Source organism: Mesonia oceanica (genome assembly GCF_902499555.1).
In the GTDB taxonomy this organism is placed as follows: domain Bacteria; phylum Bacteroidota; class Bacteroidia; order Flavobacteriales; family Flavobacteriaceae; genus Mesonia; species Mesonia oceanica.
In genome coordinates this window covers 173,015-230,541 of the sequence record NZ_CABVMM010000008.1, presented here as the reverse complement: position 1 = coordinate 230,541, position 57,527 = coordinate 173,015, and the positions used below count along the sequence as shown (strand labels likewise).

General features: G+C 34.9%; 44 protein-coding genes (1 of these 44 cut by a window edge). 23 read left to right on the top strand and 21 right to left on the bottom strand.

All coding sequences use genetic code 11. The features are described 5' to 3' along the window. The first annotated feature begins 105 nt into the window (after positions 1 to 105). The 7 genes from FVB9532_RS11490 to FVB9532_RS11460 all read left to right on the top strand — a co-directional run bounded on the left by FVB9532_RS11490 (position 106) and on the right by FVB9532_RS11460 (position 6,350). Entirely contained in the window at positions 106 to 864 is a 759-nt protein-coding gene (locus tag FVB9532_RS11490; protein WP_150545318.1) for a hypothetical protein, read from the top strand. 332 nt (positions 865 to 1,196) lie between these two features. Then, complete coding sequence (locus FVB9532_RS11485; RefSeq protein WP_150545317.1) at positions 1,197 to 1,784, top strand: 2OG-Fe(II) oxygenase; 588 nt, start codon at positions 1,197 to 1,199, stop codon at positions 1,782 to 1,784. A 261-nt stretch (positions 1,785 to 2,045) separates the two neighbouring features. Further along, complete coding sequence (locus tag FVB9532_RS11480) at positions 2,046 to 2,540, top strand: hypothetical protein (RefSeq protein ID WP_150545316.1); 495 nt, start codon at positions 2,046 to 2,048, stop codon at positions 2,538 to 2,540. Positions 2,541 to 2,698: 158 nt separating this feature from the next. Further along, positions 2,699 to 3,442, top strand: a complete 744-nt coding sequence (locus tag FVB9532_RS11475) for a hypothetical protein (protein ID WP_150545315.1) — start codon at positions 2,699 to 2,701, stop codon at positions 3,440 to 3,442. A gap of 188 nt (positions 3,443 to 3,630) precedes the next feature. Then, entirely contained in the window at positions 3,631 to 4,716 is a 1,086-nt protein-coding gene (locus FVB9532_RS11470) for a TlpA disulfide reductase family protein (RefSeq protein WP_150545314.1), read from the top strand. Between the two features lie 293 nt (positions 4,717 to 5,009). Then, entirely contained in the window at positions 5,010 to 5,603 is a 594-nt protein-coding gene (locus FVB9532_RS11465) for a hypothetical protein (RefSeq protein ID WP_228482305.1), read from the top strand. A gap of 201 nt (positions 5,604 to 5,804) precedes the next feature. After that, positions 5,805 to 6,350 carry a DUF4377 domain-containing protein gene (locus FVB9532_RS11460; RefSeq protein ID WP_228482304.1) on the top strand — a complete coding sequence of 182 codons (546 nt, stop codon included), beginning with the start codon at positions 5,805 to 5,807 and terminating at the stop codon, positions 6,348 to 6,350. Positions 6,351 to 6,583: 233 nt separating this feature from the next. Here FVB9532_RS11460 and FVB9532_RS11455 read toward each other — a convergent pair whose 3' ends face one another. Continuing rightward, entirely contained in the window at positions 6,584 to 6,961 is a 378-nt protein-coding gene (locus tag FVB9532_RS11455) for a winged helix-turn-helix transcriptional regulator (protein ID WP_150545313.1), read from the bottom strand. Between the two features lie 82 nt (positions 6,962 to 7,043). Between FVB9532_RS11455 and FVB9532_RS11450 the strand changes: the two genes are divergently transcribed. Then, positions 7,044 to 7,868: an alpha/beta hydrolase gene (locus FVB9532_RS11450; protein WP_150545312.1), complete on the top strand. Its 825-nt coding sequence runs from the start codon at positions 7,044 to 7,046 to the stop codon at positions 7,866 to 7,868. Positions 7,869 to 7,885: 17 nt separating this feature from the next. Here FVB9532_RS11450 and FVB9532_RS11445 read toward each other — a convergent pair whose 3' ends face one another. Next, positions 7,886 to 8,236, bottom strand: a complete 351-nt coding sequence (locus FVB9532_RS11445) for a DUF983 domain-containing protein (protein WP_150545311.1) — start codon at positions 8,234 to 8,236, stop codon at positions 7,886 to 7,888. Positions 8,237 to 8,330: 94 nt separating this feature from the next. Between FVB9532_RS11445 and FVB9532_RS11440 the strand changes: the two genes are divergently transcribed. Next, the gene (locus FVB9532_RS11440) at positions 8,331 to 9,224 is read left to right on the top strand and encodes an AraC family transcriptional regulator (protein ID WP_150545310.1); all 894 of its coding nucleotides are present in this window, start codon (positions 8,331 to 8,333) and stop codon (positions 9,222 to 9,224) included. 212 nt (positions 9,225 to 9,436) lie between these two features. Here FVB9532_RS11440 and FVB9532_RS11435 read toward each other — a convergent pair whose 3' ends face one another. The 5 genes from FVB9532_RS11435 to FVB9532_RS11415 all read right to left on the bottom strand — a co-directional run bounded on the left by FVB9532_RS11435 (position 9,437) and on the right by FVB9532_RS11415 (position 17,485). Further along, positions 9,437 to 10,492, bottom strand: coding sequence for an IPT/TIG domain-containing protein (locus FVB9532_RS11435; protein ID WP_194716542.1), 1,056 nt, complete (start codon positions 10,490 to 10,492; stop codon positions 9,437 to 9,439). 10 nt (positions 10,493 to 10,502) lie between these two features. After that, positions 10,503 to 12,071, bottom strand: coding sequence for a RagB/SusD family nutrient uptake outer membrane protein (locus tag FVB9532_RS11430; RefSeq protein WP_150545308.1), 1,569 nt, complete (start codon positions 12,069 to 12,071; stop codon positions 10,503 to 10,505). Positions 12,072 to 12,084: 13 nt separating this feature from the next. Next, entirely contained in the window at positions 12,085 to 15,246 is a 3,162-nt protein-coding gene (locus FVB9532_RS11425) for a SusC/RagA family TonB-linked outer membrane protein (RefSeq protein WP_194716541.1), read from the bottom strand. Between the two features lie 407 nt (positions 15,247 to 15,653). Next, positions 15,654 to 16,607 (bottom strand): glycoside hydrolase family 5 protein, encoded by a 954-nt coding sequence (locus FVB9532_RS11420; RefSeq protein WP_150545306.1) that lies wholly within the window; start codon positions 16,605 to 16,607, stop codon positions 15,654 to 15,656. Next, positions 16,607 to 17,485 (bottom strand): AraC family transcriptional regulator, encoded by an 879-nt coding sequence (locus FVB9532_RS11415; RefSeq protein ID WP_150545305.1) that lies wholly within the window; start codon positions 17,483 to 17,485, stop codon positions 16,607 to 16,609. Before FVB9532_RS11415 ends, FVB9532_RS11420 begins: the two co-directional genes overlap by 1 nt. Positions 17,486 to 17,588: 103 nt before the next feature. Between FVB9532_RS11415 and FVB9532_RS11410 the strand changes: the two genes are divergently transcribed. The 7 genes from FVB9532_RS11410 to bglX all read left to right on the top strand — a co-directional run bounded on the left by FVB9532_RS11410 (position 17,589) and on the right by bglX (position 27,749). Continuing rightward, positions 17,589 to 18,743, top strand: coding sequence for a glycoside hydrolase family 26 protein (locus FVB9532_RS11410; protein ID WP_150545304.1), 1,155 nt, complete (start codon positions 17,589 to 17,591; stop codon positions 18,741 to 18,743). A gap of 8 nt (positions 18,744 to 18,751) precedes the next feature. Next, complete coding sequence (locus FVB9532_RS11405; protein ID WP_150545303.1) at positions 18,752 to 20,569, top strand: sodium:solute symporter family protein; 1,818 nt, start codon at positions 18,752 to 18,754, stop codon at positions 20,567 to 20,569. A 36-nt stretch (positions 20,570 to 20,605) separates the two neighbouring features. Next, positions 20,606 to 21,721: an endo-1,4-beta-xylanase gene (locus tag FVB9532_RS11400; RefSeq protein WP_228482302.1), complete on the top strand. Its 1,116-nt coding sequence runs from the start codon at positions 20,606 to 20,608 to the stop codon at positions 21,719 to 21,721. A 64-nt stretch (positions 21,722 to 21,785) separates the two neighbouring features. Then, positions 21,786 to 22,955, top strand: a complete 1,170-nt coding sequence (locus FVB9532_RS11395) for a glycoside hydrolase family 130 protein (protein ID WP_150545302.1) — start codon at positions 21,786 to 21,788, stop codon at positions 22,953 to 22,955. Between the two features lies 1 nt (position 22,956). Then, the gene (locus FVB9532_RS11390; protein ID WP_150545301.1) at positions 22,957 to 24,144 is read left to right on the top strand and encodes an AGE family epimerase/isomerase; all 1,188 of its coding nucleotides are present in this window, start codon (positions 22,957 to 22,959) and stop codon (positions 24,142 to 24,144) included. Next, positions 24,141 to 25,442, top strand: a complete 1,302-nt coding sequence (locus FVB9532_RS11385) for a glycoside hydrolase 5 family protein (protein WP_150545300.1) — start codon at positions 24,141 to 24,143, stop codon at positions 25,440 to 25,442. Before FVB9532_RS11390 ends, FVB9532_RS11385 begins: the two co-directional genes overlap by 4 nt. A 3-nt stretch (positions 25,443 to 25,445) precedes the next feature. Further along, entirely contained in the window at positions 25,446 to 27,749 is a 2,304-nt protein-coding gene (gene bglX / locus FVB9532_RS11380; RefSeq protein ID WP_150545299.1) for a beta-glucosidase BglX, read from the top strand. A gap of 1,093 nt (positions 27,750 to 28,842) precedes the next feature. Here the strand turns inward: bglX and FVB9532_RS19500 are convergent. From FVB9532_RS19500 to FVB9532_RS11370, 3 genes are all read right to left on the bottom strand, one after another. Beyond that, positions 28,843 to 28,995 (bottom strand): hypothetical protein, encoded by a 153-nt coding sequence (locus tag FVB9532_RS19500; RefSeq protein WP_194716540.1) that lies wholly within the window; start codon positions 28,993 to 28,995, stop codon positions 28,843 to 28,845. A 410-nt stretch (positions 28,996 to 29,405) separates the two neighbouring features. Continuing rightward, a complete protein-coding gene (locus tag FVB9532_RS11375; protein WP_150545298.1) occupies positions 29,406 to 30,785 on the bottom strand; it encodes a sialate O-acetylesterase in 1,380 nt (459 codons plus the stop codon). Between the two features lie 7 nt (positions 30,786 to 30,792). Next, positions 30,793 to 31,908, bottom strand: coding sequence for an SGNH/GDSL hydrolase family protein (locus FVB9532_RS11370; protein ID WP_150545297.1), 1,116 nt, complete (start codon positions 31,906 to 31,908; stop codon positions 30,793 to 30,795). Between the two features lie 255 nt (positions 31,909 to 32,163). Here FVB9532_RS11370 and FVB9532_RS11365 point away from each other — a divergent pair, with 255 nt between their 5' ends. The 6 genes from FVB9532_RS11365 (at position 32,164) to FVB9532_RS11340 (ending at position 39,288) form a co-directional block, all read left to right on the top strand. Continuing rightward, on the top strand, positions 32,164 to 34,800 hold the full coding sequence (locus FVB9532_RS11365) for a DUF4062 domain-containing protein (protein ID WP_150545296.1): 2,637 nt from the start codon (positions 32,164 to 32,166) through the stop codon (positions 34,798 to 34,800). A gap of 184 nt (positions 34,801 to 34,984) precedes the next feature. Further along, complete coding sequence (locus tag FVB9532_RS11360) at positions 34,985 to 35,743, top strand: hypothetical protein (protein WP_150545295.1); 759 nt, start codon at positions 34,985 to 34,987, stop codon at positions 35,741 to 35,743. Between the two features lie 52 nt (positions 35,744 to 35,795). Beyond that, complete coding sequence (locus FVB9532_RS11355; RefSeq protein WP_150545294.1) at positions 35,796 to 36,209, top strand: hypothetical protein; 414 nt, start codon at positions 35,796 to 35,798, stop codon at positions 36,207 to 36,209. Positions 36,210 to 36,349: 140 nt separating this feature from the next. Next, a complete protein-coding gene (gene mqo / locus FVB9532_RS11350; protein ID WP_150545293.1) occupies positions 36,350 to 37,846 on the top strand; it encodes a malate dehydrogenase (quinone) in 1,497 nt (498 codons plus the stop codon). 164 nt (positions 37,847 to 38,010) lie between these two features. Further along, complete coding sequence (locus FVB9532_RS11345) at positions 38,011 to 38,433, top strand: DoxX family protein (protein WP_150545292.1); 423 nt, start codon at positions 38,011 to 38,013, stop codon at positions 38,431 to 38,433. A gap of 36 nt (positions 38,434 to 38,469) precedes the next feature. After that, complete coding sequence (locus FVB9532_RS11340; protein WP_150545291.1) at positions 38,470 to 39,288, top strand: alpha/beta hydrolase; 819 nt, start codon at positions 38,470 to 38,472, stop codon at positions 39,286 to 39,288. 261 nt (positions 39,289 to 39,549) lie between these two features. On the opposite strand, the gene pgi is transcribed toward FVB9532_RS11340, so the two are convergent. The 11 genes from pgi to FVB9532_RS11285 all read right to left on the bottom strand — a co-directional run bounded on the left by pgi (position 39,550) and on the right by FVB9532_RS11285 (position 55,885). Next, positions 39,550 to 41,154, bottom strand: a complete 1,605-nt coding sequence (gene pgi / locus FVB9532_RS11335) for a glucose-6-phosphate isomerase (RefSeq protein WP_150545290.1) — start codon at positions 41,152 to 41,154, stop codon at positions 39,550 to 39,552. Continuing rightward, positions 41,144 to 42,004: an N-acetylglucosamine kinase gene (locus tag FVB9532_RS11330; protein ID WP_150545289.1), complete on the bottom strand. Its 861-nt coding sequence runs from the start codon at positions 42,002 to 42,004 to the stop codon at positions 41,144 to 41,146. Before FVB9532_RS11330 ends, pgi begins: the two co-directional genes overlap by 11 nt. A 6-nt stretch (positions 42,005 to 42,010) precedes the next feature. Next, positions 42,011 to 43,018, bottom strand: coding sequence for a type I glyceraldehyde-3-phosphate dehydrogenase (gap, locus tag FVB9532_RS11325; RefSeq protein WP_150545288.1), 1,008 nt, complete (start codon positions 43,016 to 43,018; stop codon positions 42,011 to 42,013). A 12-nt stretch (positions 43,019 to 43,030) separates the two neighbouring features. Then, positions 43,031 to 44,017: a 6-phosphofructokinase gene (gene pfkA / locus FVB9532_RS11320; RefSeq protein ID WP_150545287.1), complete on the bottom strand. Its 987-nt coding sequence runs from the start codon at positions 44,015 to 44,017 to the stop codon at positions 43,031 to 43,033. A 128-nt stretch (positions 44,018 to 44,145) separates the two neighbouring features. Next, positions 44,146 to 45,600 carry an alpha-amylase family glycosyl hydrolase gene (locus FVB9532_RS11315; RefSeq protein WP_150545286.1) on the bottom strand — a complete coding sequence of 485 codons (1,455 nt, stop codon included), beginning with the start codon at positions 45,598 to 45,600 and terminating at the stop codon, positions 44,146 to 44,148. Between the two features lie 121 nt (positions 45,601 to 45,721). Beyond that, positions 45,722 to 47,587: a glycoside hydrolase family 13 protein gene (locus FVB9532_RS11310; protein ID WP_150545285.1), complete on the bottom strand. Its 1,866-nt coding sequence runs from the start codon at positions 47,585 to 47,587 to the stop codon at positions 45,722 to 45,724. Between the two features lie 202 nt (positions 47,588 to 47,789). Continuing rightward, positions 47,790 to 49,901, bottom strand: coding sequence for a glycoside hydrolase family 97 protein (locus FVB9532_RS11305; RefSeq protein ID WP_150545284.1), 2,112 nt, complete (start codon positions 49,899 to 49,901; stop codon positions 47,790 to 47,792). A gap of 246 nt (positions 49,902 to 50,147) precedes the next feature. After that, the gene (locus FVB9532_RS11300) at positions 50,148 to 52,460 is read right to left on the bottom strand and encodes a maltose phosphorylase MdxK (protein ID WP_150545283.1); all 2,313 of its coding nucleotides are present in this window, start codon (positions 52,458 to 52,460) and stop codon (positions 50,148 to 50,150) included. A 4-nt stretch (positions 52,461 to 52,464) separates the two neighbouring features. Continuing rightward, complete coding sequence (gene pgmB / locus FVB9532_RS11295; protein ID WP_150545282.1) at positions 52,465 to 53,127, bottom strand: beta-phosphoglucomutase; 663 nt, start codon at positions 53,125 to 53,127, stop codon at positions 52,465 to 52,467. Continuing rightward, the gene (locus FVB9532_RS11290) at positions 53,111 to 54,634 is read right to left on the bottom strand and encodes an MFS transporter (protein ID WP_150545281.1); all 1,524 of its coding nucleotides are present in this window, start codon (positions 54,632 to 54,634) and stop codon (positions 53,111 to 53,113) included. Before FVB9532_RS11290 ends, pgmB begins: the two co-directional genes overlap by 17 nt. A gap of 231 nt (positions 54,635 to 54,865) precedes the next feature. Next, positions 54,866 to 55,885: a LacI family DNA-binding transcriptional regulator gene (locus FVB9532_RS11285; protein WP_150545280.1), complete on the bottom strand. Its 1,020-nt coding sequence runs from the start codon at positions 55,883 to 55,885 to the stop codon at positions 54,866 to 54,868. A 231-nt stretch (positions 55,886 to 56,116) separates the two neighbouring features. Here FVB9532_RS11285 and FVB9532_RS11280 point away from each other — a divergent pair, with 231 nt between their 5' ends. After that, positions 56,117 to 57,527: the beginning of a SusC/RagA family TonB-linked outer membrane protein gene (locus FVB9532_RS11280; RefSeq protein ID WP_150545279.1), read on the top strand. 1,520 nt of this gene lie beyond the right edge of the window; only the first 1,411 of its 2,931 coding nucleotides appear in the window; it begins with the start codon at positions 56,117 to 56,119; its stop codon lies beyond the right edge, outside the window.

Sequence of the window (57,527 nt, the reverse complement as noted above, 5' to 3'; positions counted from 1 at the left end):
GATTACACTTATCTTTAAACTTTAAAACACCTGAAACGGTATACCTAAATGCAGCGTAAATCAATTTTTAACCTGTAGCCATATTTTAGGACGAGACATATTAAAATGAAAAATCCCTATAAAATATATCTTGATAACTTTTTCGAAACAATAAATGATTTAAAGCATACCACTAATCGAATTAATAAAGTCCTATTAAAAGATGTGGAGAGGTATACTAAAAAAGAAGCTAATTTCTTATCAGGAACTGCTTTAATTATTGGAGATTGGACTGGACCGACTGATAATGGATGGAAAAAAACATTTCATACAGGTATTAGAAAAACAACTTTCAAAAAAAATTATGCTTCAGAAATAGAAAAAATATTGTCTAGAGAATTTGGTCTAGCGTTTTCTCAATGTTATGAAGCTTTGGAAACTCTTTTAAAAGATTTTGTCTATCAAAAAATCCAAACTGATAAATATTTTAAAGAAAAATTAAATAAAGAATATTCAAGAGAAAGTTTAAAAGGTGGAGAAGATATTTTTAAAATGATAAAGAAAGCTTCTGGAAAAAGATTCTTAAAATACTCAAATGATAATAATTCTAATTTTAAGTTTAGCGAACTCTTTAGGATTTTTTCCGAAGTAAGACATTCTATTACTCATTCTAAAGGTCAATTAAATTCTTCAAAAATTTTTAAAAATAAATACTATAAAGATCTTTTCGAATATCTATTTCCTTTAAACAAACTTGAAAATGACTTTATTCAATTAAAATTTGATTATAAAAGTTTAAATAACTTATTGAATTACTTAGCTGAGTTTGGTTATCAAATTTTCAAAATTTTAAGTGAAGAAGATAATTACGAATGGAAAATATAAAATACTGCACACAAACAAAGAACTGAGGTAAAAAACAATTCCTTTTTACATTAAATTTGGCCCCATTCTTCTTGGTATGGCAAGCCTGATTTAGCAATGGCAAAAGCTTGTTCGCTAGAGAGCTATAAAACAAGTATTTTGTTGATTCCTCCCTACCTTGGTAGCTGTATTGAAGGAGGCAAATGGCTTTAGTTTTAATAGTTAATTTGCTTACCCTCTACCATTCGCAATGTTTTACAATACCGATATTTTATTTATATTTGGAGTAGTTATCCAGTGTAGATAAACGTAATTCCGGTTATTCACTTGTTGACAAAAATCAAAATAACATTATGGCAATAAATTACTCATTTGGTCTTCCTCTCAAACACAACTATTCAGATTACATCTATTATAGAGGATTATTTCTTCCTCATGAAATAGATAAAATACTTAATTTTTGGGAAGAAGATAAAATTTTAAAAGCAACACTTTCTGGAGAAGACGAATACAATGATGAGCTACGAAAAAGCGCTGTGATGTTTATTGATAATGTTCCTGAGAACAATTGGATTTACAGTAAATTGGCAAGTCTTGCAATTAATTGTAATAATGAACGATATTGGTTTGATTTGTTAGGTTTCCACCAAGAATTACAACTAACAAGATATTCTGAAGGTGATTTTTTTGATTGGCATTTAGATTTTGGTGCAGGAGAAATTTCTGCTCGAAAACTCAGCATGACTATTCAATTATCTGATGCAGATGCTTATGAAGGTGGAGATTTACAATTTATGATCAATAATAAAATTGTGAATGCTCCACGCGAAAAAGGAACCATTATTATTTTTCCATCCTTTGTTATGCATCGAGTAACACCAATTACTAAAGGAACAAGACAATCTATTGTTGGTTGGGTTTCGGGTCCACCTTATAGATAATATTTAAAAAATATTAGAAATAGTACTAAGGAAAAACAGTTGCCAACACCGGTAATCGTTGTTAAAGCCGCTAGTTTAAAAAACAAGATACATTTAAGCGATATCCTATGGCTTTGGAATCATAAACCCACTGAGACATATAGCTTTCCTAGGCCTTTAAAAAACGAAATCCTTTAAATTACTTATATTTGAATTATTGATAAATGGTAAATATACCCAATGCGTTTATTTGCATGTTGTAGGTAATTTAAAACACAAACTATGAATAAAATTAAAATGCTTATTTGCTTACTATTTGTAAGCGCTAGTTTATTAGCTCAAAATGTTGATATCCCAAGTGATTTGAAACTTGAAAACGCTGAAGATTACAAGAAAACTGAGCATTTAGTACTGAATTCAACTGAGTGGTTATTGAAAACACCTATTTCTGAAAATCCAAGTAAGCGAAAAGAAATCAATGCTTTTTTGATGAAATGGATGAGCGGAAGTCCAACAGTTTCAATAGAATTAGTATCTGGAATTGTTCCTTTAGACTGTGCTGACTGCTTAATGTCGTTTATGAGCGGTTGGACTAAATATAGTCTCGAAAATGACTACTCGAAGAACAAAGTAGAATGCGCAGTAGCTGGAGCTGAAAACGCAATTGAATTCTACAAGAAGAATAAATCGGAACTCGGAAAAAATTCAGATATGGAAAAACTGATGAAACAGCAAAAAAAAGGTAAACTGAAAAAATATATTAAATCAAAATTCTAAAAAAACTATCTAGAACACTATGTATCTTCAATGGAGAGGTTTAGGAGCTAAAACAAAAAGTTTGGGATTTATTTTCTAACCTTACGATTGAAAATAAAGGGCTGTGCTTTTTTAGTCGCCACTGAAAGATACACTTCCCGTTACCTGCTATTTCAAAAATGAAACTGATAATTAAAATATTGACAGTTCTGGCAGTCTTGATTAGTTGTATTTCAGCGACTAATAAGACAGACAATTCAACAGAAAAGGTTGATTATGGTCAACTAATTAAAGAATATTTAAAGGCAAAAACAATTGAACCGACATGGGTAATTGACGACGTAGATAAAAATGAACTTGAATTATTAAAGCATAAAATTAGTTGGGTAGAATTAGAGAAAGGTCTTGAAATTACTGTTAACGAACATATAATTACGACTTCTGATAAAGTAACTTCAAATGCAGTTTGGGAATCGGGCGTTGATAGTGTAAATTTTGCGAATCATTTACAGCAAGTAAGTCTTTATGAAACTGAATCTTTGATTGGATTTGTTTTGACAAGTTCTCCTTGTACAGGACTTGGATGTGGAGTTAATTATCAAATCATTTACGACTTAAAAACAGGAAAACAGACTTATTTCGGTCGATTTCGGACAGGATTTGAATTTCAACTTTACAACTTCAACTCTGACGGAAGACCAGACTATTTAAGTAAAACATTCTACGGTAGAAATACTCAAGGAATTGACACAACCGAATATGTTTTATATAGCCAGACCAAAAATGGAGATTTTGAAGTATTTGGAACAGGAGAACAAAAGAAATTTTGTTTTAAGCACATTTATACAGAGTTTCAACAAAATCTTGACAACGAGAAATTGGAAGAAAATTGGATAGAAAGAATAAATAAAAACGGCAGGTAATACCCTGTAAAATTAATTGCTAGTACAAGCCTACTTACGAAAATTGCTTGCGCCAGTTCGCTTCGCTCGTGTCTCGCGGATTTTCTACCAGCCTGCCGGCTGGCAAGTTCGGTTTGTATTTGCTAAATTAGGTGCTTAAACAACATAACTAATCTTATACAATCCCGTTACAAGCAAGCAAAAACGAAATGAAGTACATCATAAAAACAATTTTACTGACAGCATTAATTTCTTCTTGTCAAGACAAATCTAAAAATGAAGGATATTTAATTAATGGATTTGCAGAAAATGTATCCGACAGCACTAAAGTTTTATTGTACCTCTACCCAAAAATTGATGAAATAGCTGATTCCACATTTGTAATCAATGAAGAATTCCAATTTAAGGGGAATTTAAGCCGCCCAAGACTGGCACATTTAAGAATTATCGAAAGCAGAGATGATAAGACATTTTGGCTTGAGAATAGACAAATAGATTTCATTGCTGAAAAAGGCAACTTTTCTAAAGGAAGAATAAGAGGTTCAGAAACACAGAAAGAATCGGAAATGCTTTTAAAAAGAAAAGACTCAATTTTTAAGGAAATGGAAAAGCTCGAAGCAAAGGTTACAGAAAAAAATCGAGATTCCCTTTTTGAGATTTATGAAAAAATGCAAAACATAGAAATTGAGATTAACAATAAGTTCATTCAAGAATATCCTAACTCTTACGAAAGCCTCACTCGCCTAAACTGGTCAAAAGAACGAATGGGAAGTGAAGAAACAGCCATCGTTTTTTCATATTTAAATTCAGACCTAAAATCTACTGAAGAAGGAAAAGCAATAGCAGAGTTTATCTCCAATAATAAAAACTTAAAAATTGGAGACAAGTTTGTAGATATTAAACAATCAAATGTCAATGGGAAAATGACAAAACTCTCCCAAATACATAAAAAATACACCCTCATAGAATTTTGGGCTTCTTGGTGTGGCCCTTGTAGAAGTTTCAATCCAGAACTGGTAGAACAATACAAACTATACAAGGACAAAGGATTTGAAATTTTCGGAGTATCATTGGACACTGATAAAGAAAAATGGAGGAAAGCCATAGAAAAGGATGGGCTGAATTGGGAAAATGTAAGTGATTTAAAAGGAAATAATAACCAAGCTGCCGTGACTTATGGAGTTAGGGATATTCCCGATAATTTCTTGATTGATGACAACGGTATAATCATCGCAAGATTTATAAGGGGACAGGAATTAGATGAAAAATTGAAAGAGTTGTTTAACACTAAATAATACAAGCAAGTAACAAAGATCTGAGATAAAACAACTCTTTTCTACTTTAAATTTGAAACACATTCTTTTTGGTATGGCAATCCACGTTTAGCAATGGCAAAAGCTTGTTCGTTAGAGAACTATAAAACGAGCTTTTTGTTGATGCCTCCCTTGTTAGCTGAGGAGGCAAATGGCTTTAAGTTTTTATAGGTAATTTACCTACTCTTTACCATTTATAATGTTTTAGAATACCGACATTTTATTTATTTTTGAAGTAGTTATCTGGTGTAGATAAACGTAATGCGTTTATTCGAATGTTGCCAGTAATTGGACCCAAAATGTGCCGATACGGAATTAACTCATATAAACCTCACTATGCTTGTTTTGAATGTAGGAAAACATTTAAGAGAAGATTATTAATTGATATTGATGGAAATATAGCTTATACAAAGGTTTGGGAAAATCAGCCGTATAACTGTCCTGAATGTGGTGGAATGATGGCAAATATGGGATTGGACTTTGAGTCTCCTAAAAAATCTGACTTGAAGGCTTGGAATCATATGAAAGACTTGTTTGAAACTGGAATCACTTTTCATTCTTGCGGTTGTACTGGACCTGGTTACATTCCCAAAGAAAAACCTACTCTAATTGACTTTCTAAATGAGAAAAAAGAAATCTATATTGAAAATTTACGTTTTTGGATGACAAGAATAGAACCACAGACAGAAAGCGAGAAAAGTAAAGATTGGGATAAAAATTCACATTTCTTGTTCAACTTGCCCAGTGAATTCAAAACTGGAACAAAAAAGAAAAGAAAAACTGACTTAAAAAAAGCAGTTGAATACTGGACTGAAAAAGTTAATTTAATAGAAGAAAATATTAAAAAAACTATTGGCAACAATACATAACCGCAATTACGGCCGATTCGACTACACTTCGACTCCGCTCAGTGTAAACTAAATCCACTCAGAATTGTTGAATAATTTACCAACCCAAAAAATACTGATTTAATCAGTAACTAACACTTATCCCATCAAATTTAAAACAATATAAACGCAACCTCTTAGCTAATTATACATCTTACTTTTAAGAGAAAAGATTAGAGATTAATGAAACAACAAATTTTACTTTTAATGATTCTTGGAACATTATTATCTTGTTCCAATGACGACCACCAACCTCAAACTGCAACTATCGATATGAGGATTAATCATTTTCAGAATACAGGTATTGCGCTAGGTCCTGTTTTAACGCTAATGGTTCAAGAAGAAACTGAAATTGGAACTGAAAATTGGACTAAATTCTACTCAACTATTGAAGGATTTAATTACCAACCTGGCACTATTTATAACTTATCTGTAAAGACAGAGCCAATAAACAATCCCCCTGCCGATGGAAGTTCTATGAAATACACTCTTTTAGAAATTAAGTCAACTCAAGAAGTAGATAATGAAACTCCTTTTGAAATAGATTTAAAAATAAACGGCGAAAACTTTATAACAACAGATAATGGTTTAAAATTGCTTAATAAAACGAATATTGATTGTAACAACCTTTGTAATGAATTAGAAAATAGTTTACAAAATCAAGATTTTGTAACCGGAACCTTTAAGAGAATTTCCAACGATGAAATAAAATTAATTGAACTCAATTAAAAACTGTCATCAACAATTGCGATTATAAGTAATTGCTTGTCCTCATCTGCTTCTAAAAATCTTCATGGAGTTTCTATTTGGCTCTATTTGCTTAAACAAAAGTTTAACTTGTAATAATAGCGCATTGTACTAGAAGAAAAATTTCAACTTATAGTCTGCTGATGATAGTTAAGGTAGTGTTCAATAAACTATGTAAATAAAACCATCAATTATCCAACTAAGTTTAAAAAAAATTAAATCGTAGGAGCCACTGAAATTTCTTTCCCTCCTTCGTACAGCTTCCCCCATTCACAAAGGTTTTTAAGAATGGGAACTAAATCACAGCCCTTATTCGTTAATACATATTGAATACCCGCAGGAACTGTATTTGAAATTTCCTGTTTTACCAAAATAGCATGGGTTTCTAATTCCTTTAATTGTCTTGCCAAAACGGTTTCTGAAATATTCGGTAATTCTTGTTGTAATAAATGAAACCGATCGCTGCCCTGTGAAATAGAATAAACTATTTGTGATTTCCAACGACCACTGATCATAGCAATTGCAGAATTCAATTCACATACCTTAAACAAAAACTGTTCGTTTTCAAAATTTGTTGATTCCTTTTTTCTCATTATCAATAATTTAACTACTAACAATTTTGTTAGTTATTGTTTCTAAAATCACCATTCAGGATCTTTGATAAAAATACAAAAAATGAAAAATATCTTTTTATCAACCATCGCTATGATGTTAGTATCATCTTTTTGGGCACAAGAAACACTAACCATAAACTCAACCTATATTGAACACCGGGTACCGGTAATTGTTCAAAAACCTAATAACTACCAAGCGTCAAAAACCTATCCGTTGGTTTTTATGCTACACGGATATAGTGAAAATTACGAGCAATGGAATAAAACAACCGATTTAAAAAAATTAGCAACCAACTACCAGATGATTTTAGTTTGTCCTGAAGGCTATGTGAATTACTATTTAAATAGTCCGAAGTTAGAAAACTTTCAATATGAAGATTTCTTTTTTAAAGAACTGGTACCTAAAATTAAAAAAAGATACAGCATTGCAGAAAACAATATTTTTATCACTGGTTTAAGTATGGGTGGTTATGGAGCGCTAAGTTTATTTATAAAGCATCCCGATTTTTTTAATACCGCTGCTTCAACAAGTGGAGCCCTTGAATTTGATTATGAAAACTTTAAAGAAATTAGTAACGTATTCTTTGATAGCAACCGAATGACAGACGATTTGGAAATGACATTAGGTAACCCAAAAGAACATAATTGGGAAAAATACAGTATATCTTATTTACTTAGAAATAATAATTTTAAAAAGGGATTTTTTATTGATTGTGGCTTACAAGATCCATTACTAAGTAACACGTTAGCAATTAAAAAATTGGCATTATCTAAAAATTTACCCATTCGGTTTTCTCTGCAATCGGGAAATCATACTACAGCCTATTGGTCCAAATCAATTGAGTACCATTTTGTCTATTTTAAGCAACATTTAATAACTGAATAATCGAGTAATGGAAAATTTCAATTCTTATAAAAAATATGAGTCCAAATAGACCTGGAAAGCCTAAAATTGAAAGTACTCGATAAAACGGCAACAAAAACTATAATAAAAAAGACATTTAATGGTGATAAGTCTATTAAATACCAAAATAAAACAAGAATCGATATCATTTCTGCTGCTGCAATAGCATAACTTACAAACATAGCTCCAAAAAAGAAACCTGTCTCTTTTTCAAATTTATAATCGCAATGCTTACAACGCTTATTCATTTCAGGCAGTTTAAATAAAAAAATATTCCCTTTTTTATTAAACATATTTCCTTTCCCGCATTTGGGACACTTGCATTTTACAATCTCTAAGGCTTTATTCATCACATCAAAACTTTTAACTATGCAAAATTAATCCCTCAATTATTCATGAATATTATATTTTTCCTGCTATTTTTTGTACTTTTAAGACATTTCTATGAAAATCCCTGTACTCAAAATAAATCAATTTGAAGAAACGGAAAGCCTAAAAGATTTCTATATAAATTCTTTTTCCAATCATATTTCTTTAAATAAAAAATTGATCGCTAGGCCTCATAAGCACAATTTCTATCTATGTGTGATGTTTATCAAAGGAACAGGAGTTCATGAAATCGATTTTAATTCTTATAGCATTACGCCGGGCAGTGTTTTCTTTTTAAGACCTGGCCAAACCCATTTTTGGAAGTTTGATTCCCCTCCGGAAGGATTTATTTTTTTTCATTCTCAAGAGTTTTACGAATTGAAGTTTTTAAAGCATAAACTTCATGAATTCCCCTTTTACTACTCTTTTCAAAATCCTCCACTGCTTCAATTACCTGACAAAAAAATAAGCAGTTTATATAAAAAATTAGAAGAGACATATACAGAATTCACAAAAAACAAGCCTTTTAAAGAATTAAAAATAGTGAGTTTAATCAATACGGTTTATATTGATCTTTTGAGAGCGTATACCGATACCATCTCTAACGAAGAGAGCTATTCTCCCAATTATTTAAAAACTCTTGAAAGACTTGAAATTCTGATAGATGAGAACTTTCAAACAGAAAAATTACCGAAGTTTTATGCACAGCAATTAAATATCAGCACCAAACACCTAAATAGGGTGGTCAAGGAAACGATTAGTAAAACAACTTCTGAATTGATTTACGAACGGGTAATTTTAGAAGCAAAACGATTAATTGTGCATGCTGATGAAAACTTGACGGCTATATCCCACAGCTTAGAATTTTCTGATTATTCTTACTTTTCTAAAATTTTTAAACTTAAAACCGGATTTACACCAATGGGTTTTAGAAAAAAATACAGGAACCAAAACGAAGTTCACCAATAGTTCACGCTATTCAATAATTAAATCTTCCCCAAGTACAATTACTCATCTTTAAAAACCAGTAGCTTTAAGAAATTTAAGTTAGCTTTTCTCTACAGCTACTTGAGCTAATTCCATAAAAAAATCGGGCTTTTTAGGGCCCGATTCATAGAAATTTAAAATTTCTAAATTAATTGGAGGTTAGTTAGCGTATAAATTTTATTTCAAAAGTTTAATTATATTAATCCTAAATCATCGATGTAAATAATCACATTGCTATTACCGCTTAGTTCTTGAATAACAATCTGAGAAAATACTTCTAATTCATTCTCTCCAATTAAAGCAGGGTCATCTAATGATATTTCAAAATCATTCCATTGCCCCTCTTCTACTTGTAAAATCACTCCTAGCTCTTGTTCATTTAACGCATTAATGGAGAATCTTAAATTTCCTACATTTTGCTCTCCATAAATAGAGACCTTAACAGCACTGTAATCTGAAATTGGTAATGGAGCACCCCCATTCCCTATTTGAAAACCAGAATATCCTCCATTGTAAATTCTTTTAATGGAAAAATCCCCTCTTTTCACTTGCTCGGTATTCTCAAAATCCTCGGAACCATCCCAGCCTCCAACCCACCAACCTTCTTTGAGGGCATCATCATAGATCACGAATTTAAATCCAAAGGCTTGTTCAGATTGAGTAACTCCACCAAGGGTTTCAACAAAAATATAACTTTGTACGATTCCTTCAGGTACTTCTACTTGAATCTCTGTGCTTGTAGAGGAAACGATGACAGCTTCTGTCTCTCCAAAACGTACGGACTCTAGCCCTTCAAAAATACTTCCTACAATGGTAACAATTTCACCGGCTCCTGCTGCCACCGGCGAAAAACTATCGATCTCAGGTGCTGGTTGCTCGATAGGAAAATCAATAACCGCAACTCCTTCTGAAGTCACTACTTTAAGTTCGTCGCTAGCATCAAAATAAGGAGTTTCTTTTGGAATAGAAACCAATATGGTCGTATTGGTGACCAACGTTGGATTAAAATAAGATTTGGTATCATTAAAATAAATCTCTTTAGTGGTAGCCAAATTCTCTCCATAAATACGGTACATATTTTCACGCAAACCCACCGTTGTGGTAGAATCGTTAATGGCCAAAGTTACCCTATTAATCACAGGAGGGCCATCTACAGTAGCCGGACCGCTATCATCGCCTTCACAGGAAATAAAACCTATCGAGCTAATCGTTAAGAAAACTAATCCTAAAATTATTTTTATATTTTTCATACTATTTCTTTTAATTAAAATCATAAGGTTGTGGTTCTTCCAATAATAATGGATTTAAAGCAGCATCTGTGGAAGGATAAGGCATTAAAAAATCATCAGAAGAAGGAGTGTAATTTTCAGAATATACTTCACCGGTTTCGTTGCTGTAAATTCCTCTTTCTTGGTTACTAATTATTTCAATAGCCATTTGGCGATCTATTCTCCCTAAATCAAACCAATAATCACCTTCTATAGCAAACTCAATCCTTCTTTCTTGAAGAATATTTTCTAAGGTGATAGAAGGAAAACTTCCTAAACCTGCCCGTTGTCTTATGGTATTAAATGAATCTAGCGCTGCAGGATCACTGGTACTGGACTGACCTGCTAAAATAGCTTCGGCGTGAATTAACAACACATCGGCATAGCGCATAATATACGTATTATTCGCAGCTGAATGAGAAGAACCTTCGCCCCCATTATCTTCTGGCGTACCCACTACATATTTCTTGATTCCGGCTTTGGTTAACTGGGCATTTACTGTTTCCGGTACGGTGTATCCACCTTCTTCAGAAAGAATTTCGGGATAATAATCTCCTTCTAACATAATGGTAGGTTTTCTACGTACATCCCCATCCTCATAAGCATCTTGTAAATCTAAGGTGGGCCCAATAACGCCATAACCATCGCCTGTTCCCGTAATTTGAGAACTAATGGCAAAAGATGCTTGCATAGCATTTCCCCTACCATATCCTTGAGCGGTCCACTGCATTTGTACGATCGATTCTTGATTATTGTTATTTTCGGTAAGGAATAAATCTGCATAACTTTTGGAAGGTAAGTCTATCCCAAAAAGTTTAAATTCACCACTATTAATAACTTCTTCAGCGAGTTGTCTAGCTTCTTGATACTCTTCTTGGTAAAGATGAACTTTGGCTTTTAATGCTTTTGCAGATCCGCTGGAAACATGAATGTTCGCTTCATAATTTTCACCTCTAATTTTTTCATAGCAATTATCAATGGCAAACTGCAGATCCCTTTCTATAAACTCATATACATCCTCTATCCTATTTTTAGGAATTTGAGGGTCATAAACATAATCTAAATTGTTTTCAATAATCGGAACAGCTCCCCAAATTCTAACCAAATAAAAATAAGCTGCAGCACGCATAAAATGAGCTTCTCCTAATGCATTTTTCACAGCACTCTCAGGAATTGAAGAACTTACTCGCTCCGGCACAAAATTTATCATGGCATTAGATTGCGCCACAACTCCCCATAAACTTTCCCAGCCATCGGTAAGAACAGTGTTATCACCAGAAACCGTGAAATTGCCGAAATTTATTACATCTCCAGAATAGGTACGTGCATTTCCTCCGGTTAATTCTCCAATTGCCCAAAACGCTTTTGTATTAAAATTAAACCATGGGGTTCCATAAAGAACATTGGTATTGGCCATTAATTCTTCTTCACTTGAATAAAAATTATCTAAAGCAACCGAATCTTCCGGCGGTCGATTTAAAAAATCATCGCTACAAGCACTTACCAATAATATTAAAATACATATTGGTAAGATTCTCATTTTTAAATTTATATCTTTCATAGTAATATATGTTTTAAAATTCTGCATTTAAACCTAATGTAAATGTTCTTGGAATAGGGTATCTACCTCTATCTACACCTGTTTGCAGAGCATCTCCGTTATATGACCCTATTTCGGGATCGTACCCTGAATAATCTGTAAATGTGTATAGGTTTTGAATGGTCCCATAAATTTTTAATTTACCCATGCCTATCTTTCTAATTAAATCTGAAGGTAAATTATACCCTAAGCTTAGGTTTTGAATTCTTAAATAAGAACCATCCTCTACATACCTATCAGAAACAAATATGTTTTGGTTATCGTCCCCACGACGCGGTCTTGGGTATTTAGCATCGGTATTATCCGGGGTATAATAATCTTGAGCTTCTACCAATTGGTTACTGTAGAATCTTGCCAAGCCGGTAGTTTCTTTTCGGGTTAAATTCAGGATATCATTACCGTAAGACCCTTGAAGGAAAATACTTAAGTCGAAATTTTTATAGGAAAAATTGTTGGTGAAGCCAAAGGTGAAGTCTGGATGTGGATTCCCTATAAAAGTCCTATCATCTTGATTGATAACGCCATCTCCATTAATATCTTCATATTGAATATCTCCTAATTGATTATCATTGATATTATCAGAAAAAGGGATGCCGAATTGTTCTGGAGCTCCATTTATATCTTCCGGAGTCCTAAAAATCCCTTTTACCTTATACCCCCAAAACATTCCTACGGGCTTTCCTTGTACCGTTCTTGTAATGGGGGTGGCTAAGTAACCTGAGGTAATACTTCTAATAACTTCCAAATTATCACTATAAAGAGAAGTTACTTTATTTTTATAATGAGAAAAATTTAAACTGCTAGACCAACTAAAATCTTTTGATTGTAGAGTTGAATAATTAATCGTAAGGTCCACTCCTTTATTGGACATTTCCCCTAAATTCACATAAGGTGCAGTCAAACCACCTAAGTAAGATTCATCACCCGAAGGTCCTGTTAAGAATACCGGTAATGGCAATTGATAAAGGAAATCTTTTGATTCTTTACTATAAACTTCAATAGTGGTGTTCAACCTATTTTTAAATAAGGAGAAATCCAATCCTAAGTTTACTTGGGTACTTTCTTCCCATTTTAAGTCCGGGTTAGGTATATTACTCACATAATAACCTAAACCTGCTCCTGTCTGTACACTTGCTAAACTGGCGCCGTAGCGGTAATTGGGTAAACCTTGATTACCTACCACACCATAACCTGCTTTCAATCGGATATTATCAACGGTTTTATTTACACCTTCCATCCAAGGTTCTTTGTAAATTTTCCAAGAAGCTGCAAACGATGGAAAATACCCCCATTGTTTATCTCCCATAGGATCAAATTTAGAAGATCCATCTGCCCTGAATGTGGCCGTTAGCCCATATTTGTTTTTTAATGAATATAAAGCCCTTCCGTAGTAAGAGTTCAATGATGTACTCCCTTGGTAAGCTCCATAGTCTAATATTCTTTCTGCGTTGTTTAAGGTTTGTAAATTATTACTTACAAATTCTTGTCCTGTAGCAAGCACGCCTTCCCAAGCAGATTCTTGGGCTTCTTGCCCTATTAAAAGGTTAAGATCGTGGATTCCATTAAAGTTTTTATTGTAATTAATATAGTTTTTAATGATCCAAAATCTATTTTCAGCACGCTTTTCAAACAGGGTAGCATATTCATTTATAAATCGCCCCCAGCTATAGGTTGGCGTAAAAATACTGTTATCACTAAAATCAAAATTACCTCCAATTTCATTTCTAAACTTTAACCCATCCAATAATATAAATTCACTATATATATTCCCCAACAAATTATGTTTAAGCAAATTATTGGTCCTACTTAAAGCAAGAGCTACAGGGTTAATACTTCCTTCTACAGCAGTAGGATCATTGGGTGGTCCGGCAAAAGTACCATCAGGGTTCCTTACCGCAACATCGGGCGCCTGCAATAATGCCAGACTTACAATACCATTTCGGTTACTATTTAGGGTAATATCTTCATCGGTTCTACTGGCAGTTATATAGGCTCCAACGTGCAACCAGTCTTTTACCTGTGAATCAATATTGGCCCTTAACGTGATACGGTTAAAACCAGAACCTATAACCATCCCTTCCTGATCAAGGTAACTTCCGGAAATTAAATAATTGGTCTTCTCTGAACCTCCAGAATACGATAATTGATGGTTTTGCATCCACGCTTGTTGAAAAACTTCATCCTGCCAATCTGTTCCTGGACCCAATAATTCCGGATTAGTAAATTCAACACGAGGATCTGTATTAAACTCATCGGCCAAGTCATTCTGCAATTTCGCATACGTTGGCAAACTCATCACATCTAATAACTTTTGAGGTTCCTGCATGGCTAAATACGTATTGTAACGTAATTTCCCATCTTGGTTTTTGCTCCCACTTTTGGTTTTGATAATCACTACTCCGTTAGCTCCACGGGAACCATAAATAGCAGTTGCAGAAGCATCTTTTAAGATATCTACCGACTCAATATCGGCCGGGTTAATGGAAGACAATGGGCTTGTCCCCACTTGTCCTGTTCCTTCAAAATCAGACGCATCGGTTCTTCCGCTAGTACTGGTGTTTCTTGAATCTCCTGAAATGGGTACTCCATCGATTACGTACAAAGGCTCATTATTACCCGTAATAGAAGTAATTCCTCTAATTCTTACTGAAACAGCACTTCCCGGTTTACCGGAATTTTGGCTGATGGTAACTCCGGCTGCCCGACCTTGCATTAACTGATCTATACTTACTTGCGGAATATTTTCAATTTCTTCAGCTTCTATACTAGAAACAGAACCATTTACATCTTGCCGTTGTTGAGCTCCATAACCAATGAGCACTACTTCTGCTAAACTTTCAGAATCTTCAGCTAAGGTCACATCAATCTGGTTTCTTTCGCCTACTTTTTCTTCAACAGGTACAAAACCCACATAGCTGAAAACGATAACGTTTTCGTTATTTACACTAATTTGATATTCCCCATCAAAATTGGTAGTAGTCCCGGTATTGCTGTCTTTAATTAAAACGTTGACGCCCAATAAAGGCATCCCATTTTCATCTTTTACAGTACCCGTTACCGTCTTTTGCTGTGCTTGTATTTGTGAAAATGAAAAGCACGCAAAAAACAAAAGGCATAATTGTAAAAATCTTGTCATAGGTAAAGATTTATTTCTGTGTTTTTGCATAATAGTTATTGTATTGGCTTTAACCTGGCTTCGTAGATTTATATTTTTAAGGCCTTAAAATTGAAGCATTAATAATTTTGTGCGCAAATTTTACGATATCCAAAACTAAATAGATAATACAGTTCATTTCAATACTATTTTATCATTTACTTATAATATTTTTTCTTTCATAAAAAACATTATAAATACATATTGCTCAAAAATTAAATCAAAGAAGAAGTTTTATAAAAAAGCATAACGAAAAAAGAAGGTAAATTTTAAATGAAGTGACTTTATAAAACAAAAAAACTCTCAGGCAAACCCAAGAGTTTTTAATTAGAAAATACGCCATCAAAATTCAAAATTTTGATGGCGCAGTAAATAAAGAAGAATACGATCTAATTTTGAAGTTTTGCTTTTACTAATCTTCCTGAGGTGGTTAATTTCCTGTTTTTAGTTAAATCTTCAATACTGCTTTCGGGTTTCAACACCGAGCATGCTTCATCTTTATCGGCAACCGACCAATTACAATAGGAGATTTTATAGTTATCTAATAATTTCCACCAGATTTTGGTTTGTTCTTCATTTACAATTCCATCTCCAGAAGCATCGGTAGTACCATATTCTGTCACAAAAATAGGAAGTCCGCCAGCTATCGCTTTTTCAGCTAGATCCCGAAGTTCTTGACGATGGGTATCGGCATAAAAATGAAGTGTGTAAGCCACATTCTCTTCCGGTATAGGATCCTTTAAAGCTTCATCTATCCGTTGCGACCAACTAGGGGTTCCGCAAACAATAATGTTATTGGAATCATTTTTACGGATCGCTTTTATAATTTGGGTATGATAAGGTTTTAACACTTCACTCCAAGAAACCTCCAAGGGTTCGTTATAAATCTCATAGATAATATTCGGGCAATCGCCATACTTTTTTGAAATGTGTGCAAAGAATTTTTTTGATTCTTCCAAATGATCTTCTGCGTGATGATCGTGCCAATCTACAATCACATATAAACCTTCCGCTATAGCAGCATCAATCACGGTTTCAACCTTCTTAAGTTCCCGGTCAGGATAGGTTAAATATCCTTCATAATCTACCGCCATAGCAGCACGAAGCACATTGCATTGCCAATCGTTTTTTAAAATTTCAACTGTTTTTGCTGAATAAAATTTAGGCTGCCATTGACTCCAAAAAAGGGACATTCCTTTTAACTGTAAAACTTCTCCGTCTTTGTTTTTTAAATGAGGGCCCTCTATTCTTAATTGAACATTTTCTTCTACGGGAGTTTGAGCGTAGGCCTTATACGGTAACGCTAAACTTATGATGCTTAGAAAAATTAAAATATACTTCATTATAATACTCGTTTTATTCCTTTAAATTCTTTTCTAAATTCGGTTGGGGTGCAATTCTTGCACTTTTTAAAAACCCTATTAAAATTAGCGATATTATTAAATCCGCATTTAAAACCAATCTCTCCTATACTCAAGTCTGTTCCTATTAACCATCTGGTAGCATAACTTATACGGGTATCGTTTAAATAATCAATAAAGGTTTTACCTGTTCTGCGCTTGATAAAACGATTAAAAGAAACTTGGCTCATATTAATCAAAGAAGAGATATCTTCAAGCGTGATTTTACGGTGAAAGTTTTGCTGTACATACTCATAGATCTTTTTTATTTTATCGCTATTTTCAAAATTCTCTTCTTCAGCGATATAGGTAGACAACAGGCGTTGATGCCTGCTAGTGGCCAAATCCTGTAGAATAGATATAAAATCCAATAAATAGTCTATACTATCTATTTTAGATAACTTCATCATACGGGGCATCACTTCTTCAGCTATTTTTTCTGAAAATAAAATTCCGTGCTTCGATCGCTCGAACATCTCATTAATAGATTTGAAAATTTTTCTAGATAATAGCTTTTTATCAAAAAGATCGTTATGAAAATGAATGGTGATCTCGTGAATTTTTTTATTGGTACAATTATGTAATTCCCAACAATGTACCAGGTTAGGACCTACCAAAACCAGCTCCACCTCTCCTATTTCTTCCAGGCTATCTCCAACGACACGCCTCACTCCTTTTCCGTTATAAATAAAGTTCAATTCGTATTCAGGATGAAAATGAATAGGATAATCAAAATCTGATTTTACCCTATCGAAAACTAAAAAACTATCATCTGGGGCTAACTGGGTGATTTCTCTGTGAATATTATCTTTTAGTTCCATACTGAAGAAAAAATTATATTAATAAATGACAAAATCATATTAAATCAAATCGAATTCTTACCATAAATTTGATTTTGACAAAATTTCACATCTAATAATGTGAATTATAAAAAAAATTAAAATTAAATATAAAATAAAATATCACTTAACTTCAAGAAAATATTTACTTTACTTATTAAATATTTCATTTTTAATAGCAATAACTTCATGTAGTTCCTTATTTCACCCTAACAAATCCAAGCAAAAGCCTACTGGAAATTTATACCGAAAAATTCAATCGTTTTCGAAAAAAGGAATTGCTGTAGGACATCAAGATGCCACCGCTTATGGAGTGGGTTGGAAACTTTCTTCTGAGAATCAATTTAAAAGCGATATGGAAGAAGTAACTGGATTTTTCCCGGCCATCTATGGTTGGGATGTAGGTAATATTGAATTAGGAAAGAAACAAAACTTGGATGGTGTTGCTTTTGACTTTATAAGAAAGGAAATCATTAACATTCATAAAAAAGGAGGCATCAACACCATAAGCTGGCACATCCACAATCCTGAAACAAAGGGAAACTCTTGGGATACTACCACAGTAGTACCTTCTATTTTAAAAGGAGGAAAAAATCACATGATCTATGAAAAATGGGTAGCTAAGCTCGCTATATTTTTCAAAAGTCTAAAGACTGAAGATAACGAAAGTATCCCCATTATTTTTAGGCCTTTTCACGAAATGAACGGGAATTGGTTTTGGTGGGGAGCGGCACATTGCACTACGGAAGAATACAAAGCATTGTACCGGCAAACATTTCAATTATTAAAAGAACAGGGAGTAGATAATTTGCTTTACGCTTATTCTCCCAATACTTTAAAAACCCCTGAAGAATATGAGAAATACTACCCTGGAGATGAGTATGTTGATATCTTAGGAATAGATATTTACAATTATGGTGGAGATGACTTATACCAGAAAAACCTTCAGCAAGGGATCACGCTTATGAGAGATTTTGCTATGGTCCATGGAAAGCCTTATGCCCTAACTGAAACCGGGAATATGTATCCTGAAAACCCGAAATGGTGGACAGAAGTATTTGAACCGGGAATAAAAGACTCCGGGATAAGTTGGTTCTTACTTTGGAGAAATGCAAAACCTTCTCATTATTTTGCTCCATATCCGGGAGAAGCTTCAGCAAAAAACTTCTCGGAATTTGCAGAAAACATGCAATTACTTTTTCTTAACGACCTCAAGAAATTTAAAGTTACTGCAAAATAATTCAACGTATGTTACAAGCTTTAGACATAGCCATTATATTAATTTACCTCTTCGGTACTATTGTTATTGGATTAACCCTTAGAAAAAAGGCTCAAAAAAGTAAAGAAGAGTACCTCTTAGGTGGCAAGAACCTTCCTTGGTATATGTTAGGGCTTTCTAACGCTTCCGGCATGTTCGATATTTCCGGGACGATGTGGCTAGTCACTTTAACCTTTGTCTATGGTTTAAAAAGTATTTGGATCCCTTGGCTTTGGCCGGTTTTTAATCAAGTATTTTTAATGATGTACTTATCTTCTTGGCTAAGACGTTCTGAGGTAACTACGGGTGCAGAATGGATTAATTTCAGGTTCGATAATGGTAAAGGTGGAAATTGGTCACACACCATTATTGTGATTTTTGCAATTTTAAGTTGTCTTGGTTTTTTAGCCTATGGGTTTATTGGGCTGGGAAAATTTGTAGAGATTTTTATCCCATGGGAGATGGTGAGCAATTACGTACCCTTTCACGTTCCGCCGACCTATATTCCTCATTTCTATGGAATTATTTTTACGCTTTTCGCTGTATTTTATTCGATTATTGGTGGAATGTCCGGGATTGTTTGGACCGATGTTTTACAATACACCATCATGACAATTTCATCTATTGCCATTGCCATCATCGCATTTAAGGCCGTTGGAAGTGAAACCTTAGTAGTTCCAAAAGATTGGATGAACCCGTTTTTTGAATGGGAACTCCATATGGATTGGAGCGGAATCATTGATGAAGTGAATACCAAAATCGCTTCAGATGGTTATTCCATGTTCAGCATCTTTTTTATGCTGATGTTGTTTAAGGGCATCTTGGCAAGTATCGCCGGACCGGCACCCAATTATGATATGCAGAAAATCTTATCGACCAAATCGCCCAAAGAAGCGGCGATGATGAGTGGTTTTTCTAACTTGGCTTTGATGCCTACACGCTATTTAATGATTGGTGGCTTCTCTGTTTTGGCAATCCTTTTCTATGAAAAATTAGATTTAACCACTGCAGGAATCTTGGATTTCGAGAAAATATTACCGGCAGCCATTCAGCAATTTCTACCCGTAGGTTTATTAGGCTTGGTCTTGGCCGGATTATTAGCTGCTTTTATGTCAACTTTCGCCGGTACCTTAAATGCTGCACAAGCTTATATGGTGAACGATATTTATTTAAAACGTAACCCGAATGCTTCTCGTAAAAAAATAAACAAGATCAATTATGTGAGCGGGATTTTAGTAGTATTGGTCAGTATTGTTCTCGGGTTCTTTGTAGAAGATGTCAATTCTATACTGCAATGGATTGTAAGTGCGCTTTATGGAAGTTACGTGATGTCAAACCTTTTAAAATGGCACTGGTGGCGGTTTAATGGAGAAGGTTATTTCTGGGGAATGCTTTCTGGAATTATTCCGGCGCTTATCTTTCCCATATTTACCGATACCTTAGATTTATATTACTTTCCGGTAATTTTACTTATCTCTCTCATAGGCTGTATTGTGGGCACATATTCGGCTCCCGCTACTAATGAAAAAGTCCTTATTCATTTCTATAAAAAAACACACCCTTGGGGATTTTGGAAACCCATTCTTGAGAAAATTAAAGAAAAGGAACCTGAATTTGAAAAAAACAAAGCTTTTAAACGTGATATGTTCAATGTAAGTGTGGGCATCGTTGCACAAACCTTATTAGTCATCATACCACTTTACTTGATATTGCATCAACACATACACATGCTTATAGCCATAGGCATATTGGTTATTTGTGCAATTATTTTAAAAAAAACCTGGTGGAACAAACTTCAACGCTTATAAAAGAACTTATATAGTTTTTACTTAAAACAGATAACGATGAAAAATTTTAATAAACAAAGCTTACAAATGCATTTTGCCACGATCATTATAACGATATCACTGGCATTTATGGGATCCTGTACGAACGATGATGGCGGTAAAACCACTCCACCCGATAGTACGCCCGATAATACTCCTACGGAAGAACTTACTTTAAAAGAAAAAGCAAAATTTAATATAGGGGCAGCTATTAGGACAGCTTATTTACAGGAGGAAGATTACAAAAATACATTACTCGAAAATTTCAGTCAGATTACGGCAGAATATGAAATGAAAATGGAAGTGATTTGGGAATCCCCCACTTCCTTTAATTGGGAAAAATCTGATGAATTGGTCAATTTCGCACAAGAAAACAACTTGGATGTCCACGGACATACATTGATTTGGTATCGCTCATTTCCCGAATGGTTTAAGCAAGCAAATTACGATTCTACTGCCTTCGAAAACCATATTAAAAACTATATCACTACCGTGGTCACCCGATATAAGGATAAGGTAAAAAGTTGGGATGTCGTGAATGAAGTATTTGCCGATCAAGGAGGTTATCGCGAAGAAGAGATCATCTTACCGGTATTTAATGACCCTATTGCTTTTTATGGTCGATGCTTTCAATATGCGAAAGAAGCAGATCCTGATGCACTTCTATTTTATAATGATTATTCCGTGGTTTTAGATGGAGGAAAAAGAAATGCAATCAAAGATATGGTCAACAGGTTTCAAGCAGAAAATTATCCTATTGATGGTTTAGGAGATCAATTTCATTATCGGGAAAACACTCCCAAACCTACGATGAAAGAAGGCTTTGAAGATATGGCTTCCACCGGCTTACTAGTTCACATATCAGAAATGGATATCATTATGAATTTAGATAAGTCACCCAATTATGACTTTAATGAAGTAGAGGCTGAAAAGCAAAAACAAACCTATAAATACATTGTTGAAATGTATGAAGACCTTCCGGCTAATCAAAAATTTGCTATTTCCTTATGGGGAATTACAGATAAATATACATGGCTATCAGATTATTGGTCAGAAAATATTCATCCATTATTGTTTGATGCGAATTATAAGAAAAAACCGGCCTATGAGGGCTTCTTAGAAGGTTTAAATTAATTTTTAGATCCTTCAGCTAGCAACTAATTATTTAACTCCGTTTCCATTTTACATAGGTATTCCAATGAAAAAAAACATTCCAGGTTACGATCAACTTATTGAAAATTACCATCATTTAATCAATCAACCCAATCTTCCTAGGGAAGAAAACAACGGGGTTTATCAACGTTACCAACACCCCATTATTACCGCACAACATGCGCCTATTCATTGGAAATATGACCTCAACCCAGCAACCAATCCACTTGGTTTGGAACGCATCGGGATCAATTCAACATTTAACCCTGGCGCTATTAAATTTGAAGGGAAATATTTATTAGCGGTAAGAGTAGAAGGAAATGATAGGAAATCTTTCTTTGCCATCGCAGAAAGCCCTAACGGAATCGACAAATTTGAATTTTGGGATCAACCTATTCAATTACCGCAAACCGAAGAGCCCGATACCAATGTTTACGATATGCGTCTCATCCAACACGAAGATGGTTGGATTTACGGCATTTTCTGTACCGAAAGAAAAGACCCGAATGCTCCTGAAGGTGATACGAGTTCAGCCGTAGCTAACGCAGGGATAGTAAGAACCAAAGATTTAAAACAATGGGAACGCTTACCCGATTTAATTAGCCATAGCGGTCAACAAAGAAATGTTGTACTTCACCCGGAGTTTGTAAATGGTCAATATGCTGTTTATACTCGCCCACAAGACGGTTTTATTAACGTAGGAAGCGGTGGCGGAATTGGCCTTGGTTTTATAGATCACATGGAAAACCCAGAGGTAAAGAATGAAAAAATTATCAATCAAAAAGTTTACCATACCATTTACGAACTTAAAAACGGTTTAGGCCCGGCTCCTATTAAAACCAATGAAGGCTGGCTCCACTTAGCCCACGGGGTAAGAAATACCGCCGGTGGTTTACGCTACACCTTATATCTATTCATGACGAGCTTGGAAGATATTGGTAAAGTAATTTATCAACCTTCCGGTTACTTTATGGCCCCCAATGATGAAGAAACTGTGGGAGATGTTCCCAATGTTTTATTTGCGAATGGTTGGATAGAAGAAGAAGGTAAGGTATTTATTTATTATGCCTCCTCAGACACCCGATGCCATGTAGCTACTTCTAGCGTAGAAAAATTGGTAGATTTTGTAAAAAACAGTCCGCAAAAAGACTTTACTTCAGCAGCTTCCGTCAATTCCATTGTGCAGCTTGTTCATAACAACAAAGGTCGCTATTAATATGAAATACCCGGAAAGCTTTTATAAATCCCTCACTACAGAATTAAATTCCATCGTCAACTATTGGAAGCATAACAGTGTAGATAAAAAAGAAGGAGGCTTTTTGGGAAAGCGTGACCATTATAACCATACGGTGCCCAATGCTCATAAAGGCATTATTTTAAACACCCGTCTGTTATGGTCGTTTTCCATGCTTCAACAGTATGATCCTCATTTCAATGTACATGAACTTGCTAAGCGTTCTTTCCTATACCTAAAAACCTATTTTGAAGATAAAGAACATGGCGGACTTTTTTGGGAACTTACCGCAGAAGGAAAACCTTTTCAACCGAAGAAGCAAATTTACGCACAAGCCTTTGGGATTTATAGTTTAGTAGCATACTACAAAGTTTCTCAAGATGAAGAAGCTAAAGATTGGGCAATTGCACTCTTCCATTTAATTGAAAAACACGCTTTAGACGCCATAGAAAACGGTTATATCGAAGCTTTTGAAAAAGATTGGTCACCCCTAACCGATATGCGCCTTAGCATAAAAAGTATGCTAGCAGAAAAAACCATGAATACCCACCTGCATATCTTAGAAGCTTATACATCATTACTCGAAATAAATCCGAATGAACAACTGAGAAAAGCACTCAAAAATCTGATTGATCTGCTTTTAAATCAATTTTTAAACGAGGAGTATAATTTTGAATTGTTTTTTGATAAGCAATGGAAGCTCGTTAGTCGTGAAATATCCTTTGGTCACGATATTGAAGCCGCTTGGTTGTTGATAGATGCAGCCAAAGTAGTAAACGAAGAACGTTTAATAGCCATTACCCAAGATAGAGCGGTAAAAATAGCCGATAGGTTTCTAGAACTAGGCTACAAAAAAGGAGAAGGTGTCCTTAATGAACTCAATAGAGATAATCATCAGTTTGATACCGACCGCCATTGGTGGCCACAAGTAGAAGCTATGGTTGGGTTGCATTACGCCTATCAACTTACCAACGAAGAAAAGTATAAAAATGCGGTGTTGGATATTTGGGAATACACCCAAAAACATATCATCGATCGTAGAAACGGGGAATGGCATTTTCAGGTAAATGAAAAAAATATTCCTTTTGAAAAGGAAGACAAGTTAAGTATGTGGAAAGCTCCTTACCATAATTCCCGTGCATTGACCAAGTTATTAAAAGACCGCTCATGAAAAAATTAGTAGTACTTATTTGCCTTCTCATTTTTATGGGGAGTTGCAAAACATATCAGTATAAAGACCTCAAAACCCCTAAGATTACCATCCAAAATGGTCAGTTTTTAAAAGGAAAACAAGCCTATTATTTTGTAGGTGCCAATTATTGGTATGGACCATTAATCGCTGCCAAGAACATCGGTGATCGAGAGAGACTCCTAAAAGAGTTGGATGTAATGGATAGTTTGGGCATTGATAATTTAAGAATATTGGTAGGAGCTGAAGGAGGCACCGAAGACTTTCAAGTAAAACCCGCTTTACAACCAGAACAAGGAAAATATAATGAAGATTTACTGGACGGTTTAGATTTTTTATTAGCAGAAATGGCGAAACGGGAAATGTACGCGGTGCTATACCTCAACAACAACTGGATTTGGTCAGGAGGAATGTCGGCTTATTTAGCGTGGAATGGTTATGGGGAAGTTCAAAATCCATTTACCGATAAGTATACTTGGGAAGATTACTTCAACTACACCCAACAGTTTCATACATGTATGCCATGCCGAGAAGCTTTTCAACAACATATAAAATTTATTCTTGGTAGAACCAATAACTACTCCGGAAGAAAATATACCGAAGACCACACCATTATGTCTTGGCAAGTAGCCAATGAGCCTCGTATTTTTACAGAAAGTGATCGGGAACCTTTTCAAATTTGGTTAAATGAAACCGTTGAATTATTAGAAAAATTAGCTCCCAATACTTTAATTTCAACCGGTGCCGAAGGCAAAGCAAGCTATCTTCAAGAAATAGATACCTACCAAATGCTTCATTCCCATAAACACATCGATTATTTAACCATGCATATGTGGCCTAAAAACTGGAACTGGTATGATGTTAATCATGAGGAAACCTCTACCCTTACTTCCATTGAAAAAGCCAACCATTACATAGATGAACATATTCAAGTAGCCAAAAACTTAAACAAACCTATCGTGATTTCAGAATTTGGTTTTCCCAGGGAAAAAGAGAGCTTATTGAAAAAAGCTTCCCTTAAAAATAGAAATCAATTTTATCAAGCCATCTTTAAAAGATTAGAAGAAAGCTATCAAGATCAAAACGTATTAGGTGGAGTCAACTTTTGGGGTTTTGCAGGCTATGCCAACACCAACCAACAACGAGGCAAATGGGAAATAGGTGACGATTTTAGTGCCGATCCACCTCAGGAACCACAAGGTTTAAATTCAGTATTTGCAACAGATACCAGCACGCTGAACCTTATCTATACATACAATAGACATCTCAATAATTTATAAGCTATGAAAAAAACATTCATTTTAAGTATTGTTATAAGCAGCATGACTTTAGCAAGTTTTACAGACACAAAACCAAAACAGATGCGGAAATTTCCTCCTCACGACGATATCGAAAAAAAAATAGACTCTCTCCTAGCCCTGATGACCCTAGAAGAAAAAGTAGGTCAAATGGTACAATACAACGGATTTTGGGATGTAACCGGCCCCACACCAAAAGGAGGTAATACTAAAAAAAAATACGAAGACCTTAGAAAAGGCCGAGTAGGTTCTATGCTTACCGTTCGCGGTACAAAAGAAGTAAGAGCCGTCCAAAAAATTGTAACCGAAGAAAGCAGGTTGGGCATCCCATTAATCATTGGTTTTGATGTGATTCATGGGTATAAAACCCTTAGCCCTATCCCTTTAGCCGAAGCGGCAAGTTGGGACTTAGAAGCCATTGAAAAATCAGCAAAAATAGCAGCCGCCGAAGCCGCCGCCTCAGGAATCAACTGGACCTTTGCCCCGATGGTCGATATTTCTAGAGATCCACGTTGGGGACGCGTGATGGAAGGTGCCGGTGAAGATCCTTATTTAGGAAGTAAAATTGCGAAAGCAAGAGTAAGCGGTTTTCAAGGAAAAGATCTTTCCGATCCCTTGACCGTCGCCGCTTGTACCAAGCATTTTGCCGGCTATGGTTTTGCCGAAGCAGGTCGGGAATACAACAAAGCAGACCTAGGGACCATCACCCTTCATAACATCGTTTTACCTCCTTTTAAAGCTGCCGTAGAAGCCGGGTCAAGAACTTTTATGACGGGTTTTAACGAGCTTAATGGAATTCCGGTTACGGCAAATAAGCATTTGCTTCGGGATATTCTGAAAAAAGAATGGAACTTTGATGGGTTTGTCGTTTCAGATTGGGCTTCCATCGAAGAATTAATGACCTGGGGCTATACCAAAGATCGCGCTGAAACAGCCGTAAGAGCTGCAAATGCAGGCGTAGATATGGATATGGAAGGAAATATCTATATTGAAGAATTGGCCCAGATGGTAAAAGCCGGCAAAGTAAAAGAAGAAATCCTTGACGAAGCCGTACGAAGAATCTTACGCGTAAAGTTTGAATTAGGTCTCTTTGAGGATCCTTATAAATACTGTGATCCAGAACGGGAAAAAGAGGTGATTGGAAATCCTGCCCATATAGAAGCGGTAAGAGATATGGCCAAAAAATCCATCGTTTTACTGAAGAATGAAAACAATTTACTCCCGCTTCAAAAGAAAAAACAAACCATCGCGCTTATTGGACCTTTAGCCGATGAAAATAACAGTCCGCTAGGGAGTTGGAGACTAGGTTCTGATGATCATACCGGAGTAAGTTTAAAAACAGGTTTAGAAGCTTATTCAAAAAATAAGATCAACTATGCAAAAGGGGTTGAATTAGTGAGCAACGACGCCCAATTCACCAAAGAATTACATATCAACACCACAGATGCTACCGGCATTCAAGAAGCGGTAGAAATCGCCAAAAATGCAGATGTCGTGATTATGGCGTTGGGAGAGCATGGCTTTATGACCGGAGAAGGAAGAAGCCGTACCAATATTGATTTACCCGGACTTCAGCAAGAATTATTAGAAGCCGTTTATGAAGTGAATAAAAATATAGTATTGGTGCTTCAAAATGGAAGACCTTTAACCATCAATTGGGCAGATCAACATATTCCTGCCATTGTAGAAGCTTGGCAATTAGGCTCACAAAGTGGTCATGCTATTGCAGAAGTACTTTACGGTGATTACAACCCCAGTGGAAAATTACCAATGACCTTCCCTAGAAGTGTAGGACAAATTCCTATTTATTACAACCATAAAAGAACGGGAAGACCGGTAGATCCTGCTCCCGGAGATGAACAAGTGTTTTGGTCGCATTATATTGACGAAGAAAACACGCCCCTTTATCCGTTTGGTTTTGGGTTAAGTTATACTGAATTTAGTTACAAAAAGCTTCAGCTAGATAAAAAAGAAATTAACAACAACGAAAAGCTTCAACTTTCTGTGGAAGTAAGCAATACCGGTAACTACGATGGACGGGAAGTCGTGCAATTGTACATTCAAGATTTGTATGGAAGCATCATAAGACCTGTAAAAGAATTAAAAGGTTTTGAATTAGTCAACTTGAAAAAGGGAGAAACCCAAACCCTTAGCTTTGAGTTAGGCCCTAAAGAACTTGGTTTTTATAATGAAACCGGTGAATACGTTATTGAACCGGGAGAATTTAAAGTCTTTATAGGCGGAAGTTCGCAAACCAGTTTAGAAGATAGTTTTTCTATTATAGAATAACTTCATTATTTTATTTTAGCAAAAAAGCTCCGAATCATCGGAGCTTTTTATTTATCACTAATTCAGGAGCATGAGCATAATTTTAAAAGTTCCCCTGCTTTGCAAAAAAATAGTGTCCCGTAGGATGAAGTGGTTTTTCTCTATTTTATTCAAGAAATAAAAATAACCTTCCGACTTATTCCGCTAGCGCTACAAAAGAAATATTTTAATTTCCTGCAAGGTCTTAGAGACCTTGTAGGTATTCATTCCAAAAATCTAAAATAATTTTAAAAGTCTCCGCCTTACAAGGAGTAGTTTCCGATAGGACGAGGCGGTTTTCCTCTACTTTATTCAAGAACAAAAAACACCCTTCCGACTTATTCCGCTCACACTACATAAGCCACCTTCCCTAAAAAGGGAAGGAGCTTTTAAGGCTTACTAATTTTATTTCCTGCAAGGTCTTAGAGACCTTGTAGGTATTCATTCCAAAAATCTAAAATAATTTTAAAAGTCTCCGCCTTACAAGGAGTAGTTTCCGATAGGACGAAGTGGTTTTCCTCTACTTTATTCTAGAACAAAAAATAACCTCCCGACTTATTCCGCTAGCGCTGCATGAGCCACCTTCCCTAGAAAGGGAGGGAGTTTTTGATGGGATGCTGAAATAAATTCAGCATGACGATAAATAACAGAAAGAAATATTTTAAAATTTCCTGCAAGGTCTTAGAGACCTTGTAGGTATTCATTCCAAAAAATCTAAAATAATTTTAAAAGTTCCCTCCTTACAAAAAAAGAGTGTCCGATAGGACGAAGTGGCGTTTATCTATTTTATTCAAGAACAAAAACACCCTTCCGACTTATTCCGCTAAAGCTACATAAGCCACCTTCCCTCAAAAGGGAAGGAGTTTTTGATGGGATGCTGAAATAAATTCAGCATGACGATAAATAACAGAAAGAAATATTTTAAAGTTTCCTGCAAGGTTTCTAAAACCTTGTAGGTATTCATTCCAAAAAAAACTAGAATATTTTAAAAGTACCCCTTCTTCCTAAGGAGACCTGTGCAATAGGACGAGGCGGTTTTCAATTATTGTTCAAAAACAAAAAACACCCTTCCGACTTATTCCGCTAAAGCTACATAAGCCACCTTCCCTCGAAAGGGAGGGAGTTTTTGATGGGATGCTGAAATAAATTCAGCATGACGATAAATAATAGAAAGAAATATTTTAAAGTTTCCTGCAAGGTTTCTAAAACCTTGTAGGTATTGATTCAAAAAAAACTAGAATATTTTAAAAGTACTCCTTCTTCCAAAGGAGACCTGTGCAATAGGACGAGGCGGTTTTCAATTATTGTTCAAAAACAAAAAACACCCTTCCGATTTATTCCGCTAACGCTCCATAAGCCACCTTCCCTCAAAAGGGAAGGAGCTTTTAAGGCTAACTAATTTTATTTCCTGCAAGGTCTTAGAGACCTTGTAGGTATTCATTCCAAAAATCTAAAATAATTTTAAAAGTCTCCGCCTTACAAAAAAGGAGTGTACCGTAGGACGAAGTGGTGTTTCTCTACTTTATTCTAGAACTAAAATACCCTTCCGACTTATTCCGCTAGCGCTACATAAGCCACCTTCCCTAAACAGGGAAGGAGCTTTTAAGGTTAACTATTGTTTACTTGAAATTCAGAAGACTATTCTATTTCCAACATAAAACTAGAAGCTGGTAGATTGGCTTTATTATACAAGTTGGGGACAATAGCGTTTTTCCATGCATAGCGGACGAATTTAGGCTGCTCTAATTTATTGCTTTTCAAGAAAACACAATTCCCTTTTAGCTTCGCTTTTACAGGCTTAAAAATCAACTCTTTTCCGGCTATTTCAAACTGCAAAGCTTGCTTATCTTTAAAATATAAACCTTCGGCGTGAGAGAATTCAACCACCACATATTTCCCTTCTTTATAGACTTTTTCAACCAAAGGTCCATAAACTTCTTGGTGATATTTTCCATAGGTTTCTCTTAAAGCGAGCTTGGCAAAACGCAGGCCTACCGTTTTTTTATCACGAGGATGAATATTTTCAAAATTCCCCACATCTCCCGTAAATACCATTCCAGTGTTTGGAATTGCTATGCTTCTCCTTTGCGCGTCCCTTATCCGTACTCCATGATCATGATCGTCACCATAATTATAAGGGGCAATTTGCGCAAAATAAAACGGAAACTCTTGCTGCCAAGATGTTCGCCAACTGCTAATAAGGCTAGAAAAAACATGAAGATATTCATCGGGATTGGCCGTATTGCTTTCTCCTTGGTACCATAAAACCCCGGCCATATTATAAGGGATAATTGGAGTAATCATTCCGTTATAAACCATTCCGGGTTCGTGTGGCCCCCATTCTTGTGGAGATAATTTTTCGGCAGCTTTTTGTAGTAAAGTATCTTTTTCAAAAATAGTTTTGGGCATCCACACTTCGGCAGGCGTTCCTCCCCAATTAGAACCAATAATTCCAATAGGAACCTCTAATTCAGTATGTAAGCGCTGTGCAAAAAAGTAGGCAATTGCACTAAAATATTTCATCGTCTCCGGCTGACTTTCTACCCACTTTCCTTGTACATTTTCCTGTGGGAATTTGGCAGAAGTCTTCGGTACATCGAAAAACCGAATATTTTTATAGGTGGAGTTTTGAATAGCTTCCTCTTGGTTTTCAATTCCTGCGGCAGCACTCCATTCCATATTCGATTGCCCGGAAGCCAACCAAACTTCCCCAATGAGAATATCTTTTAGTTGAAGAGTGTTGTATCCGGCAAACTTCAGTTCATAAGGTCCTCCGGCTTTAGGAGTAGGTAGTTGAATTTTCCACTTCGCATACCGATTTCCTTTTACTTTTAAGGTATCTTGAGGCTTCCAAGAGGCAACGATAGTAACTTCTTCCCCGGGAGCTGCCCAACCCCATAAATTTACCTTAGTGTTTTGCTGAAGCACCATTCCATCTGAAAATACTTGGGGTAATCTTACATTTGCCTTTGTCAATAAGCCTGTAAGGCACACAAGAATAAAAAGCTTACTTTTCATAGTTAAGTTATCGATTAAGGAGTTCTTTGTAAAAAGGAATCAGTTGTTGGGCCATCTTGGCGTGATCTTCTTTACTGGGATGGTAACTGCAACCTTGCTGATACACATCTTCAAACTCATAAAGCGCTAGGATATGATGGGTTTCAAATTCTGCCTTTATCTTCTTTAAGGAAGAAAGCAACATTTTTCCTTTTTCACTTTCCTTTCTTATCATAGGACTCGTTAATAAAGCGATTTTTACCGAAGGATATTTTTTATATAAATCCTTGATAAAGTTGCTATAATTGTGCTCGTATTTTTCTGCATTAAAAGCTTGGCGTTCTTTTTTGCCATCCCCGTCAGAAAGGTCATTCGTGCCCAAACAGATACTGATTAAGTCAGGTTGAAATTGATTAAAATCCCTGAGCTGCGTGGTATCGCCATCTAGCGAAAGTGTTCGATAAACATCGGGCATCACGGGTTGGTCTTCGTCATTCCAATTGCGGTACATTCCCATTCCAGAAACCGAACTTAACATATACTTTGCCTGCAATCCTCTGGCAACGCGTGGTCCGTAAGCCCAATAAGCATTATGTTGGTCGTACCACTCCCCTTCCCCACAGGGGAAATCGCTAGCATCGTTGCCCATCCCCGAGGTAATGGAATTCCCGATAAACTCTATTTTTAAATCATTTGTATTGGCTAAAGCTTTGATTTGATTGGCTTGTGCACCTAAAAAATAAAGATCGCCCGTACTGGCTTCCGTTGCTTTGATAACTTTTACTTGGTGGAAATCTTCTCCCTTGAGGGAAAGTTTAATCGTGGTCGCTAAATCTCCTGAAATTTGGTAGCGGTCTAGGGGATTTCCATCCACTTCCACGATGGCAAAAGCGTGCTGTGGAGCGACGGCTTTTAGTTGTATTGCTAAGTTTTCTCCTTGGGCTTGAAATTGTACGAAAGAAGCGGCCGAAATTAAATTGACAGTGTTGTTCGATGGCTTAGCTTCTAGCCTTCCCTGATAGCTAAAAACGCTATCGGTACTTGTATAGAATTGAGCCGTTGGATTTTCTGAAACTTGAGGGTTTTGTTTACAGCTATAACTACTTAAAAAAGATAACAGCAATAATAAAATTCGAAAACGCATAGGTATAATTTTAAAGGGAAAAGTACTTTATTTTTATGCTTTCCATTACTACGATTTTTACAAAATATGGACTTATTTGGTCATTTTTAAAGGGAAATAAAGACATTTTCTTAAATAAGGCTTATATAAATAAGAATTACTTAATAAAGTTATCTTAAAAAGGGTTATATTTAAGCGATAGATAAATTATAAATAAATTCAATTGTGCTTTTTTTGCATGTTGCAGGCCATTGAAAAAATATTTTAATACTTTATATGGAATTATTGAAAATATATAAATGCTTCATTTCTTCACCAGGAGACTGTAAAATAGAAAGGGAAATTTGTGAAGAAGTTATTCGAGATATTAATAGTGGACTAGCACAACATTTGGGTATAAATTTCAAAACATTTATGTGGGAATATGATGTACTACCTGATATGGGTGAAAATGGTCAACAAATCATAGACGAGTATATAAAAAAATCAAACTATGATATTTTTATTGGATTGATGAAAAACAGATTTGGACATCCAACTAAAAAAGCAGGTAGTGGTACAGAACACGAGTTTAATGACGCTTTAGATAGGAAGAAAAAATCTAAAAATAATGAACCGAAAATTCTTTTCTTTTTTGGAAAAGATGAAGTTGATATAGACCATCCTAAAATTGAAGAAATTATCCAACAAAGAAAAAAGGTCAAAGAATTTAAAAGCAAAATCCAAGATAAAGGTTTATATATTGATTTTGAAAATCAAGAGAATTTTAAAAAGTCACTCACACAAAATTTAGAGTTATTTATTGAAGAAAATTCACCATTATCAAATGCCGCTGAAAGGGTTCAAGAGGTAGATTTGATACTTGAAAATTTAAAAAGCGATTTAGAAAACTCTCTTAAAACTTATAATGAGAAAAGCCCTATTTGGATTGAACCAATAATTAGTTCAAAAAGAGAAGTACCAAATAATCCTACTAAAAATTCAGAAAATAAAATAGAGATTAGTTCAATTATTAATGACCCTAAAGATATAATAATAAAAGCACCATCGGAATTTGGTCTTACGTCTTTAGGTCATTATTTAAAGTTAGAAGCTTGGAGTAAGGGTAAAAGATTTTTGTATTTAGATACTAAAAGCACTAAAAGACATAAAGTAATTAAAGATTTAAATAAAGAATCAAAAGAATATTTTAAGAAAGATATTACAGAAATTGACTGTATCATTCTCGATTCAGTTTGTTTTGAGGAATTTGGAGTGATGCCTCTAATCAAAAATGTCTGTACCGAATTTACAAATACACCAATAATAATACTAAATACACTTGATAATAATTTTTTTCTTAAATCTGATGAAGATGATAAAGTAGAAATAAAAAGAACATTTACTAATTATTATTTGTTACCGTTACCTAAAAATGAATTAAGATCAGTTGTTAATTCATATGCAAAAACTAAATCTCTTAAAGAAGATTACAATACAATTTTAGATAAGGTTACTAAAGATTTAGAAGTATTAAATCTTCATCGTACAGTAAAAAATTGTTTAAGTGTATTACGAGCTTCCTCTAGGATAGGCTCTGAATATTCACCAATCAACAGAACAAAACTCCTTGAGACAATATTATCATCAATTTTTGAAGATTATGAAATACCGACATATCACGACAAAAAACCTGATATAAAGGATTGTAATTATGTATTAGGTTATTTTTGCCAATATTTAGTTTTAAAAAATGACTTTGAATTTACCGAAAATAAATTTAAATCTGTCCTTAAGGAATTTTGTGAGAAAAATTTCATTGAACTTGACTTAACATATCTACTAAATCTTTTAGTTGACAATTCTATAGTTAGTTTAAATAAATTTACTGAAAAAATCTACTTTAGAAATTCATATTGGGTATTTTACTTTATCGCCCAGAGAATGAAATTGAACAAAGAATTTTTAGAAACAGTTTATTCCGAAAAGAAATACATTGACTATCCCGAAATTATCGAATTTTACACGGGTATTGATAGAAATCGAGACGATGCTTTAATAATATTGAATAAAGATTTAACAAAAACACTAAATAAAGTAAAATCTAAAGTTAATATTCCAGATACGATTAATCCTTACAAATCAATTTCTTGGACACCAGAAATTGAAAGTCTTGAAAGAGAAGAAAAAAAAATAAGTCAAGATGTTGTCTCTTCAGGGTTACCAGATGAAGTAAAAGATAAACATAGCGATAAATATTATAATCAAATTAAGCCTTACAATCAAGTGATTAATTCTGTACTTCGTGATTATTCATTCTTAGTCTTAATGCAACAAGTTTCAGCTTCCTCTCGTGCCTTGAGAAATAGCGATTTTGTTGATCAAAAAATCAAATCTGAACTCTTAGATAATATTACAAATGCTTGGCTTGAAATCAATAAGTTATTAATAGCGCTTTCACCTATACTTGCTGATAGAGGTAATGCTACCTTCGAAGGAGCAAAATTTACACTAGCTGATGATGATTTTATGATTGAAGACCCAGTAGAAAAAAGAAAAGCAGTATTGTTCGCTGTTCCAACAAACGTTGTAAGTTTTTTTAAAGATGACTTGTTTTCGGTTAAAATGGGACCATTACTTATAAAAAAAGCAGAAAACGAATCAAACAGTTTAATAAAACACGAATTGATGTTGCTGATAATTGCCGAAAGACCTAAGAATTGGAATAAAGTAATTGATAAATACATAGTTAATCTCGACAAAAATTCCTTCTTTTTATCAGATGCCTTACATGTTTTAAATTATAATATTGATTTTACTACAACAGAATTAGGAGATAAAAGAATTCTAAGCTTATTAGCAAAAAAATGTCTGGCAAAACACCTTTATCAAAAGAAAAACCCTGATTTAGGATTAATAAAAAAAATAAAATAAAACTGCAAATAAGACCGATAGCTATATTTAATTGCTTATTCACATCTCTTTCTGTTTAATATATACTTGTTAATATATACTTGCAAGTTAAACTCTAAACCACTAATCTTGTTACGATACACGCAGTTACATCTTATGTAATATGAACGGAATGATATTTGTAAAAATTTAGAAAACCATCATTATGAAAAAAACACTACTTCTTTTGCTATTGGTCTTCGGAATTAAATCAAGTTTTGCAGAGTGTGCCATGAGCGGAATGTCCTTTTTTCCGGAAACTAAAGAAATTAGTTTAAATTCAATGTTTATTATTCAAGGCTATGCTTTGAGTCAAAAAACAATAGAAAGCTTCAACGAGAGAACAATCTACCTCAAAAGTGAAGACGGAGAATTAATTGAACTGAATCTTCAAGAAATCTTGACGGGACAACTACAATTAACCCAAGCCATATTTTGTCCCTCATCAGAATTAAAACCTAACACAAAATATTTTCTTAACTATTCAGAGAAAACGGAAAATAAAATAAATGGGATATCTACTTACAATAGAGATAAAGAAGAAAGTGAAAAAGTATATTGGAAAACTACCGATAAAAAATCAATAGGGAATCTAAATCCCAATCTTAGCCTTGAATTTGAAAAAACAGAAGTGATACCTTATGGTTGTGGTCCTGAAGCTAATGCTATTTTCAAGATTAAAAACAAATCTGACGCTGAAATATGGTACAAAACGGAAGTGATAGAACTAGCAACAAATCATAAATCTATCTACTATATAAAAGAAAGAGATGGAAAATTAAATGTTGGTCATGGTATGTGTGCGGGTGCTTTTACATTTAAAAATAAAGGCAAATATAAAGTAAGATTCACGCCAATGAATATTGACGGAGAAAAATTAAAAACAACTGATTGGATAACTTTTGAAAGTCCGTTTGTATATTAAACGTGCAATTCCAACTACTATTCTTATAGCCTTTAAACAAAAGCATTCAAGCATGAAAATTAAATTTCCACTTCTAATCTTGTTAATTTTACTGTTCACGAATTGTATTCCCGATGAACGGAAAATGATGAAAACTGAAGTCTTATTAGCTAAAAAATATCACGCAGAAAGTTTTCAATTAAATTTTCTTACGGTTAAGACAAAAACCTACAAACGCACGAAAGACCATAAAAAACTCTTATCGGTTTCCATTAAAAATACCACTGATATTCAAAAAATCTTTGAGGATGATACGTATTCTTCCGAACGGGCAAATTCAATTGCTAATTACATCATTGATTCCCTTCGCTTCGAAAGATTACCTTTTGAACCAAGCGAATTAAAAATTGAATTTATTAGTGAAGTAGGATTTTCCTTCTTAAAAAACGAAGCCAAGAAAACCTATACTTATCAATTCGTCAAGTAAAACCCAAGCTAATCTCTTTATGTATTTTCGTATTATTCCTTAAAACGCTAAGAACCTGTAATAATCTTAAAATTACGTAAAATTTGTATTTTTTAGAAAACTTATATCCTAGCATTGGTTAACTTTAAACAAAAAAAACAATGACAACCCAACAACCCGTTGAAAAATACGATCTTATTTGTGTAGGTGGCGGTATTATGAGTGCTACTCTTTCTTTAATGCTAAAACTAATCGATCCTTCCGTAAAAATTGGGATTTTTGAGCGTTTAGATAAAGTTGCCCAAGAAAGTTCTGAAGCTTGGAACAATAGCGGAACGGGACATTCAGCTTTTTGTGAACTCAATTATACTCCCGAAAAAGAAGATGGAGCTATCGATATCTCGAAAGCGATTCAAATATTTAATCAATTTGAAAAATCTAAACAGTTTTGGGCTTATTTAATTGAAAACAATTTGCTTCAAAATCCCAAGGACTTTATCCATAAAACACCACATCATAGTTGGGTGACGGGAAAAGATGATGTTGAATTTCTTAAAAAGCGTTATGAAGCGATGAGCAAAGAATTTGCTTTTCGGGAAATGCAATTTTCTGATGATAGTTCAACCTTGAAAAAATGGTTTCCACTTATTATGAAGCATCGTGAAGAGGAAAACCAACCGATGGCTGCCACTCGAATGGAATTAGGAACGGAAGTAAATTTTGGAAATATCACTGAGCAATTTTTCGACATCTTAAAAGAAAAATTTGATACCCCTGTTTTTCGTAAACATGAGGTGCTTGATGTAGATCCCGATCAAGATGATTGGCTGGTGGAAGTAAAAGATTTACTAAAGGATGAAAAAAAATATTATGATGCAGATCATGTATTTATCGGTGCCGGAGGCGGTGCTTTGCCCCTACTCCAGAAAGTAGAGATTGAAGAGAAAAAGGGTTATGGTGGTTTTCCGGTGAGTGGAGAGTGGTTGGTTTGCAAAAACCGGGAAGTGATCGCTCAACATGATGCTAAAGTCTATAGTAAAGCTGGTCCTGATGCACCTCCCATGTCTACTCCGCATTTAGATACACGTTACATTAACGGTAAAAAAGAATTGATGTTTGGTCCGTTTGCAGGATTCAACACTAAATTTTTAAAAGAAGGAAGTTATACCGATTTACTAAAATCGATAAAACTAGACAATATTCCATCGATGCTAGGTGCTTTTTGGCATAACCTACCCCTTACTGAATACTTAATCTCCCAAGTAAGCAAAAGCCATGAAGATCGTGTGGAAGACTTACGTGAATTTGTAAAAGATGCTAAATCTGAAGATTGGGAACTTAAAGTTGCCGGACAACGGGTTCAAATTATTAAAAAAGACAAAAAACAAGGCGGAACTTTAGAGTTTGGTACCGATGTCGTACACAACCAAGAAGGAACTATTACCGCCCTTTTAGGAGCTTCACCAGGAGCTTCCACGGCAGTTCATATTATGGTAGAAGTGATTCAATTGGCTTTCCCCGAATTACTTGCAGATGAAGAAAAAGCAGAGAAGCTTTCTGCGATGATCCCGTTTTGGAATAAAGACTTGACGCAACATCAAGAGGAGTTTAAAAAACTTCAACAACGATGTATGGAAGTACTAGAATTATCTTCATAAACGCTAGTGTATTTTACTATTTTAACTTCAGTATCGGCAATTTGAGTGAAAATCTATTGAGGTTTTTATGTCGAAAATGGTACTGAAGTTAATATTTAATTCTCGTTACAATTTTACTGCACAAAATCACTTGAAGTATTAAATCTCAATTTTAAAAGATAAAAATGATTTACAAAACATCAACTACACAGAAGGTTTTTAGAATTATACTTGGAGGCTTTATGATTCTTGCCAGTATTGGCCATTTAACTTTTCAGCGAGAAGAATTTCAAGCCCAAGTTCCCAATTGGATTCCGCTAGGTAAAGACTTTATTGTCATAGCCTCCGGAGTTTTAGAATTTGCATTGGGAGCGTCCATGATATTCTTAAAAAAATACCGCGTAGAAACCGGAATCGCTTTAGCCATATTTTATGTACTCATCTTTCCCGGAAATATTGCTCAATACATCAATGGTATTGATGCTTTTGGCTTAGATACAGATCGTAAACGTTTTATTAGGTTACTATTTCAACCTGTTTTAATTTTATGGGCGCTTTGGTCTTCAGGAGCTTTAAAATATTTGATCAATAAGAAACAATCTTCTTAATTGCTTTAATCTTTATTTTCATTTTATCTTTTTTATATGAAACAAATTCTTTTCCTGTGCTTCTTTATTTCAGCAATTAGCTTGCAAGCACAAACTACTTACGAAACCAAAGAAAATATCCCGTATTATTCTCCACAACAAATCAATAACGATTCGTACAAAGAGAGTCGGTGTGTTTTAGACCTTTATTACCCTACCAACAAAGAAGATTTTGCAACAGTGGTTTGGTTTCATGGCGGCGGGTTAAGTGGTGGCGAAAAAGAGATCCCATCATTATTAAGGGAAAAAGGCATTGCCGTAATTGGTGTTAATTATCGATTGCATCCCAAGGTTTCTGCGCCTACTTATATTGAAGATGCAGCCGCTGCTGTAGCTTGGGCATTTAAAAATATTGAAAATTATGGAGGTGATCCATCTCTAATTTTTGTTTCAGGACATTCTGCCGGTGGTTATCTAGCAAGTATGATTGGACTTGATAAGCAATACTTAAAGGAGTTTGGGGTTGATGCCAATGATATTGCCGGATTAATACCCTTTAGTGGTCATGCCATCACCCATTTTACGGTAAGAAAAGAACGCGGAATTGATGGTACTACACCAGTGATTGATAGTCTTGCTCCGCTTTACCACGTGAGAAAAGACGCTCCACCCCTACTTTTAATTACCGGTGATCGTGAAAAAGAAATGTTGGGACGTTACGAAGAAAACGCTTATTTAATGCGAATGATGAAAGTAGTTGGGCATCCGGAAACTACTTTATACGAAATGGATGGCTATGGCCATATGATGACTCATCCTGCTTTCCCGTTATTGCTCAATGAAATTGAACGAATTACCAAAATGAAGCAGAAATAATTTTTTTAGATATTGATAGAAATTTTAATTTTTGAATATCTATTGAAAATATAAAATTGTTTTGCTTTTGTCACACTGAGCGGAGTCGAAGTGTTGATTTTAACCCTTGTTATTAAATTGTTTTCAAAGCAGTATGAGATTCCGGATCAAGTCCGGAATGACGAAAACATCCATTATTACAAATTATGAATAATTAAATTTTAATTCATAAAAAAAACCGAGTATAAAACTCGGTTTTTTTTATTGGATAAATTTATTTGATTACGAAAGGTATTCTTTCACCAAACTTTGCGTAGAAGCATCTTGAGGTTTCGAGAAATCTTTCGTTTCCATCTGTTTTAGAATTCCGTTGGCTAATTGTTTACCTAATTCAACTCCCCATTGGTCGTAGCTAAAAATATTCCAGATCACACCTTGTACAAATAGTTTGTGCTCATATAAAGCTACTAAACTACCTAGTGTTTCCGGAGTTAGCTGATCGATCAATAAAGTGTTGGTAGGCTTATTTCCTTCAAAAACTTTAAAAGGCTTTAAGGTAGAAGCTTTTTCAGCATCCATTCCTTTCAGCTCTTCTTCTACTTGTGAAAGAGTTTTTCCTTTCAGCAAAGCTTCCGTTTGAGCAAAAAAGTTAGCCATTAACTTATCTTGGTGCTCTTGGTTACCGTGCAAGGACTTTTTAAAGCCGATAAAATCACACGGAATCAATTTAGTACCTTGATGTATTAATTGAAAAAATGCGTGTTGAGAATTGGTTCCCGGTTCTCCCCAAACAATGGTTCCGGTTTGATAAGGTATTTTATTACCGTCACGAGCTACGCTTTTTCCGTTGCTTTCCATAATACCTTGCTGTAAGTAAGGTACCAGTTTTTGTAAATATTGTGAGTAAGGAATAATAGCTTCTGTTTCGGCATCAAAAAAGTTATTGTACCAAATACTTAAAAGCGCTAGCGTTACGGGAATATTATCCTTAAAATCGGTTGTTCGGAAATGCTCGTCCATTTTTCCGGCTCCATCTAATAAGCTTTGGTAATTATCAAAACCTACTGCGCAAGCAATAGATAAACCTACTGCGCTCCAGAGTGAAAAACGACCACCAACCCAATTCCACATCGGGAAAATGTTTTGATCTGCGATTCCAAATTCTTTTACACTTTCTAAATTGGTGGAAACGGCTACAAAATGTTTCGCAACATCTTCTTTTGAAGCAGATTTCAAAAACCAATTTCTTACTGTGTTTGCATTTGTAATGGTTTCTTGAGTGGTAAAACTCTTAGAAACAATAATAAAAAGTGTGGTTTCCGGATCTAAATCTTGAATGGTTTCCATTACGTGATCACCATCTACATTGGAGATGAAATGTACGCCTAAATGATTTCTGTAATACTGTAAGGCATCTACAATCATTTGTGGACCAAGATCACTCCCACCAATACCAATGTTTACTACATCTGTAATGGCTTTACCGGTAGAACCTTTCCATGCTCCTGAAATAACTTCTTGTGAGAAGTCTTTCATTTTTTGAAGGGTTTCTTTTACTTCTTGAGGTTTGTCTTTCCCTCGAAGTGCTGTGTGAAGAACAGCTCTCCCTTCAGTTTGATTAATTTTATCGCCGTTGAATTGTTTTTCGATAGCGTCTTTCAATTCAACTTCGTTAGCTAATGCTAACAATAAATCTTTGGTAGTACTGTTTATTCTGTTTTTTGAATAATCTACGAAAAAGTTATTCCACCTCAATTGAAACTTTTCTGCTCTTGAAGTATCTTCAGCAAAAAAATCAACCATTTTCTGGTCTTTTATTTCTTGATAATGTTTTTCTAACTTTTCCCAGGCTTTAGTAGCTGTTGGATTTATTGTTTTAAGAGGCATTGATCACGTTTTTTCTATAATATTCAATTAAACCATCAATTGGTCTTCTTATGATATTTCCTAATTCTAAACTGTAAGGTTTCATGGCATCTTCTATAATTTCTCTAGAGAAATGTGCAATAGAACCTACAAAGTGAACCGGTACATTCTGCGATTCTTTAAAGCAAAGTACGCGATTTTCAATAAACTTTTTCATTCCTTCAGAAATGAGTTTATAAAAATAGCCGTTTACTTCTTCACTTGTAAAAATAAATTCTGCAAAATGGGCAAGATAAGTATTAGGATTGTCTTCTTGGTATAAATTACGTTTAATCTCGTCTGCATCTAAGTTGAAACGCTCTTCAAATTCTTTAGCCAGTACGATAGGCATTCTTTTATAATAGTAATCCCTAATCAAACGTTTTCCGAAGTAATTACCACTGGCTTCATCCATCAAGACGTATCCTAATGAATCTACGGCCATTCTTACATCTTTACCATCGAAGAAACAACTGTTAGAACCTGTACCTAAAATACAAACAATACCTGGTTCTGTAGTAACTGCATAAGAGGCAGCTACCATATCTTCACGAACATCTACTTCTGCATTGGTAAAATATTCGCTAATAATTCTTTTTAAGTTTTCGGTGGGACGTTTAGTACCACAACCGGCACCAAAAAAACCTACTTGGGTAATTTGATCTTTTACCCTGGCAAGGTCTTCATTATCCCGTAAACGGCTTTCAAGAACTGGTGTCTTGAAAACCGCGGGATTTAAACCTTGTGTACGTGTTTTAAATACTTTTTCTCCTTTTTGGTCTAAAAGTATCCAATCACACTTGGTTGAACCACCATCTGCTATTAATAACATAGGCGATTATTTAAGTGAATTTACGTGCAATGCTAAGTCAACTAATTTAGTTGAATAACCATATTCGTTATCGTACCAAGATACAAGTTTAAAAAAGTTATCGTTAAGTGCGATACTTGAACCTGCATCAAATACGCTGGTTTGACCTTCTCCTACGAAGTCCTGAGAAACAACTTCTTCTTCGGTATATCCTAAAATTCCTTTTAAATCTCCTTCAGAAGCTGCTTTTAATGCTTTTTTAATGTCTTCCATAGAAGCTCCTTTTTCAGTTCTCACGGTTAAATCTACTACCGATACATCTGGAGTTGGAACTCTAAATGCCATTCCTGTAAGCTTACCGTCTAATTCTGGAATTACCACTCCTACTGCTTTTGCTGCTCCGGTAGAAGTTGGGATAATGTTAGAAATAGCACTACGTCCTAATCTAAAGTTTTTCTTAGATGGAGAATCTACGGTAAATTGTGTAGAAGTACTTGCGTGAACAGTAGTCATTAAACCTTCTACGATACCAAATTCGTCATCGATTACTTTAGCTAAAGGAGCCAAACAGTTAGTGGTACAAGATGCGTTAGATACGATTTTATCGTCTGCAGTTGCTTTGGTATGGTTTACCCCCATAACGAACATAGGTACATCTTCTTTGGTTGGAGCAGAAATTACTACTTTCTTAGCACCGGCATCTAAATGTCCTTTTGCAGTATCTTGTGTTTTAAAAATACCTGTACATTCTAATACTACATCTACATTTAACGCATCCCATTTAAGGTCTGCAGGATTTTTTTCAGCAGAAACACGGATTTCTTTTCCATTTACGACAAGGTTATTTCCCTTTACTTCTACTTCTCCATCAAATTTTCCGTGTGTAGAATCGTATTTTAGCATATAAGCTAAATGATCTACTTCCAATAAATCATTGATCCCTACAATATTGATATTTGAATTTTCACTTGCTATTCTAAAAGCGATTCGCCCAATACGGCCAAAACCGTTTATAGCTACATTTACTTGACTCATAAATTCTAGTTTTTAAATTGAAGTTATATCTGCAACCCTTCTTAAATCTATATCAATTTCATTTTCTCCTGAAATTGCCAAATCGAAAGGCACATATGTTAATTTTCTGTCTTTTATTCCTACCATCATATCGCGTTTACCTTCTAAGAGGGCATCTACGGCACCAATACCTAATCTACTGGCCAAAACCCTATCGTAGCAACTTGGTGAACCGCCACGTTGAATATGGCCTAATACAGTTACCCGTACTTCGTAATCTTCCAAATTGGTTTCGATAAACTCTGCTAATTCAAAGATATTTTTACCAATCTGATCTCCTTCGGCCACCACGATAATACTGGAGGTTTTTCCTGACTTTTTACTTCTTTTCAAAGATTCTAAAAGTCTATCGGTACCTAAGTTTTCTTCCGGAATTAAAATTTCTTCAGCTCCGGCACCAATACCTGCGTTTAAAGCAATATCTCCGGCATCCCTACCCATTACTTCAACTAAGAATAATCGGTTATGAGAATTGGCCGTATCGCGAATTTTATCTATCGCTTCTACTACGGTGTTTAAAGCAGTATCGTAACCTATGGTATAATCTGTTCCTCGGATATCGTTATCGATAGTTCCCGGGATTCCAATCACCGGAAAATTATGTTCTTTATTAAAAATAGAAGCTCCAGTAAAGGTTCCGTCTCCTCCTATAACCACAAGTGCATCTATTTTTTCTGAACGTAAATTTTCGTAAGCAGAAGCTCTACCATCTACGGTCATAAATCTTCTTGACCTAGCAGATTTTAGAAATGTCCCCCCACGATTAATGATATTTCTAACCGATCTGGCGTTTAATTCTTCAAAGTCATTTTCAATCAAACCTTGATAGCCTCTGTATATTCCGGTACATTTTATTTTATGGTAAGCACAAGCACGAACTACCGCACGTATTCCGGCATTCATTCCGGGAGCATCTCCTCCTGAAGTAAGAACACCTATATTCTTAATTTTCTGTTCCATATGATTCAAAAATATTTGAATTTTATCATAAAACCTAATAAGTTAAGCCCCTAAAACGTTTTCTGTTAATAACTCCATTAAAAAAGCCCCAATAAATGGGGCTTTTTTTTATGAAATCAAGATTTCGGTTATTTCAAAATATGATATTCCCATGGCAACATCTTGATTTTTTGATTTTTCTTAATTGTAAAAGTTTGGTTTTTATTCATATAATCTTGAAAATCACCATCCAAATTTAAGCTTACCTCTACCTCTTTATCCGTAACATTGGCTATATAAATAATGGACTCCTCTCCTTTTTTTCGTTTAAAAGCGATTACTTGTTTAGGTGAAGAAGTTTGTAATGGCTCATAACTTGCCGGATTTTCACCTCCACTTAACGCTACATCTTCGTTTTTAAGTTTTCCCAGTTTTTTATAGACTGAAAACATGTGCCGGGATTCTTTAGAAATCGTGTCTTTCTCAAAGAAACGAAGTCGTTTGTTTAAATCATATTCTTGCCCGGAATAAATTAACGGCATTCCCGGAGCGGTAAAAGCTAAAGCGGCAAAAGTTTCTACCCCACCCTTCAAACGTTCTTTTACAGTTCCGTTCCAAGAATTTTCATCGTGATTGGAAGTAAAATTCATTAAGATATGCTCCTCTTTATATTTATCTTGGATTTCTTTCACTTTCTCTTCCCACGCTTCAGCAGTTAATTCTCCCTGAGCGATTTTGTTCATCTCGTGATGAAAATCCCACCCATAAACCATATCGAATAAATTATTATCCATCAACTCCGGTTGCCAAGCTTCTGCTAACATAAATAGGTTTTTCTGTGCGCGCAATTGCGGAATCGCTTGTTCCCAAAAATCGGTAGGAACGTTACTGGCTACATCACAACGGAAACCATCGATATTTTCATCTTTGACCCAATACAGCATATCGGCGATCATTTCTTTACGCATTTCTTGATTGTCATAATTTAAGTCGGCTACATCATCCCAACCCCAAGCTTCACCGGTTTCAGGATTAATCGGATCTATAATTTCTCCTTTTTCATTTTGCGTATAATAATCGGGGTGTTCTTTTATCCAAACGTGATCCCAACCGGTATGATTAGGTACCCAATCTAAAATTACGTAAATATCATTTTCGTGTGCGGTTTTTACCAATTCACGAAAATCTTCTTTGGTACCAAATTCCGGATTTACTTCTGTATAATCTGAAATAGCGTAGTAACTTCCTAAGATTTTCTCACGCTTTTTAGGGTCTTCAATATCTTCAGCAAACTTGCCATCTGCCGATTTCTTCTTTACTTGAGAAATAGGATAAATGGGCATCACCCAAAGAATTTTAACGCCCATTTCCTTCAGCTTCGGAATATCTTTGGTAAACGCTTTAAAACTCCCTTCGGGTGAATATTGACGAATATTTGCTTCGTAAATCACCGCGTTATCCATCATTTCATCTTGAAATGGTGCAATGCTATCTTCAACTTTTTCTATGGTTGCTGAAGTTTCTTTAATTGAAGTTTCTTGCTTGTTGTCTTTACAGCTTATGAATAAAGCCAACGCACTCGCTAGAATAAAATAGTTTTTCATTTTACTTATATGTTTTTAAGACCTACAAGGTTTTTGAAAGCTTGCAGGAAATTATGTCACCTTCAATCTCAACAATTCATTAGGTTGATGAGATGCTGAATTAAATTCAGCATGACGTTTCTTACAATTGAATAACCATCGGAGTTTTTCCGTTGATTGTTAATTCGTCATTAAGTGGAAGTTGTTTTCCGCTTAAAATTTCTTTTCCGGTAGTCGTACCATTTAAATTTTCTTGAAAACGGGCTAACTTCAATGTTTGTTTTTCTTCATTATTATTAAGAACCACCATTACTTTCTCACCTTCAAATTCACGAAAATAGACATACACGTTATTTTCCGGCAAGTAATGCGTTAAATTACCTTGATGAATCGCTTTAGAATTTTTTCTAAAATTCAGCAGTTTCTTCGTAAAGCTATGGAAGTTTTCTTGCAATTCGGTTCGTTCTGAAGCCTGAAAAGCATTTTGCTCGTCACTTTCCCAACCGCCAGGAAAATCTCGACGAATATCGCCATCACCTTTGCCTTTATCGCCACGCATCCCTATTTCTGAGCCATAATACAATTGCGGAATTCCGCGTGTGGTCGCAATTAAGGTCAAGCCTAATTGATAAGCTTGGAGGTCTTGTTTGTAAATCTCGTTGAACCTACCGGTATCGTGATTTTCTAAAAATACTAATAGGTTATTGGTATTTGGGTAAAGAAAATCGTTTACAAAATTGCCATAAGCTTTCTGCATACCGCTACCCCAGCCTGCTTTTTCTTTAAACATATTGCCAATGGCATCGTGTAACGTAAAATCCATCACCGAAGGACAATAGGAATTAAAATCTTGTAACGCACCAATCTTACTATCTTTTTGCCAGTACGAAATTTGCGCTTGATTGTGCAACCAAACTTCTCCCACGATATTGAAATTAGGATATTCATCCATAATGGCTTTGGTCCATTTTGAAATTCCCTCTTTATCGTTATAACTATAAGTATCTACCCGAAAACCGTCTAAATCGGCAAACTCGATCCACCAAATGGCATTCTGAATTAAATAATTTAAAACCAAAGGATTACTCTGGTTTAAATCTGGCATCGTTTTTACAAACCAGCCTTCCTCACAATATTTCTTGTCAATGGCTGAAGCGTGCGGATCGTATTGGGTTTCCATTCTATAATTAGAATTGGCATAGCCGGGAAACTGATGAATCCAATCGTAGGTAGGTAAATCTTTGATCATCCAGTGTTCTGCTCCCCAATGATTAGTTACATAATCCATAATTAATTTAAGATTACGCTCGTGCATTTCTTCTGCTAAACGCTTATAATCATCATTGCTTCCATACCGTGGATCTATTTGATAAACATCACTTTGCGCATAGGTATGATAAGAATAGGCTTTGTCGTTATCTTCTAACAAAGGTGTGCTCCAAATTGCCGTTGCTCCTAAATCTTTAATATAATCTAAATGATCTATGATTCCCTGAATATCGCCACCGTGTCTTCCTCCTTCTGCTTCTCTATTTAATTTATCGACTAAACCTTCTACCGAATCATTATCCGGATTTCCGTTAGCAAAACGATCGGGCATTAATAAATACATCACATCGGCACTTGTAAACCCTTCTCTTGCGGCTGAATTCTCTTTACGCTTTTTTAGCTCATAAGCTTGCGTAAATTTTACACGATTCTTTTTTGAGAAATTGAAATGGAGCGTTTGCGGTTGAAGATTCTTCGTTTCAATGCTTACAAAAATATAATTAGGGTTTTCGGTTTTCACGACTCTGGTGATCACCACATCTTCTTCTGTTGAAACCTTATAGTCAGCAATATCCTTTCCATAGAAAAGAATTTCTATTTCAGAATTTTTCATTCCTGACCACCAAAATGGCGGTTCAACACGTTCTACCTGCGCATTGACTTCCGAAAGAAAAGCATTCAGCAATAACAGTAAACTGAAAACTACAAAAGCTTTTTGAAAAAATGAATTAGTTTTCATGAATTAGTTTTAGTGGTTTAAAAGCCTCTTGACTCCGCTCGAGGTGACATTATATTAAATTAGACCATTTTATTTCTAGAAAGAATAAATTTTTAGTGATCATAGCTACAAAGCTTTGAAAATCTCATAGGAAAGTTCTATTCTACTTCTTGTATATAGAGCTCACAGGTTTAAATACTGTGAGCTCTCGCTGTTAAACTATTTATTTCTTCTCTATAATACTTATCGCAAATCCACCCCCGGGAGCTGAATATAATTTTAAGTTGCTCTTGCTAGTGACTGTCTTAGTGGTAATTTTATAAGCTTGCGGATTTGTTTTATAATGCGCGTCTTTTGCATCGGCATAAATGGTAGCTATATATTTTTTACCTTTTTCTAAGAAATCTAATTTGATGTTTGTGGTTCTAGGCGTTACTCCATTTACATTCCCTACAAACCAATTATTAGTTCCTTTAGCTTGACGGGCTACAGTAATATAATCACCTGGTTCTGCTTCTAAATATTCAGTTTTATCCCAATCTACGGCTACATCTTTGATAAACTGAAATGCATCGGGAAAGCGTCTATAATTTTCCGGTAAATCGGCTGCCATTTGTAATGGACTGTACATGGTCACATACAAAGCTAATTGATTGGCAATAGTCGCATTAAGGTGTGATTTATTATCAGGGTTTAGTTTACTAATATCCATTTCGAAAATTCCCGGCGTATAATCCATCGGGCCACCAATTAAACGGGTAAATGGTAAAACCGTAACGTGATTGGGTTTAGAACCTCCAAAAGCTTGGTACTCTGTTCCTCTAGCCGACTCGTTACCGATTAAATTAGGCCAAGTTCTACTAAGACCGGTAGGTCTAACTGCTTCGTGAGCATTTACCATAATGTGATAATCAGCTGCTTTTTTTAGCGCATACAAATAGTGATTAACCAACCACTGACCGTAATGATACTCCCCTCTTGGTAAAATATCACCCACATAACCGCTTTTTACGGCAGGATAATTATATTTATTCATAAATTGATAAGCGGTATCCATATGTCGCTCGTAATTTCTTACCGAACTTGAGGTTTCGTGGTGCATAATCATTTGTACACCTTTAGAGTTCGCATAGTTCTCAATTTCTTCTACGTCAAAATCAGGATAAGGGGTAACAAAATCGAATACATCATCTTTTGATTTCCCAAACCAATCTTCCCAGCCTACATTCCAGCCTTCTACCAACACACCATCAAAACCATTTTCTGCGGCAAAATCAATATACTCTTTTACGTGTGCTGTGTTTGCTGCATGTTTTCCATTAGGCTTTGCATTTTCAAAATCGGTTTCTCCTAATTTTACAGATGGAAATTCGTCGGTATAATTCCACGTACTTTTTCCGGTAATCATTTCCCACCAAACACCTACATACTTCATTGGCTTAATCCAAGAAGTATCTTCTATTTTACTGGGTTCATTTAAATTCAATGTCAGTTTAGAATTGAGGATATCACGGGCATCATCACTCACAATAATGGTTCTCCAAGGAGAATGTGCCGGAGCTTGAATATAGCCTTTATCTCCATTGGCATCGGGTGTTAACCACGATTGAAAAGTCATTGTATCATCATCCAGGTTCAAGTGCATCGTAGAATAATCTACTAAGGCCGCTTCATGTAAATTAATGTAAATTCCATCATCAGTTTTCATCATAAGCGATGTTTGCACTCCGGTATCTGAAAATGTTTGCTGGGAAGCGTTAGGAGTAATTGCCTCTTTCATATGAGAACGGATTTCAGATAATTTGGTTTCCATATAATCGTATTCTTGGGTATCGTAATCTCCGGGAATCCAAAAAGCGGTATGATCACCATTCATAGCAAACTCTGTACGTTCTTCTTTGATAACGAAATAGGTTAGGTTTTTTTGCTGTGGAAATTCATAACGAAAACCAAGACCATCATCAAATAATCGAAAACGAATATTTAATAGACTTTCTGTTTCTTCTTGCTGAAGCTTCACCAATAATTCATTATAATGATTGGTGATTTCTGCTTCTTCTCCCCAAACCGGTTTCCAAGTTTCGTTGTAAGTAGAAGTTTCGGTATCCAGAATTTTAAAATTATCGAGTAATGATTTTTTTTCTTCTTTTAACTCCAGTCCCAACTTACTGGTTTTAATTATGGTTTGACCTTTGTAATCTAATTGATAGCTTGGTGTCCCATCGGGTAATAATTGAAATTTCATTTCAAAATAACCATCAGGTGAACTCAATTCTTGGGCCCAACCTGATAATGATAAGAACCAAATACCAATTAAAGCGATTGTATATTTCATGGTTTATTGTTTAAGGTTTAATTTTTCTAATTATTACTTACGCTAGTGTTTTAAGAATTTAAAGATGAACCTGTTCAAGTGGTTTTGCACCGTGAAACGAAACAAAATCGTATTGAGGACCAAGTTTTAATTTCAAATCTTATTCTTTACAATACCTACAAGGTCTTTTTTGACCTTGTAGGATCGCTTTTTGTCCTTTGTTGAATTTACTCACACGGACAAATCACACATGATATTTTTAAATTTTTATTGCTGAACCTGTCTTACTGCAGGCATATTTACTTCAACTTCTTTATTATTTAAAAGAACGGTCATCGCCCCCTCTCCATCTAAACTAAAATTAGTTGCTTCTTCACTGACATCTACTTTTAGAATTTTATTTCTAAAATTAATTTTAAAGGAATAACCTTTCCATTCTTTTGGCAATTGTGGAGAGAATGAAAGTTTTCCATCACGAACACGCATTCCCGCAAAACCTTCTACAATACTCATCCACGTTCCGGCCATACTGGTAATGTGACAACCTTCTTCTACTTCTTTATTGTAATCATCCAGGTCTAATCGAGAAGTTCTTAGGTAGAATTCATAAGCTTGTTCCATTCTGCCTAAAACAGCAGCTTGAATACTATGAACACAAGGGGAAAGCGAAGATTCGTGAACGGTAAAAGGTTCATAAAAATCGAAATGTTTTTCTAATTCTTCTTTACTAAAATGCTCTTCGAAGAAATAAAACCCTTGTAAGGTATCGGCTTGTTTGATGAATGGCGAACGTAAAATACGGTCCCAACTCCAATGCTGATTGATGGGACGCAATTCTTTAGGTAAATCTGCCACTGTGGTTTGTTCTTTATCTAAAAAGCCATCTTGTTGAAGAAATACCCCATGTTCTTCAGAATAAGGAAAATACATTTGATCTGCAACGGCTTGCCACTTTTCTAATTCTTCTGAAGTGATATTGGTTTTAGCTGAAATACGTTCGTAGTCAGAAGAAAATTCAGCTTTTACTTTTTCAATATTTTCTAAGGCATAATCGATACACCATTTTGCGATGTAATTGGTATACCAGTTATTATTCACATTATTTTCGTATTCATTTGGTCCCGTAACACCTAGAATTACATACTTATTTTTTTGAGTGGAAAATGTTGCTCTTTGTTGCCAAAAACGGGCAATAGCAACTAAAACTTCTAAACCTTTCTCTGGAATGTATGAATAATCTCCTGTGAAACGATGATAATTATAAATAGCATAAGCAATAGCTCCATTACGATGAATTTCTTCAAAGGTAATTTCCCACTCGTTGTGGCTTTCTTCCCCATTCATCGTTACCATGGGATAAAGCGCCGCGCCATTAGTGAAACCTAATTTTTCAGCATTTTCAATGGCTTTATCTAATTGATCATAGCGATAAGCTAGTAAATTTTTAGCAATTTCTTGATCTTTGGTCGCCATATAAAAGGGAAGACAATAGGCTTCGGTATCCCAATACGTGCTTCCGCCATATTTTTCTCCGGTAAATCCTTTTGGACCAATATTTAAACGAGCGTCTTTCCCCGAATAGGTTTGATTGAGCTGAAAAATATTAAAACGGATTCCTTGCTGTGCTTTTACATCACCATTAATGGTAATATCAGACATTTTCCATACATCTGCCCAAGCATTGGCTTGTTGTTGAAGTAATTCTTCTACAGAAAACACTTCTACTTCATTTAAAAGGTTTTGAGTGGCTTCAATTAGGTTTTCATCGGGATGATTCATCCCTTTTACGTAACCTCCTAATTTTTTTAGTGTAAGCTTTTCTCCTTTATTTACAGAAAATTTATAGTTGAAAGTTACTTTCTGCGCTTCTTTTTCCGTAGAAAAATCGACGTTTTGCTTTTCGTTATTCAACAGTAATTCTGTATGCATAAACGTACATACATCAAATTCTGTTTTTAATGTTTTTGAAATGATAAAACCACGATTCTTTTCTTCGTGTACCTCCAAAGTTTCCCAAAACTGATCTTCCCAGTTGGTATCTTCATTGGTGATCCCGCTATCTAAGTACGGAGAAAATTCAACTTCAACATTGGCATTTAAAGGTATTATTTCGTAATTAATTACCCCCAATTCATCTTTAACCAAACTAAGAAAACGCGTTGCTTTTACTTCCACTTCAATACCGTTAGGCATCGTTGCCACAAAAGAACGCTGGTACCAACCTTCTTTCATATTCAATTCTCGCTGAAAGTTTTCTACTTTTTTACATGTAAAAAGATCGAGTTGCTCACCATTAACTTTTACGTTAATCCCAATCCAACTCGGTGAGTTGAGCACTTTGGCAAAATATTCGGGATAACCGTTTTTCCACCAGCCTACGCGGGTTTTATCTGGGTAATAAACGCCACCAATATAACTTCCTTGAAAGGTTGGACCTGAATAATACTCTTCAAAATTATTGCGTTGCCCCATGGCACCGTTACCTAAGCTAAAAAGACTTTCTGAAGATTTTACACGGTCGGGATCGAAACCTTTTTCAATAATCGACCAATCTGCAGCTTGTATATAATCTTGATTCATTTTTTTAAATTCTTGCTAACTTGATTAAAAATTCGTCACTTATTTCTGTGAAATCCTGAAAGGTATGGTCTGCTTGATTCAACACATTTTTTTGACCAATACCAATACTCGTCATTTGTGCATTATTAGCTGCTTGAATTCCTGCTATAGAATCTTCAAACACTACACAATACTCTGGTTGAGCTCCTAATTTTTCGGCACCGACCAAGAATACTTCAGGGTCTGGTTTTGCTTTGGTCACGTTGGTACCATCTACAATCTCATCGAAAAACGGAGTTAAATTTATTTTATCTAAAATCCTACGTGCGTTTTTACTGGCAGAACCCAAGGCGATAGGAATGTTATTATCTTTTAATAATTGTAATTTTTCTTTTACCTGCGGAAGGATTTCAGATTCATCCATCGCGTCGACATACGTTAGGTAATCTTCATTTTTTTTATCCATTAACTGAATAAATTCTTCTTCTGAAACGGAAGTATTGCCCCAGTCCAATATTTTTTTAAGTGAGTTTACTCGGCTCACGCCTTTTAATTGCTCATTTTGTTCGTGATCGAAATCGATGCCAAGACCATTAGCTAATCGTTTCCACGCTTGAAAATGAAATTTAGCTGTGTCTACAATCACGCCATCTAAATCGAAAATAAATGCTTTAGTTTTGGTTTTCATCAATAACAATTTTGTGTTTTGTTTTTACTCTTAACGTGAGTAAACCCGATAAAATCATGGCAAAACCGCCAATGATTAATGCATAAACAGGTTCATTATTAAAAAATTCTTTTACGATAAAGCCTAAAATAGTAGCAGCTACAATCTGGGGAAGCACGACAAAAAAGTTGAAGACGCCCATATAATATCCCATTTTTGAAGCCGGCAAACTGTTAGAAAGCATTGCATAAGGAATAGATAAAATACTTGCCCAAGCAATCCCAACACCAATCATAGCGAGTAGCAATCCGGTTTTATCACTTAAGAAATAAACCGAAATAAGGCCTAAACCACCAAAAAACAGCGCCAACATATGGGTGACTTTATTGCTTGTTCTTTTGGCTAAAACGGGAAGTAAAAAAGATACGGCTGCTGCAACTCCATTATAGACCGCAAACATTACCGGAACCCAATCTGCCGCATCGTTATAAGCTTTAGATTTAGGGTCGAAGGTATGAAATACATGACCGGTAACCGCTTGCGTGGTGTAAATCCACATACTGAATAGCGCAAACCAAGAAAAGAATTGTACCCAAGCCAATTGCTTCATCGCTAAGGGCATATTCAGCATATCGGTTATAATAATAGTATATCCGTTTCTTACATTTCTTTTCCTTAATAAGGCTACTGAAATAAATAATAAACCGGCGATAATTAAACCTACAAATAGAATATATAGTTCTTTGGTAAGGCCATTAATAAAAACAAGGTAGGTAACGATAGCCCCAAGCAAAAGCATAAAAAATCCAACTCGAATTTGCTTAGCAATATTTTTAGATTTATCGACTACTTCTACTCGTGCTGGTTCTTTCTCTTTGTCTTTAGCTTCAATAGCAGCTAATTCTTCTGGAGAATATTCTTTTGAATGAAAAACTGTCCATAATACGGCAGAAATAAATACAATTCCACCCACATAGAAAGACCATTTTACCGAATCAGGTATAAGACCTTCTGGGGCCGTATTTGAAATTCCGAAAACATTGGTAAAAAGATATGGAAGTAAAGATCCCAAAACAGCACCTAATCCAATAAAAAAGCTTTGCATGGCAAAACCTTGTGTTCGCTGATGTTCATCTAAGTTATCTCCTACAAATGCCCGAAAAGGTTCCATGGAAATATTAATGGAAGCATCCATAATCCATAAGGTTCCCGCAGCAATCCAAAGTGTTGGAGAGTTAGGCATTAAAAACAGACAAATTGAAGAAAGAATAGCACCTATTAAAAAGTAAGGTTTTCTTCTTCCTAACTTCGTCCAAGTTTTATCAGAAAAATAACCAATAATAGGTTGTACCACTAGACCGGTAACCGGCGCAGCAATCCATAAAATAGGAATATCTTCTACACTTGCTCCAAGGGTTTCAAAAATTCTGGAGGTATTGGCATTTTGAAGTGCGAATCCAAATTGTATTCCTAAGAACCCGAAACTCATGTTCCAAATTTCCCAGAAACTTAGCTTGCGCTTTTGCATATCGTAATCAATTGATTAATAACACGATAAGCACTTTGACTTATCATTACTTTAAGTGGAAAGTGAAAATATAAGTAATGATAATTCAGTTACAAATATATAGATTATATTGAAATTTTAATGTTAAATCTTTTATTTGATTATAGGTACTAGATGTTAACGATTGGATTTTAGATACTATTTTTATTTTAAAACCAAACGATTCAGAAATTCTTCAACTCAAGAATACTCCTACTTCTTCACCGAATCCCTAATAATTAAACTGGTATCTAAAACAGTAGTTTGAAAGCTTTGTTCTTCGGCTTCATTTTCCAAACGATCAATTAATAAATTTGCGGCTTTGGCCCCCATTTCCTCTCCGTGTTGATTGACGGTAGAGAGACTGGGAATAAAGCTTTTGGAAACTACTCCATCAGTAAAACCAATTACCGAAACATCTTCCGGCACTTTTTTATGAAGCTTTTTTAGAACTTTAATAGCGTTTACTGCAAATTGTTCATTTACCGCAAAAATGCCATCTACATTTTTATTTTTTAAAAACTCTTCAATTTTTTCTTCAGAATGATCTACATCTTCAATTTTCAATATTAAATCTTGATCAATTTCCATATCATTGGTTATTAAAGCGTCTTTATAACCTTCTGTTCTCAATTTCCCCACACTTACATAATCTACAGTAGATATGATGGCTATTTTTTTACAATGATGATCTATAAGGTATTGAACTGCTTCAAAAGCACCGTGTTTATCACTAATCACTACTTTGTCACAAATTACTTCATCAATCACACGATCGAACATTACCACCGGCATCCCTTGATTAATCACTTCTTTAATATGGTGATAATCTTCTTTTTGTTGAGTTTCTTTAGCAATGGACATAATAAAACCATCGGTACTACCATTCGCCAAAAACTCTAAGTTCAATACTTCCTTGTCGAAAGAATTATTAGACAAACAAATAATTACGTTATAGCCTTTTTCATTTGCTACGTGCTCAATCCCTTGAATAACAGTCGTAAAAAAATGATGTACTATTTCAGGAATAATAATCCCTATGGTTTTAGTTTTTCTGTTTTTAAGACTTAATGCAATATTGTTGGGTTTGTAATTATACAATTTAGCAAAAGCTTTAACTTTTTCTTTGGTATCTAAACTTATTTCAGGACTATCTTTTAAAGATTTAGAAACAGTTGATACTGAGACATCTAATTCTTTTGCAATTTGCTTTAAAGTGATTTTTCTAGGCATAGTTTTTTTATCATATCGATAACAAAATTAATATTTATTGATATTTCTATAAATATACCCTTAATAAATATTAATATGTTAAAATTCAAGAAGTTTTCAACACGAAAACGTTAGAGTTAAGGTTTCGTGATTTCAGTAACCTTATTCTACCATTTTATTTACATAGTTTTAACATTGGAAAGTGAAAATATAAGTTACAAACACAAATTTAAAACTATTATTCTATAATCTATGAGAACATTTTACAAAGGTTTATTGTTTTTGCTCTTAGGCGTTCCGGCAACTTTATTTGCCCAGGATTCGGTGAGCGGAACAGTAACTGAATCGACAGGAATGCCAATTCCTGGAGTAAACGTAATAATAAAGGGGTCTTCTAAAGGTTCTGTAACAGATTTTGATGGTAATTATACCGTTGACAACGTTCAGAAAAATGATACCCTTGTTTATTCCTATATTGGCTTTAAAACAAAAGAAATCGTTTTCGTTAATCAAAGTACCCTTAACGTTACGTTACAAGAAGATTCTTCTACCTTAGATGAAGTGGTAGTGGTTGGTTATGGTACTACTTCTAAAAGAGATTTAACAGGAGCTGTTAATCAAATTTCTACGGAAGATTTTAATAAAGGGCAACAAAACACCGCTAGCCAATTAATCACCGGTAAAATTGCTGGGGTTAATGTAACTACGGGTGGTGCCCCGGGTGACGGAAGTAGTATTACCATTCGTGGTAGAGGTTCAATACAACTAAATAATGATCCACTTTACGTGATTGATGGTTTTCCTATTTCTAATGATGCCGTAGGAGGTTCTAGAAATCCATTAGATTTTATTAACCCAAACGATATTGAAAGCATCACCGTTTTAAAAGATGCTTCGGCTACAGCTATTTATGGTTCTAGAGCTGCTAATGGGGTTATTCTAATTACTACCAAAAAAGGAAAAGGTTTAGAGTTTAAATTTAATTATTCTTCAACCACTACACTTTATACACCTACTGATTATGTGGATGTATTAGATGGGAATCAGTTTAGAAGTTTAGTAAATGAAATTGGTAATGAAGCTGCAATCGAAAGGTTAGGAACAGCCAACACCAATTGGCAAGATCTTATTTATAGAGATGCTTTTGGATCTGAACATAATTTTAGTACTACCGGGAATGTAGGAGGATTTATGCCTTTAAGAGCATCTTTAGGATATTCAGACCAAGATGGTATTTTAAAAAATGATAATTTCACAAGAACTACGGCTTCGATAAATTTACGACCAAGTTTCTTTGATGGACATTTAAAATTTGAATTAAATGGACGTGGCATGTATAATGAAAACACCTTTGGTAATCGAGATGCTATCGGTGCTTCTGTAGATTTTGACCCAACACAATCTGTTTACGACCCTACTTCTACTTATTCTAATTACTTCACTTGGTTAAATTCAACTGGAAATGCACAATACAACCTTGCGCCAACCAACCCTGTTGCTTTGATTAATGAAAAAGACGACACGGCTGAAGTAAGAAGGTTTATTGGAAACGCCAAAATAGATTATAATTTACATTTCTTTCCTGATTTAACAGCTACAGTTAATTTAGGATTAGATAAAACCAATAGTCATGGAAGAACTGTAGTATCACAAGCGTTACCTT

What these genes read in the sequence shown, in the direction of transcription:
- FVB9532_RS11490 (WP_150545318.1), top strand. Translation starts at nt 106, where the DNA reads ATGAAAAATCCCTATAAAATATATCTTGATAACTTTTTCGAAACAATA.
- FVB9532_RS11485 (WP_150545317.1), top strand. Translation starts at nt 1,197, where the DNA reads ATGGCAATAAATTACTCATTTGGTCTTCCTCTCAAACACAACTATTCA.
- FVB9532_RS11480 (WP_150545316.1), top strand. Translation starts at nt 2,046, where the DNA reads ATGAATAAAATTAAAATGCTTATTTGCTTACTATTTGTAAGCGCTAGT.
- FVB9532_RS11475 (WP_150545315.1), top strand. Translation starts at nt 2,699, where the DNA reads ATGAAACTGATAATTAAAATATTGACAGTTCTGGCAGTCTTGATTAGT.
- FVB9532_RS11470 (WP_150545314.1), top strand. Translation starts at nt 3,631, where the DNA reads ATGAAGTACATCATAAAAACAATTTTACTGACAGCATTAATTTCTTCT.
- FVB9532_RS11465 (WP_228482305.1), top strand. Translation starts at nt 5,010, where the DNA reads ATGTTGCCAGTAATTGGACCCAAAATGTGCCGATACGGAATTAACTCA.
- FVB9532_RS11460 (WP_228482304.1), top strand. Translation starts at nt 5,805, where the DNA reads ATGAAACAACAAATTTTACTTTTAATGATTCTTGGAACATTATTATCT.
- FVB9532_RS11455 (WP_150545313.1), bottom strand. Translation starts at nt 6,961, where the DNA reads ATGAGAAAAAAGGAATCAACAAATTTTGAAAACGAACAGTTTTTGTTT.
- FVB9532_RS11450 (WP_150545312.1), top strand. Translation starts at nt 7,044, where the DNA reads ATGAAAAATATCTTTTTATCAACCATCGCTATGATGTTAGTATCATCT.
- FVB9532_RS11445 (WP_150545311.1), bottom strand. Translation starts at nt 8,236, where the DNA reads ATGAATAAAGCCTTAGAGATTGTAAAATGCAAGTGTCCCAAATGCGGG.
- FVB9532_RS11440 (WP_150545310.1), top strand. Translation starts at nt 8,331, where the DNA reads ATGAAAATCCCTGTACTCAAAATAAATCAATTTGAAGAAACGGAAAGC.
- FVB9532_RS11435 (WP_194716542.1), bottom strand. Translation starts at nt 10,492, where the DNA reads ATGAAAAATATAAAAATAATTTTAGGATTAGTTTTCTTAACGATTAGC.
- FVB9532_RS11430 (WP_150545308.1), bottom strand. Translation starts at nt 12,071, where the DNA reads ATGAAAGATATAAATTTAAAAATGAGAATCTTACCAATATGTATTTTA.
- FVB9532_RS11425 (WP_194716541.1), bottom strand. Translation starts at nt 15,246, where the DNA reads ATGACAAGATTTTTACAATTATGCCTTTTGTTTTTTGCGTGCTTTTCA.
- FVB9532_RS11420 (WP_150545306.1), bottom strand. Translation starts at nt 16,607, where the DNA reads ATGAAGTATATTTTAATTTTTCTAAGCATCATAAGTTTAGCGTTACCG.
- FVB9532_RS11415 (WP_150545305.1), bottom strand. Translation starts at nt 17,485, where the DNA reads ATGGAACTAAAAGATAATATTCACAGAGAAATCACCCAGTTAGCCCCA.
- FVB9532_RS11405 (WP_150545303.1), top strand. Translation starts at nt 18,752, where the DNA reads ATGTTACAAGCTTTAGACATAGCCATTATATTAATTTACCTCTTCGGT.
- FVB9532_RS11400 (WP_228482302.1), top strand. Translation starts at nt 20,606, where the DNA reads ATGAAAAATTTTAATAAACAAAGCTTACAAATGCATTTTGCCACGATC.
- FVB9532_RS11395 (WP_150545302.1), top strand. Translation starts at nt 21,786, where the DNA reads ATGAAAAAAAACATTCCAGGTTACGATCAACTTATTGAAAATTACCAT.
- FVB9532_RS11390 (WP_150545301.1), top strand. Translation starts at nt 22,957, where the DNA reads ATGAAATACCCGGAAAGCTTTTATAAATCCCTCACTACAGAATTAAAT.
- FVB9532_RS11385 (WP_150545300.1), top strand. Translation starts at nt 24,141, where the DNA reads ATGAAAAAATTAGTAGTACTTATTTGCCTTCTCATTTTTATGGGGAGT.
- bglX (WP_150545299.1), top strand. Translation starts at nt 25,446, where the DNA reads ATGAAAAAAACATTCATTTTAAGTATTGTTATAAGCAGCATGACTTTA.
- FVB9532_RS11375 (WP_150545298.1), bottom strand. Translation starts at nt 30,785, where the DNA reads ATGAAAAGTAAGCTTTTTATTCTTGTGTGCCTTACAGGCTTATTGACA.
- FVB9532_RS11370 (WP_150545297.1), bottom strand. Translation starts at nt 31,908, where the DNA reads ATGCGTTTTCGAATTTTATTATTGCTGTTATCTTTTTTAAGTAGTTAT.
- FVB9532_RS11365 (WP_150545296.1), top strand. Translation starts at nt 32,164, where the DNA reads ATGGAATTATTGAAAATATATAAATGCTTCATTTCTTCACCAGGAGAC.
- FVB9532_RS11360 (WP_150545295.1), top strand. Translation starts at nt 34,985, where the DNA reads ATGAAAAAAACACTACTTCTTTTGCTATTGGTCTTCGGAATTAAATCA.
- FVB9532_RS11355 (WP_150545294.1), top strand. Translation starts at nt 35,796, where the DNA reads ATGAAAATTAAATTTCCACTTCTAATCTTGTTAATTTTACTGTTCACG.
- mqo (WP_150545293.1), top strand. Translation starts at nt 36,350, where the DNA reads ATGACAACCCAACAACCCGTTGAAAAATACGATCTTATTTGTGTAGGT.
- FVB9532_RS11345 (WP_150545292.1), top strand. Translation starts at nt 38,011, where the DNA reads ATGATTTACAAAACATCAACTACACAGAAGGTTTTTAGAATTATACTT.
- FVB9532_RS11340 (WP_150545291.1), top strand. Translation starts at nt 38,470, where the DNA reads ATGAAACAAATTCTTTTCCTGTGCTTCTTTATTTCAGCAATTAGCTTG.
- pgi (WP_150545290.1), bottom strand. Translation starts at nt 41,154, where the DNA reads ATGCCTCTTAAAACAATAAATCCAACAGCTACTAAAGCCTGGGAAAAG.
- FVB9532_RS11330 (WP_150545289.1), bottom strand. Translation starts at nt 42,004, where the DNA reads ATGTTATTAATAGCAGATGGTGGTTCAACCAAGTGTGATTGGATACTT.
- gap (WP_150545288.1), bottom strand. Translation starts at nt 43,018, where the DNA reads ATGAGTCAAGTAAATGTAGCTATAAACGGTTTTGGCCGTATTGGGCGA.
- pfkA (WP_150545287.1), bottom strand. Translation starts at nt 44,017, where the DNA reads ATGGAACAGAAAATTAAGAATATAGGTGTTCTTACTTCAGGAGGAGAT.
- FVB9532_RS11315 (WP_150545286.1), bottom strand. Translation starts at nt 45,600, where the DNA reads ATGAAAAACTATTTTATTCTAGCGAGTGCGTTGGCTTTATTCATAAGC.
- FVB9532_RS11310 (WP_150545285.1), bottom strand. Translation starts at nt 47,587, where the DNA reads ATGAAAACTAATTCATTTTTTCAAAAAGCTTTTGTAGTTTTCAGTTTA.
- FVB9532_RS11305 (WP_150545284.1), bottom strand. Translation starts at nt 49,901, where the DNA reads ATGAAATATACAATCGCTTTAATTGGTATTTGGTTCTTATCATTATCA.
- FVB9532_RS11300 (WP_150545283.1), bottom strand. Translation starts at nt 52,460, where the DNA reads ATGAATCAAGATTATATACAAGCTGCAGATTGGTCGATTATTGAAAAA.
- pgmB (WP_150545282.1), bottom strand. Translation starts at nt 53,127, where the DNA reads ATGAAAACCAAAACTAAAGCATTTATTTTCGATTTAGATGGCGTGATT.
- FVB9532_RS11290 (WP_150545281.1), bottom strand. Translation starts at nt 54,634, where the DNA reads ATGCAAAAGCGCAAGCTAAGTTTCTGGGAAATTTGGAACATGAGTTTC.
- FVB9532_RS11285 (WP_150545280.1), bottom strand. Translation starts at nt 55,885, where the DNA reads ATGCCTAGAAAAATCACTTTAAAGCAAATTGCAAAAGAATTAGATGTC.